Raw genomic sequence first — 45,089 nt, 5'->3', positions numbered from 1 at the left:
AATATCTTGTTGTTTCTAATGATTATTTCGTGGGGATTCGTCAGGCTCTGACCCCATTTATTTACCATTTATTCCCTTAAATTCTTGTTCAATGGTTTAGTTTCATTTTAAAGCGCCTAACCTTGTATCTAAGTTCTTATGATGTATTAGAATAACTGTATCAGCTTTTTGTGATTTAGCATTGACTAATTAAATCAAAGTGTTACTTTTACATTGCTTGCATGTGTTGTAAGCGTTGCATGGAAGCACTATTCGTATAATGTAATTTTATTAGGATAAATATAACTAAGGATAGAAATGAAAAATACTACTTTTAAAATGTCTTTATTTGCAATTTTATTTGCAGGAACTCAGGTTGCACATGCTGATGAACCAAATGAGCTTGTTGTAGGGGATTATGTAACCGCAGATTGGTCTTGTACATTCGCCAAAGGTTACAACGTTTCTACATATGAGTTTAATGCATATCCATTTAATTTATACAACACTAGTGTTATGGCAGATAAAGAAGTTTGGTACCCACCTGCTAAATATGATGGGAAGGATGCTGTAAGGGTTATTAATGGTCAACCTTATAGCTCTGATGGAGTTAAAGGGGAACATTGCTCTAAAAATACTAGAAATCATCTAATTAAAAATCATCGACCTGCTGCAAATTTTACAGTATCGCAAGAAAATATGTGGCCTGCAGGGACTAACCGAGTGACTATTAGTGCCATAGCTTCTGACATAGAAGAAGATTATGGCTCAGGACAAAGAACAGGCGGTAACATTGAAGGATATGAATGGAGAGTTAACGGAGTTTTACAAACATCTACCTCAAAAACTTTAGTGATGTATACCCAACGTGGCGGAACTTTTAATATTTCATTAAAAGTTACTGATGATGGTGTTAAATCATACTCATATCCTAATGATACATACATAAATGGTGGGGATAATGTTTTCAAATTAGATTATACCTACACTCGCAATGTTGAACTACTCCCATGGAGTTGTAACAGAGCTTGTGTAATTTGGTAGTAAATTCAATTAAGGAAGTGTTTAGCACTTCCTTAATTGCCCCAGATTACAAAATACAAAATATATTGGGTCAGATTAAACTAATCTAACCGCCGCCGCAGTCTACAATTTTCCCAATTTTGGCCAGTGCAGGGTGGAACCCTGCGATCTACATCCAAACGAAGTTTGGAAACCTAAAGAGTAACCTTATGATTACTCTGGATCATAATCCAACACTGGTGACAACCATTTCTCTGCTTCTGCCAATGTCATTCCCTTACGCTCAGCATAATCCTCAACTTGATCTTTACCTACATTCGTCACCCCAAAGTAACGTGATTTCGGATGGGCAAAGTACCAGCCTGATACGGCTGCGGTTGGGAACATGGCATAGCTTTCAGTGATGTTTAAACCAATGGTTTCATCGGGTTTAAGCAAATCCCACAATAAGCCTTTTTCAGTATGATCAGGACATGCTGGGTAACCTGGCGCTGGGCGAATCCCTTTGTATTTTTCACGAATAAGCGCTTCGTTATCTAATATTTCATCGGCAGCGTAACCCCAAAACTCTTTACGTACTCGTTCATGCATACGTTCGGCAAAGGCTTCGGCTAAACGGTCGGCAAGACACTTAAGCATAATGGCGTTGTAGTCATCATGGTTCGCTTCAAAACGCGCGACATGTTCATCAATACCATGACCTGCGGTGACTGCAAATCCGCCCATGTAATCGGCAACGCCAGAGTCTTTTGGCGCAACAAAATCAGATAAACAGAAGTTGTCATTACCCACACGTTCAAGCTGCATGCGCAGATGATGGGTGGTCATTTCAACTTCGGTACGTGTTTCATCAGTGTATAGCTCAATGTCATCATGGTTGACGGTGTTGGCTGGAAATAAGCCCATAACCGCTTTGGCGGTGAGCCACTTTTCACTGATGATGGTTTTAAGCATGGCTTTACCATCGGCGTATAGTTTGCGGGCTTCTTCACCTACAACCTTGTCGTCTAAAATATCAGGGTAACGGCCATGTAATTCCCAGCTTCTGAAAAACGGCGTCCAGTCGATGCGATCAACTAAGTCTTCAAGTGGGTAATCATCAAAGACCTGACGACCTAATACATTCGGGGTAAACGGCGTGTAGTTGTCCCAGTCATGCTGACAACGATTCTCGCGCGCTGCCTCAATGGATATGATGGTTTTACGTTTAGTTTGTGATAAACGCTTTTCACGCATCACATCGTATTCATTATAGGCTTCATCAATGGTGGCTTGACGGGTTTCATTATTAATCAGTTTTGACACCATAGGTACGGCGCGTGAGGCGTCGGCAATGTAAATTGCCCCAGTTGGCGAATGGGGCGCAATTTTAACGGCGGTATGAATTTTTGAACAAGTCGCGCCGCCAATAATCGATGGAATGGTTAAACCTGCCTTATGGAAGGCTTTAACGTTGTGCACCATTTCATCAAGGCTTGGGGTGATAAGGCCTGACATGCCAATGATATCAACGTTTTCAGCTACCGCGACTTCAATGATTTTATCAACGGGCACCATCACGCCTAAATCGATCACTTCATAGCCGTTACAGGCCAGTACGACGCCGACAATATTTTTACCAATATCGTGCACGTCGCCTTTCACTGTGACCATTAAGATTTTGCCGTTTGATTGGCCTTCGACTTTTTCGGCTTCAATGTAAGGGTTAAGGTAAGCAACGGCTTTTTTCATTACTCGGGCTGATTTAACCACTTGCGGCAGGAACATTTTACCTGCGCCAAATAGGTCGCCGACCACGTTCATGCCATTCATTAATGGCCCTTCAATCACATCAAGCGGGCGCACAGCTTGTAGGCGCGCTTCTTCAGTGTCTTGGTCGATAAATTCGGTAATGCCTTTTACTAGCGCATGGGATAAACGCTCTTCCACAGGCCAGCTACGCCATGCTAAATCTTCTTTTTTAGCGATTTGTTTACCGTCACCACGAAACTTTTCTGCCACATCAAGTAGCTGTTCGGTATTAGTTGAGTCGGCAACAGGGCAAGGTAAGTTTTGCACCACGTTTTCGACTTTCTGTTTTAAATCTGGGTCAATATCATCGTATATAGCTAACTGACCCGCGTTAACAATCCCCATGTCCATACCGGCTTGAATCGCATGGTATAAAAACACCGCATGAATGGCTTCACGTACTGGGTTGTTACCACGAAACGAGAACGAGACGTTTGATACACCGCCTGAAATCATTGCATAAGGCAGGGTGGCTTTAATGTCTTTAATCGACTCGATAAAGTCGACTGCGTAATTGTCATGCTCTTCAATACCCGTAGCAATGGCGAAGATATTCGGGTCAAAAATAATGTCTTCAGGTGGAAAGCCAACTACATCGACTAAAACGCGATAAGCACGGGTACAGATTTCAGTTTTACGAGCGCGGGTATCGGCTTGGCCGTCTTCATCAAAGGCCATTACGATGGCTGCAGCGCCATAACGCTTCACTAAGGTCGCTTGTTTGATAAAGGCTTCTTCGCCTTCTTTCATCGAAATAGAGTTAACGATCGACTTGCCTTGAACGCACTTAAGGCCAGCTTCAATCACTTCCCATTTTGATGAGTCAATCATGATAGGTACACGAGAAATATCAGGCTCAGAGGCGATTAAGTTTAAGAACTTTTTCATCGACTCGGCGCCATCGAGCATGCCTTCATCCATGTTGACGTCGATGATTTGCGCGCCGTTTTCGACTTGTTCACGCACCACATCGAGTGCTTCTTCAAACTTTTCTTCTTTGATTAAGCGTAGGAACTTAGCAGAACCTGTGACGTTGGCACGTTCGCCCACGTTAACAAATAATGAGTTGCCATCAATGGTTAATGGCTCAAGTCCTGAAAGGCGACAAGCGACTGGGATCTCAGGCAGTTTACGTGGTTCGTGATTTATCACAGACTCACGAATGGTATTAATATGCTCAGGCGTACTACCACAACAGCCACCGACAATATTGAGCATGCCATCGGCGGCCCAATCTTGAATCACTTCAGCCATTTCTTCTGGGGTTTCATCGTAACCACCAAACTCGTTTGGCAGGCCAGCATTGGGATGCGCTGATACAAAGCATTCTGCAATACGCGATAGCTCTTCCACGTAGGGGCGCAGCTCTTTTGGCCCTAAGGCACAGTTAAGCCCGATTGATAATGGCTTAATGTGGCGTAGTGAATTGTAAAAACCTTCGGTGGTTTGCCCGGTTAATGTACGGCCTGATGCATCGGTAATGGTGCCCGATATCATCACAGGTAATCTGTCACCAAGGGTATCGAAGACTTTTTCAATGGCAAATAATGCGGCTTTGGCGTTTAAGGTATCAAAGATGGTTTCGACCATGATGATATCCGCGCCGCCTTCAATTAAGGCGCTGGTGGATTCAACATACGCATCGACCAGTTCATCAAAACTGACATTACGAAAGCTTGGATCGTTTACATCTGGGCTGATAGAACAGGTACGGTTTGTCGGGCCTAAAACACCGGCAACATAACGTGGCGTGCCAGTTTGCGCTGCCACTTCATCAGCTGCTTCACGTGCAACGCGAGCACCTTCTAAGTTCATTTCAGCCGATAGCGACTGCATGTCGTAGTCGGCCATGGCGATAGTAGTGGCATTAAAGGTATTGGTTTCGATAATGTCGGCGCCAGCCAACATGTATTTGGTGTGAATGTCTTTAATGATTTGACGTTGGCTTAGGATCAACATGTCGTTGTTGCCTTTTACGTCGCAATGCCAGTCTTTAAAGCGCTCGCCACGATAATCAGCTTCTTCCAATTTGTAGTCTTGGATCATGGTCCCCATGGCACCATCAAGGATTACAATGCGCTCATTTAGCGTATTGGTAAGTTGCTCAAGAACCTGACTGTAGGAAGTCGACTTCGTCATAACTGATTACCTTTATTACTTATTAGTTGGTGCTATTGGCCAGCAATATGGTGATGAGGCAGTGCGATTAACGCTCATTAGCATACCTTTATTGATTGGATAAAAGGCGCTGACAAGTGAAAAATCCCTGTAAAAATATTCATCATCAAGATTTGTTTGGACATTTAAACGTATAGACGTCCATAATACGTTTAAATAGATTGTAAGAGCAAGCGCATTACACAAGTAAGCTGGACGCTAGATTAAATTCAGTGTCTATGAAATCTTTATAATCGTCAGAAGTGAATGATTTACGCTTGATAATGGCTGGCTGTTAGCTGAGTGCATGCTTGAACTGAATGAAGGCACGAAACAGAATGAGGGCACGAAGCAGAGTGAATTGAGCTGAGTTGCACTGAATTGAGTTGCACTGAACTGAACTGAGTTGCACTGAACTGAACTGAGTTGAACTGAACGAAACGAAACAAGGGTGAAGCGTTAATATGCAACAAGCCAAAATGATATTACTGCGTCATGGTCAGTGCGAAGGTGGCAATATTTTACGTGGTAAAACCGATGTTGCGCTTACGCCTTTGGGCGTGGCCACCATGGAGGCTAGCGTAAAAAAATTAGGCGGGGCTTTGCAGGCTGCTTCGTTGACGATATACAGCTCTCCTTTAATACGCTGCCAGCAATTTGCCCAAAATTTAGTGGCTGATATAAATCAAAACCGCAGCTTCAGCCAACAACTTAATGCTAATGAACCTGTTAACAAGCGAGAGTTTGATTGCCAAACCAGCTTGTTAGCTGAAGTAATACAGATGCCGCAATTTCAAGAAGTAGATTTTGGTGACTGGGATGGGCAAACGTTTGATGCTTTATACCAACATGACGGCCAAGCTGTAGATCGCTATTGGACTAACCCTTGGCTGCATACACCACCTAATGGCGAAACGATGCTTGAGTTTGAAGCCAGAGTCACTAATGGACTCGCCGAGGTGTCTGGTCAACTTGCGGCTCAGTTATCAAGTTTGAAGCAATTAAAGGGGCAGGTTTCAGGTGAATCAAGCCTTGCTTCATCGCCTGAGACTGATTCTGATATTGACTTTGATAATGGCACAGCTACAGGGAATGAGAAAGCAACTGCTTTGATTGTCACCCATGGCGGCGTGATCCGCTGCATCATGAGTCATATTTTAGGGCTTGATCAATGCGCTGGTTTGTATTCACAGCTGGCGATAGATTACGGCGCCACAGTGGTGATTGATGTTTATTGGCCAGAACAGGCAGTAACTAAACAGTCATTTAACTGTGCTTCTGAAATTGAATCGACGCAATCAATGACAAGACCTGCGGCCAGTAAACCCGTCTATCGATTACATTGGCCGAGTTAAATTAATCACCTGCAAAACTTGAGCAGCTAAATCACTAAAAGATTATCGTTAAAAGGTCATAAACTCGGTGAGATATATCGTACAATAGTGCGAGAACAGTTTAACCGCTTGCAAGCTAAGCACTTAATAATCACTGTTTGTTTAAAATGTAATAACGTTAATTTACTGCTTTGTCGTTAGTAAAACTCGATAGCCAGTAAATGAATAGGGAATCATGGCATTCATAAGTTACTTATGATGATTAGCATGAACTGTACCCGCAACTGTGATGTGGCATGAAATAGCAAGCTAGTTTGTTCGTTTGCCCACTAAGTCAGATACCTAGCGTTATTTTCTTTGCTGTTTAACAGCGTTATGCAACCTAAGCGGGTGACTTAGGCGGAGTGTTAATGTTATTTATTCGTTCATTTTCCTTATCAGGTATTAATGCATTTTTTATCGCTAGCGCTGTAGGCGTTATCGCTAAGGCGACAAAGATATGAGTGCAGATATCCCTTCAGCGTTAAACGTTGAACTCCTCAGTTGGTCTGCTGATGATAATCAGATCCTTTCTCGCGTCAGCTTTAGCCAAAATCAGGGAGAAATGCTTGGACTGATTGGCCCCAATGGCGCCGGTAAGTCGAGCTTACTGCGTTGTCTCTATCGTTATATCACCCCAGAGCAAGGCAATGTGAAGCTTTTTGGCCGTAACATTAATGGCTTTAGCCAAAAGCAACTGGCGACTCAAGTGGCAGTCGTTCAGCAAGAAACTCCGCACTATTTTGAAATGACCACAGAGCAAATTGTCGCAATGGGGTTAACGCCCCATAAAGGCTTGTTTGAAAGTGATTCTTCGTCGGATAAACAAGATATTGCCGATGCACTTACCAAAGTTGGTTTGCAATTAAAGGCCAAGCAGCAATATGAGCAGTTATCAGGTGGCGAAAAACAACGGGCATTAATTGCCCGTGCGATTGTGCAAAAACCTCAGCTGCTGATTCTTGATGAACCGACCAATCATTTAGATATTCGTTATCAAATCCAAATTTTAGAGCTAGTTAGGCAACTTGGGATCAGTGTGATTGCTTCTATTCATGATTTGAATTTAGCCAGTGCTGTGTGCGATCGCTTAATACTGTTAAATGCAGGCAAGTGCATTGCGCAAGGTTTACCAGATGAAGTGTTAACTGAAGCCATTATTGGTGATGTATTCGGGGTATGTTGCCAAGTGTCCAAACACCCTCAACACGGCAAACCTTTGATAACCTATTTTTATGGCTATCAAAGTGGTGGTCATAGTAAAGATGATGAAGCAGAGGCAAGTTTATGACCCTAGCTGCATCATCGATGAAATATAAGCTATTAATTTTTGCGACCGCATTATTAACCCTAATGACACCTATTGCAGCATCAAGCTTTGGCGCTGCAAACATTAGTTTTGAGCAAGTCGTTGGCTTATTTGCCTCACCTTTTTTGGGCGCTGATGCTGACAGCGCTAATGCCTTAACGCAACGAATTGTGTTTGAGTTACGTTTACCTCGAATTGCATTAGCCTTTATTGCTGGCGCAGGTTTAGCGCTCGCAGGCAGTGTGTTGCAAACTGTCACGCGAAATCCGTTAGCAGATCCCTATTTATTTGGTATAAGTTCAGGTGCCTCTTTTGGCGCAGTATTGGTGCTGAGTTTTTTTGGTAGCCAAGGATTAGTGCAGCAATGGTTGTCGGAGTCTGGTAGCCACTTAGCCGAGGCGATACTGCGTTCTGGCTGGTTTAGTCATGATGCCTGGTGGTCATGGTCATCACTCAGTTTGCCCATAGGGGCATTTATTGGTGCGTGTTTTTCAGTGTTATTGGTGTTGTCTTTATCGGGTTTTGGCCGCGCAAGCCAAGTTGAAAGAATGCTGTTATCCGGTGTTGCTACTTCATTCATGTTTGGCGCACTGACCAGCTTGGTATTGTATTTTTCTAGCCCGCAAGCTGCGGCGTCAGTGCTGTTTTGGAGCTTAGGCAGTTTTGCCAAAGCAAGTTGGCAAGGACTGGTGATACCCGCTGTGGTGGTATCCGCCAGTATATTGATTATTTTGGCATTTAAGCGTCAAGTTATCGCGATACAGGCTGGCGATGAAAGTGCCCACTCATTGGGGGTAAATGTCGCCAAGCTGCGTTTGTATATGTTGGTATTGTGTTCATTAATCACCGCCGTACTCGTGGCAAGTTGCGGCGGTATTGGCTTTGTGGGCTTAATGATCCCCCATACTGTTAGGCTACTTTTCCCTGGGCAGCAGCCTATTTTAATTACCGCACTTGTCGGTGGATTATTTATGGTGTGGATAGATGTACTCGCCCGTTGCTTACTGGCTAACCAAGAATTACCTGTTGGGATTATTACGGCTGCTATTGGTAGTGTGTTCTTCCTATTTGTTTTACGCCATCGTCGTTAAGACGCTGTTTTGGAGTATAAAAATGTTTGCAGTAGATCCGGTTAACCATCATATAGATGAGCAGATCCAACATAAAATAAACCAAAAAACTAAGCCTTTGGGCGCGCTAGGTCTTTTAGAAACCTTGGCAAAGCAAATTGCACAAGTGCAGTTTGCCAAACAATTTAATGGCAGACACAAATTGTCTATTAAAGAGCCTGCAATGTTAGTGTTTGCAGGGGATCATGGTATTGCAGCCCACGGGGTGTCAATTGCACCGAGTGAAGTAACCAAACAAATGGTGGCAAACTTTGCCTCCGGCGGCGCGGCAATTAATGTCTTTTGTCGTCAAATGGGCTTAAACCTTGAAGTGATTGATTGCGGGATGCTCACCCCAAGTGATGCGCCTAGCGTGACTAACCATCGACTCGGCTCAGGCACAAAAGCGATTCATCAAAAGCCTGCGATGAGCTTATTGTCGGTTAAAGATGGTTTTAGTTATGCCAATGAAGTGGTGCAGCGCCATTATGATTCAGGTTGTAATTTAATTGCTTTAGGTGAAATGGGCATAGGTAATACATCATCTGCCGCAGCGGTGATGGCAGCTTTATTGAAATTAGATATTAAAGATTGTGTTGGCCGAGGTACGGGTATTAACGATGAAGCGTTTGCATTAAAAACCGAGTTATTAACTGTGGCGATGAACCTACATCGTAATAATCTTAATGATCCGGTTAATGTTTTGGCTTGTTTGGGCGGCTTTGAAATTGTGCAGATGACTGGGGCTATTTTAGCTGCGGCTGAAAAGAGAATGCTGGTGGTGATTGATGGCTTTATCGCGACTGCAGCAGCATTAGCAGCGGTAGCACTGCACCCTGATGCGCGAGGTTATTTAATTTTTGCCCATCAGTCTGATGAGCAAGGTCATATCAAAATGCTGCAAGCGTTAGATGCTCAACCGATTTTATCTCTAGGGCTAAGACTCGGCGAAGGGACGGGAGCAGCACTGGCGTTACCGATTATTCAATCAGCTGTTAATTTTTATAATGACATGGCCAGTTTTGAAAATGCTGGCGTGAGCAATGTGGTTTAGGCTGCTATTAACATTAACGCTATCAAGGATTAGAGAATGTCTCAGGGTTCAGATATCGGCTCCTATTTCAATATGGGCTGGTTCAGGAAACAACTAAACTTACTGCTTATCGCAATGAGTTTTTTTACTCGAATTCCTATTCCTGCATGGGTAGAGTTTGATAGCGATAAGCTCAATAAAGCCAGCCGTTACTTTGGCGTAGTGGGCTTAATTGTGGGTGCTGCGAGTGCTTTGGTATTTTGGTTAAGTCAGTTTGTTTTACCCAATAGTGTTGCGGTGATCTTAGCCATTATTACTAGCGTATTAATGACTGGTGGTTTTCATGAAGATGGCTTAGCGGATACCGCAGATGGTTTTGGTGGTGGCTGGAAAGTTGCTGACAAATTAAAGATCATGAAAGACTCCCGTATTGGCACTTATGGCACCTTGGCAGTGGGTTTAACCTTACTGTTAAAGTGGCAACTATTGGTTGAAATTGCACTTTATAGTCCACTTAAAGCGGCTATTGCGCTGATTGTGGCACATTCTTTAAGTCGAGTCGTTGCGGCGAGTATGATTTTCTCTGAGCAATATGTCACTGAAGATGATGGTAGTAAATCTAAGCCGTTAGCACAGCACCAGCATATTAATGATTTATTGATTTTATGTCTTAGTGGTTTTGCCGTCTTAGCTTGTTTAAATGGCCTTGTGGCATTTGTGTTGTTGCTGGTATTAGTTGCGCTTAGACAATTATTGATTTGGGGTTTTAATCGTCAAATTGGTGGATACACAGGCGATACCTTAGGTGCAGCTCAACAAATTAGTGAACTGATGTGTTATTGCATCATGTTAACCATAGGATTGAATTAATGATCCATCTTGTTTTAGGTGGCGCGCGTTCTGGTAAAAGTCGTTATGGAGAAACCTTAGCGGCAACGTATGCTGAGCAGGTTTCTGAGCAATGTTCAGCGCAAAGCCCTAGTTGTATTTATATCGCCACAGCAACTGCTCTAGATGAAGAAATGAGTCAACGTATCGCACGTCACCAACAAGACCGTGTTGATGCTAAAGTGAATTGGTTATTGATTGAGTCGCCACTGGCATTAGCATCCACCCTCATGGAACAAAGTGCTGATGATAAGGTCATTCTGGTTGATTGCTTAACGCTTTATTTAACCAACCATTTAGTTGCTAGCGAAGAAACCCACCGCAATGGTGTAGATGATTTATGGCAGCAACAAAAAATTGCTTTGCTTAACGCTTTACCACAGCTCAAAGGTCATATCATTTTTATCAGTAACGAAGTGGGTTCTGGCATTGTGCCATTAGGTGAACTCACACGTCGTTTTGCCGATGAAGCAGGTTGGCTAAATCAAGCCATTGCCGAGCAAGCTGATAAAGTGACTTTAGTGGTCGCGGGTTTGCCATTAGCGCTTAAATAAACAGTTATTTAATAAAAATAATCCCCAACTTATTGCCTATCTACGTTGAATTATTGGTAATAAATGCATCATAAACAGCAAAGCATGAAGGATGATTGGCATCAATGAGCAATCGAGAAAACTCAACCCTGGCTGAAGACGAAAAAGTCATTAGCGAGTTTAGTAATGATGTTACTGATCATAGTTATCAGGCTGGGGCGGCCTCAACCTTAATGGTGCAAGGTACAACTTCAGATGCTGGTAAAAGCACCTTAGTTGCTGGCTTGTGTCGACTATTTGCCAGAAAGGGCACTAAAGTCGCGCCATTTAAACCACAGAATATGGCATTAAACAGTGCTGTGACAAGTGATGGTGGTGAGATTGGTCGCGCTCAGGCGCTGCAAGCTGTGGGTTGCTACCTTGAGCCTCATACCGACTTTAATCCTGTATTACTTAAGCCCAGCTCAGATACGGGCGCGCAAATTATTATCCACGGTAAAGCACTATCCACACTTGAAGCCAAAGCCTTTTTCGGGCCAGAAAGCCGTAACTATAAATCGGTTGCAATGAACGCGGTATTGCAGTCGTTTGAACGGCTAACTTCTCAGTATGAAATGGTGATTGTTGAAGGTGCAGGCAGCCCTGCAGAAATTAATTTACGCGAAGGCGATATTGCTAATATGGGCTTTGCTGAAGCAGTAGATTGCCCAGTGATTATTATCGCTGACATTGATAAAGGCGGCGTATTTGCTCACCTAGTTGGTACTTTAGCGTTATTAAGTTTGTCTGAGCAAGCGAGAGTGAAAGGCTTTGTGATTAATCGTTTTCGTGGAGATATCAGCCTATTGCAGTCAGGTATTGATTGGCTAGAAAGTTACACCAACAAGCCTGTTTTAGGTGTTTTACCTTACCTACATGATTTACATCTTGATGCAGAAGATGCCCTGGTTGATGATCCTAATGCTTCCGTTGATGCTCCTAATTCAGACTTATCTATTGATGAGTCTTCACCAAGCTCATCGAATCAGTTGCAAGCGCAACAGAAAATTAAAGTGCTGGTATTAGTGTTTCCACGAATAAGCAATCATACCGACTTTGACCCTCTGAGATTAAACCCTTATGTGGACTTTCAATATGTGAGTATGCAAACCCAAGCGAGTAATAAGCTGTTTCCAAGTGCCGATCTTATTATTCTTCCTGGCAGTAAAAATGTCCGCGCCGATTTAGCTTTTATGTGTGATCAAGGCTGGGATAAAGCAGTCAATCGGCACTTACGTTATGGCGGTAAAGTCGTTGGGATCTGTGGCGGCTATCAGATGTTAGGCGTGCAGATTGACGATCCAAGTGGTATCGAAGATGTCGCTGGTAGCAGTAACGGCCTAGGATTAATTAACATGACGACCGTGCTTAGCGAGCATAAAACCCTTAAACAGGTCAGTGGAGAATTAACCTTGGATGGCCAGCTGGCTAGTGTCAATGGCTATGAAATCCACTGTGGGCAAAGCGAGTTCATTAACCCAAATGATAGTCAGCCTTTATCTTTGCAGTCGCAAGAGAATACTGGAATTGACGATGTTGCTAAAACAGAAACGGCAACTAAAACCACAACTAAAACCACAACTAAAACCACGACCAAACCCGCAACGACAACTACAACTACAACCACAGCCGTTGCTGGTCAAGTCTATTCAGAAGGTTGTGTAACCGCAGATAACCAAATTTTGGGCACTTATGTTCATGGGCTGTTCGATAGCCCAACAGCGTGCCAATTGATATTAACCTGGGCAGGGTTAGCACAGGCTCAAACGGTGGATATCAATCAGATAAGAGAGCAGCAATTAGATAGATTAGCTGATGTGCTAGAAGCGCATCTTGATATGGACAAATTAACAGGAAGTCTTGCATGACACAGTCTGACAATAACTTAGATAACAATGAAGCAGCAGATACTAAAGCTGAGCGTCATAAAGCGCGCCAGCAAAAACTCAAAGAAGGCGTAGATGCAAAAATTGCAGCGGCTCAAGAAGAGAAGGGTATTTTATTGGTGCTGACAGGTAACGGTAAAGGAAAATCAACATCCGGTTTTGGCGCGGTAACCCGTTGTGTTGGCCATGGACAAAAAGCTGCAGTGGTTCAGTTTATCAAGGGTGGCTGGGAGTGCGGCGAACGTAACTTACTTGAAAAAGTGGGTGTTGAGTTTTATGTCATGGGCACAGGTTTTACCTGGGAAACTCAAGATAGAGAGAAGGACGTTGCTGCAGCTGAGTCCGCTTGGCTAGACGCTGAAAAGTTACTCAAAGATGAATCTATTAATATGGTGTTACTTGATGAGTTAACCTACATGGTGACCTATAAATATATTGAATTAGCACGTGTTGTAGAGGCGCTAAAGAATCGTCCTAAAATGCAGCACGTTATTATTACAGGCCGTGCGTGTCACCGTGAAATCATCGAACTTGCAGATACGGTTAGTGAAGTACAACCCATCAAACATGCCTTTAACGATGGCATAAAAGCCCAACTGGGTTTTGATTATTAAGACAGTGAGCATGAATTCATAGGTGTCGTTGAGTCGTCAAACTCACTTAACGGCATCTATGACTAGGATTATTTTCATATACCAATTTTCACTGCCATCACCCATCACCCATCACTTTCTCCTATTACTTCCTTCAACTATCACTTCCTTTTTAGTTAGCACTGTACATTGTGAGCTCACTTTTATCGCTTTTTATTGAATATTTGGGTTTGAATTTATATGAGCCTCAGTGATGCTTCATGTTAAATAAAAGTTGATTCAGGTGTTTTTATGCATTTTTGGGAGGATGTTAATTTTAATTTGTCTAAATTCGATTTTGAACGGCTTGTTTTATTAGCTTACCTTTATCAATCACTCGGATTTAGACCTTTAAAGTAACGCTTTGTATGAAATTGTATCTTATTTTAAATATGTTTTAATTTTTATTTGTTCTCTATTTTGTACTGTTTTTAGTTGTGGTGTGATTTTTATGTTTTACATTGTTTTTAATTAGACCCTTGTTTCGGTTGGTTTTTATTGGTTTATGTTTTTAGCTGTTTATTATTTGCTGGTTATTTGTTTTTTGTGGTTATTAATGTTTAACCTTATTGTTCTGTATATTGATAAATGACTTGTCTGTAACCGTATCGTCATATTGGTTTTAAGTTTATGTAATGTAAGTGGTATTTTTGTTTTGTTAAATTAATTGGCGGTATTGTTTTTGTGAGGTAGCTCGTGTTGGCCACCTTGCTATGGCGCTGTAACTTACTTAATATTCTAATGTTGATTAATTCTGGTTGTTGTGATTAATAATTAAGCATGTGTTGCGGTTGTGTAAAATTAGTTTGTGGGAATGCCTAATACATAAATATTAGAGCTCATCCGTTTAAATATAATTTTTATTTACATTTTGATTTTTGAGTATTTTGAAATGTTGTCATTTTTACAAATGAACATGCTTCCGTTTGTTTTTCATTCTTGAATGTCTTTCGCCTGATTTTATATGAGTTTACTTGTATGGATAATCCTTTAGATATTCTTATCGCCGATAAATCAACCTCACATTAATAATAATTAAGTCAGAATCCAACCTACAAGCTAAAGGTTGAAGTTCACTAATGGAAATAAACGCGATGCTTAGAAAAACTACAGTTGCAGTCGCATTGGCCTCTTTATTTTGTATATCAGCAGCTCAAGCTGCGACATTACAACAAGAGGACAATGGCGATTACCTAGATTTATACGGTGAAGTGGGTGTCGGAGGTCATTTCGGCACCAATTCAGATTATAACCACGATGAGTTTTACGATACCAAAGGGTATGTAGACGACAGCTTTGCCACTATGGGCATTAAAGGGCAACGTTCAAACTACATCTACCGACTAGAGCTGGATTATCAACGCAGAAATTGGCTTGGTGGTGACGGTGAATTTGAGTTGGCTATTGATAAGTTATATGTCGGTTATGTGTTTGACGACAATCATTGGATTGAACTTGGCTTAACCGATACCGCATTTGATGAATATGATCACTTTGGTGACTTTACCTTCAATAAATCGGTAGAAACGGGCGAAGCTGGCGATCAAGAAAACACGGTTAAATACGAAGCTAAATTCGAAAACCTTGTTTATGGCGTTTCATATTCTTATGAAGGTAAACATAAGAACGGATCACCACAAGGCGATATCGTTAATGGTTATGTCGGTTGGATGACGGATGTAGTCTCTGTTGTTGCAGGTCTTGAGACTCGTGGCGGCTCTGAAGGTGAATCTAAGTATGGCGAGCAACAGTTATTTGGCTTAGGTATGCGCGTACAACTGACTGATGATATTGCATTAGGTTTAAACGGTTTTATTGAAGATGAAGACTTAGCCACTCGCAAAAGTGGCGATGTGCACTTAGCTTATGAAACTTTCAGAAACTATGGTGTGACCCTTAGTGGTAAATACGACCTAACAGAGTCGTGGGAAATTATTGCGTCTGCAAACCATGAGCAATATGAAAGCTGGGATGTAGAAAGCCCTAACTACGACTATACCGGTTTGCCCGCTGAATATGGTAAAGACCGTCGTTGGGCGAGTGTCGGCTTTAATTATCGTCCTACCAGAGACATCGTATTGTCTGTTGAAGGCCGTGTTGGCGAAGCCCCAGAAGCCGGATATGCGTACGCACGCATGTATTTCTAGTTTCATTTCCAGTTAAAAAAATATCGAGTTTACTATGAAGAAAACTTTTCTCTCACTGGCCATTGCCAGTGTTATCAGTGTCAGTGCTAACGCAGGCGTTAATGATCTACTGATCACTGAAATGGTACAGAAAAATTATGGAGCTGAAGTCGGCTCTGTTGAAATCACCAATACCCATGCTACTGAGTCATTTACGTTTACCGATGATACTGCCGCATTTATGTGGGGTAACGGTAAGTACGAAAACCAAATGCTTGCAGCTGGTGGTGCACCGCTATTAACGGGTATTACCGTTGAAGCTGGCAAGTCTATTGTGGTAATTAACGCTGCAGCTTCTGACGAATATAAGAAAATTATTACTGATAATGGTGGTGATTTTGTTATTGGTGAGGGCAATGGTTCAGGGACGTACAGCGACTTTTACCTGAGTGGTAATGACGGCTTTTATATCAAAAACGGTGATACCATCATCGATCGTGTTGGCGCAGCCGATAACACCAGTGTTTGGGCTGAAGACACCACATTACGTCGTCGCCAAGACAGCGAAGGCAATGCTCCAGCACCTTCAAGCGACTTTGATGCTTCTCAATGGGAAGTCATTAGCCCGCTAGATATGAGCACTGTCGGCACCCCAAACCTTGCTGAAGCATTTACCCCATTCTTTTGCGAAAATTTAACAACAATCAGTGAAATTCAAGGTACTGGTGGTGAATCACCATTAAAAGGCCAGAGTATTGCTGTACAAGGTGTTGTCACTGCAGTTGTTGATATTCCTAAAAAAGGTTTCTACTTACGTGATGAAGTTGCTGATGGTAACCCATTAACTTCTGATGGTATTTTTGTTGAAAGCGGCAATGCTGATAGCGAACTTGTTGGCCGTACTGTATGTCTCGGCAGTGACGTTGCTGACAGTTACGGTCAAACGCAGTTAAGTGCTGAAAGCTGGGAAGTGACTAATAGTGCTTACACGCCAACATTAGCGACAGATCTTGAAATGTTAGATTCAGACGATGGTTCTTTTGAAACCATGCTTGAACGTTATGAAGGTATGTTAGTTAACTTACCTGAAGATATACGTCCACAAGCTGACGGCGTTCATGACATGCGAGTATCGCGTAGCTTCAGCTTTAACTTCGATAGCTTCCGCAATAACATGACTTTGGCATATTTACGTCCTAATATGCAGCCAAATCAGCTTAATGTAGCCGGTTCGCCAGAATCTGTAGCAGCAGCTGCGCAAAACGATGATTATCGTTTAGTCATTGAAAGTGCAACAAAAGCTAGTAATGATGTTATCCCTTACTATCCTAACTTTGGCATTGCACCACAAGATAATTATGTTCGCATCGACGACAGTGTCGTTGGTATGGAAGGGGTTATTAGTTACACCTTTGGCAATTACAGCCTAACGGTAACTAACGAGTTAACCAGTACCAACTTTATCCATAATTTGCCAAGAACAGACAGCCCTGATATTGATGAAACGGTTGCAGATGACCAGTTTGCTATCCGTATCGCCAGTCAAAACTTGTTCAATTACTTTAATTCTCCATTTGGGGGCGATCAGAACCAGTTTGGCCAAAGCCGTGGTGCTGACACTTATAACGAGTTCATCCAACAAAAAACCAAGTTAGTAGAAGCGATTCGTGCGTTAGATGCTGATGTTGTTGGTTTGATGGAAATGGAAAACAATGGTTATGGTTTAAAGAGTGCTGTTGCTGACCTCGTCAATGAAGTCAACGTGTACTACAACGATGAGTACGCGAATAATCATGACAAGCCTTACTCAACTGAAAATCGCTATGTGTTTGTTGGTTTTGACCATAACGGCAATGGTGTTTTAGACGAGTTAGATGCATTGGGTTCGGATGCAATTGCAACTGGCATTATTTATCGCCCGAGTAAGTTAAGTATTGAACGTACTCGCGTTGTGACAATGCCACAGCAAAAAGCGCCGACTATCGTTAATGATAACAATGAGGTTATCAAAGACGGTAGAGATGAAATTTTAGAAAGTGGTCAAAACTATCATCGTGATGCATTGGTTGTGACCTTTGTGGTTAACCAAACCGGTAAGCGTTTAACGCTTGCGGTTAATCACTTTAAATCTAAAGGCTCAACATGTTGGGAAGATTGGCAAGGTGTTGAATTTGGCGATGCTACTACATGGACAGATGATGCTCCAGATTTAGATTTCCAAGGTTCATGTGCAGAGTTCCGTAACTCTGGTGCCGTTCGTTTAGCTGAAGAACTTAAAACGGTTGAAGGCGATCGAATCATCCTAGGTGACCTTAATGCTTATGCGAAAGAAGATCCTTTATTAGTATTAACAGAGAATCCTCGTAACAAAGCCCTAATGACTGCAAGTCATACTTTTGTCGGTACTAAGCCACAGTTCAACACTGATGGATCACCAGTAGCGATTACAAGTAGTTATGGTTATATCGATATTATCTCTAAAGTTTTTGAAGAAAAAGGTAAAACACCTTGGAGTTATTCATATAACGACGAAGTGGGTTCATTGGACCATATCTTAATCTCACCATCGCTTGAAGATCGTGTGATCGATGCTTCGGATTGGCACATTAATGCTGCTGAATCTAGCCTTTACGATTACAACAATGAGTACAAAGGTGATTACGATAACGAAGTGAATAAGTTCTTTGCTGAAGATCACTTCCGCTCATCAGATCATGATCCAGCATTAGTAACGTTAAGTTACTTGCCAGGTGAGGCTGATTCAAATCGTCCAATCCATTTAACCAATCTTAATAAATTGATGAAAGTACCGTATCAGATCCCTGAGTCTGCTGGTGCGATGGCGGGTGATATTGCCATGATCAAATTAACACCAAAAGATGATGAAGCTAAATTGGATTTGAGCCAATTAGTTGAGCCAAATGTGGTGTTAACCCAAGACGGTGAAACGTTAATTAACTTTGAAGTCTTTGGCGCCCCATCTGCACGTTACACCGCCAAAGTATACCTTGAGCGTGATGGCAATGTAGTTGAAGGTTCTAAAGTTTCTCTAGATTTAGAAGTAGCAAGTAGAGATGCGTTAGTTGCTGAAATTGTTGAGGAAAAACACGATGGTAGTGGCGGAAGTACCGGGCTGTTGAGTCTTCTTGGTTTATTTGGGTTTGCAGCGCTGCGTCGCCGTAATCAAAAATAAGTTCAACCCCAGGTGAGGTGTTAGCAAAGGCTACACCTCACCACCTAACAATAAGATAAGACTATGAATAATAAAATTAACGCAGTCGCTAAGGCAGTTGCCCTATTGCTAGCAACAGCGTCTACAGCTGCACATGCTGATCTGGTCATTACGGAATACGTAGAAGGTGGTGGTAGTAATAAAGCCATCGAAATATCTAACCTTGGTGACAGTAATATTGATCTTGATGCAGCGCAATATGCAATTACGCTGTATTCAAATGGCTCTACTGAAGCCGGAAACTCATCAATACTCACTGGAACTTTAGCCCCAGGCAGCAGCATTGTTTATCATAATGGCAGTGCTGATGATGCCTTTAAAGTAGGGATTGAATCAACAGTCACTTACTTTAATGGTGATGACGCTTTACTGCTAACTAAAGACGGTGTTGTCATTGATCGTTTTGGTAAGCTTGGTGAAGATCCTGGTTCTGAATGGACCGACGCTAATGATGCAAATTTCTCTACTAAGGATAAAACCTTAAGACGTAAGGCTAGTATTACCACTGGTGATACCAATGCATCTGCAGACTTCCCTGGAACTGATAACCAGTGGGTTGTGTTTGATAAAGACACAAGCGACGGTTTAGGTTGTCCTGGTGAAGGTGCTTGTACTGCTGAACCTGGCGTATTAATTATCACTGAATATGTTGAAGGTGGCGGAAGTAACAAAGCGGTAGAACTTTCGAATGTGGGTGGCAGTAGCATAGATTTAGATGCTTCCGTTTACACATTGAGTTTATATGGCAACGGCAGTACCGATGCTGGCAATACTGAAACTTTAACGGGCATTTTAGCTGCTGGCGAGAGCATTGTGTTCCATAACAGCAGTGCAGACGATGTTTTTAAAGTCGGTACAGAATCAACAGTCACTTACTTTAACGGTGACGATGCACTAGTCCTTTATAAAGACGATGTGGTTATCGATCGCTTAGGTAAGTTAGGTGAAGATCCAGGGTCAGAATGGACAGATCCAAACGACCCTGATTTTTCGACTAAAGACAAAACCCTTCGTCGTAAAAATAGCATTACAGCTGGTGACACAGATGCTACTGCTGCATTCCCTGGTGACAATAATCAATGGGTGACCTTTGATAAAGACACTGCCGATGGACTAGGTTGTATGGGTGAAAGCGCATGTGGTAGCACACCTGTAGATCCTGAGCCAGAGCCAGAAGGTCCTTGTTCTGGGTGTGATGAGTTAACCCCTGTCGCAGATCCCGCTACCTTTGATGCCAATGTTTACTACACCAACGTACTTAGCGGCAGTTTTGATGATGCTGAAGCAATGAAAAATGCGATTTCTGTCGCTATCACTGCAGGTCATACACAGTTGAGTTACAAGCAAGTGTGGACAGCGTTGACATACTCAGATGAAGATCCATCTAACAGCAGTAATGTTATTGAGCTTTACACGGGTTTATCAGTGTCTAAGCAAAATAACGGTGGCAATACCAGTGACTGGAACCGTGAACACGTTTGGGCTAAAAGCCATGGCTTCCCAAGTGAGTCTCAGTTAGGTTACACAGATGCTCACCATTTACGTCCAACTAACGTAAAAGTAAATTCTACTCGTAGCAACTATGACTTTAACGAGTGTAGTGATACAGGTACTGAAGTTGCTGATGCTCCTGGTAACTATCTTGATGCAGGTGCTCGTTGTTTTGAGCCAAGAGATGCAATCAAAGGTGATGTGGCGCGGATGATCATGTACATGGATACACGTTACCAAGGTAACGACAGTAACATGCCTGATTTGATTGCTGTTGATCGTATTACCACTGCTGATGAGGTCTCAAATAATGATCCACTGCATGGCAAGTTGTGTACACTTTATGACTGGCACCAACAGGATCCTGTTGACGCAAAAGACATAACGCGTAACGACGCGATTTACCAATATCAAGGAAACCGTAATCCATATATTGATTACCCTGAGTGGGTACAAGAAGTGTATGGGGATCAGTGTGGCGATCCAATAAACCCAAGCTTAGATGTTGATGTCGTGATTGAGGCACCAGAGCAAGTGAATGAAACTGAAACGCTGGTTCTTGATGCATCGGCAACAGTGGCTGAAGATGGTTCAGACTTAACCTTTAGCTGGGAACAAACAGCAGGCCCAGAACTAACATTTGACGGTTCTGCAGCTATTTTGTCTGTGACTGCACCAGAAGTTAGTGTAGACACACAAATCGCGTTTACCTTAACTGTCAGTGATGGCATGTTAGAAACGACGCAAGTTGTAGCTGTTACTGTTGTCAATGTGCCTTTGTCATTTGATATTAGCTTTAGTGGCAACACTGAACTCAATGAAGGCGATAGCACTGTTATTACAGCTGCAATTGCTGATGAACCTGCAGGTTTAGTGTATAGCTGGAAACAAGTATCAGGTGCTGATGCTGAATATAGTGCTGATGGCTTGGTATTGAGTGTGACAGCGCCAGAAGTAACAGTTGATCAGGCTTTGGTGTTTGAGCTTGTCGTGACTGATGGTGACGAGCAATTTACTACCTCTGTAAGTGTTAACGTTAATAATACACTAGATGAAGGCTGGACTAAGCCTGAAGGCGCGGGCAGTTTAGGTGCTGGTTTACTAATGCTACTTCCTCTGTTATGGCGTCGTCGCCAATCTTAATTCATTATTGAGGGTGTATAGCCCTAACGATAATTGAATGGTTAAAAGCCAGTTGTGCAATGATTTGTACAACTGGCTTTTTTGTATAAATGAGTTAAGGGATACAGTTTTAGCTTGTTGCTCTTTTTCGTTTGCAATGTATTATTTTACCATCTGTGAGCTTCCGTAAACGTGATTGTCTAATAAGACATACAAGGATAAAGACATGAAAACCATGACTTGCAAACAACTTGGTGGCGCTTGTGAACACGAGTTTCACGCTGCAACTTTTGAAGAGATGAAAGCCCTAAGTAAACAGCATGGGATGCTGATGTTTCAACAGCAAGAACCAGAACATATGAAAGTGATGGCTGAAATGTCGCACTTAATGCAAGATCCAGCAGCAATGAAAGTCTTTATGGAAGAGAAACAAAGGCTATTTGACTCAATAACAGAAGATTAGTAATAAGAATTGAAATAAGAATTGAAATAAGAATGGAAACTAGATGAGCCATACTGAACAGGACGTTAATGGACAATGAACCTTGTACTACTAAGTAATACAGCTTCTTTAGAAGCGATGAATGCACTGACATTTTTTATTGGTAACTTATCAAAGGATTTGTTGTCATTACCGGTGATTTATATTGCATCTCAGCCTGATCCTAAGCGAGTGTATTTTACTCCTATTAAGATTATGTATCAGCAACTAGGTTTTAAGCAGGTTGACTATATCGAGCTCGAGGATGGTTTTCAGGCTAATGCGTCAACACTATTAGAAAAAGCAGGTTTAATTCATCTATCTGGTGGTGATACATACCGTTTTTTAACTGGGTTAAAGCAACGCGGTATTGATAAGCAATTAAGGTGTCTTGCTGAAGAAGGTACAGCGATAGTTGGAGTGAGTGCAGGGGCAATGATAATGACGCCGAGCATAGATTCAGCAATACTGTGTGGCGATGAAAATACAGTCGGTTTAACTGATACTAGAGGCTTACATTTAGTGTCATTTTTAATGGTTCCTCATGTGAGTGAACCCATTAGTAATCTGTCAGAAATAGAGACATTTAAGTTGCAAAGCGACAATGAGTTATTGCTTTGTAAAGACACCGATGCTGTGGTTATTAATGGAAATAAGCAACAAACGTTCGGTACACCCATTTGGCTAAAATAAGTTTTTATTATCATCAAAACTTTAAATTAATAAAGGGCTTAAATGAGTCAATTTAAGCCCCGTGCTTACTACAAGGTGAAATGCTAGCTAGAACTTTGGCTTATATTCAAAAGCAGCCTGGGCTTTGCTGTCAGTAAAGACTTCAATGACCTGCTTTTTATTGAACATACCGTTAACCATATTATTCGGGAAAGCTTGAATACAGTTATTAAAATTAGCCACGTTTTGGTTAAAGATACGAACTGCAGCACCGACATTTTCTTCTTGTTCTGTAATCTCACTCATGAACTTTGAGAAAGACTCTGATGCTTTAAGTTCTGGATAGGCTTCAACCGCGACATTAATACCTTTAATCAGCTCCTGTGAGGCTTTATCAACATCACTTTGTAACTTAGTGTCGATGTTATTGTCTTGGAGTGCGTTTATCCCTTTACGTAGTGCAGTAATCTTCGGCAGTAACTCCATTTCATAGTCTTTATGCTCTTGTAACACTCTATCTAATTCTGGAATAATTCTGCTACGTTGCCTTTCTTGAGTTAATACGTCAGCCCAACCACGCTGAACGGCATTGTGCTCTTTAACAATGGCATTATAAATACTGAAAATAATGATTGCGCCAAGGATAATTACCGCTAAGAAAATATAAGACATGTCCATGATTTTTCCTCTATGAAGCTTAAGTTGTGTGCTTAATAAGTTGATTAACGAAGCCAAAGATACTGTTCACTGTGAACAGTGATGTGTCATTTAGCAACTCTTGTTTGAATTTCTCAGGTGTTGTGATGTCATATTCCATTTCGGGGTTAAGCAAATTAGTGTTGTGCTGATTAATCAATAAACTGCCATCATGTGCAAATTCGATAGTTACATTTTTGAGTTTACGGCTAAGTTGCTCACAAGCAATCACGACAACAGGTTCAAGAAATTTTGCCGCGTCAAACTGAGAATCTGCTTGCACGCGAAAGGACTTTTCAAACTCTCTAGAAGCTGGCATAAAGCTTTGTTGCCATTGTTTGGATAATCTTGATTCACTTAACACTAAATGAGTGGTCTTATTGATTGGGGGAAATATTACACCTTGACGATAGTAATGGTCATAGACAGTTCTGGTGCGAGTGCGCGTACCGCCTTTACCATCTGATTCAGTATAGGTCTCAGTTCTTCTGTCGACATAATGATGATAAACCACACTGGCGCGGATTAGTCCAATATCTGAGTGAAAGTCAATTTCTTTGCCCCACTCAACATCTTGCGAGTGATTTCCTCGGTTAAAGTCGACAAATTTATTTTCTGCATTATTGAGAAAAGCAGCGTCGCAACTACGCATATTATACAGATGCTTAAGGGTTTCATCTCTTATGAGTGTGGAGACTTTTTTAAGTTTCGTACGGCGTGAAAAGTATATTGCTATCGCTGATATTAGACCGACAATGCAAATAATAAAAATGCCAAAATCAAGTTCAGAATAGCGATAATAGCTTCCCTGTTGCTCAAGATAAAACCAATAAACAACGGCTGATAAAAGGGCGATTAACCCTGCGATTAGTATGTTGCTATTCTTATAAGATAATTGATTTGGATAAGCGATAGCACTATCTAGTGCCTCTTTGACGACATCAATAGATTGAGAATGAATCACTTGGGATTTAAGCTGCTTCAAAAAAGCGCTTAATGCCTTATTGTTCGCGGGTTTCTCACTAGACTCGTTGTTAACATCTGCGACAGGCTCTGATGACATTGTACGTCCTTGTTTAAATTGACAGGGTTATATTACAAGGCAATTTTATAGTGTAAAGTGCTGTTTTATATAAATTTGATAAATGAGTCAATAAATTGAAACAGATTGATACTGATATCTAGTGATGTCGTTAATTATTTTTAAAAGGGAGCTTTATGGCTAAGTTACACCGTTTTGATCATATCCATATTTACGTTGAAGATAAAGCAAAAGCGTTAACTTGGTATCAAGAGGTAATGGGCTTTGAACCTGTAGCACCTTTATCTTTTTGGGCGGTAGATAATGGCCCTTTAGTCATTGCCCATGATGATTTACATCTGGCGCTATTTGAATCAAGTGCTGCTAAACGCACTACCGTCGCCTTTGGTGTCGATGCCAATAATTTCAGCCTTTGGCAACAAAAGTTAAGCGATAACGAGGTTCAATTTAATGTAAGCGATCATCAAATTACCTGGTCGATTTACTTTAGCGATCCCGATGGAAATCCTTATGAGATTACCAGCTTTGATTATGATGATATTGCTAAGGCTAACTGATAATGACACCAGCGATTAATCTAGCGAAAAAGAACCAGGTACTCCATCAAGTGCTGTCATATCACCACGACCCAGCTGTGGCATCATATGGAAATGAAGCACTTGACAAGTTAAGGCTGCCAGCAGAGAAAGTATTTAAAACCCTTGTTGTTCAGCTAGACACCAAAGAGTTAGTCGTGGCTGTTGTACCGGTACTTGGAATGCTTAACTTGAAGTTTCTTGCTAAAACCTTAGGGGTTAAAAAAGTGCTGATGGCTGACAAAGTACTTGTTGAGAAAACCACGGGTTATGTATTAGGTGGAGTCAGTCCATTAGCGCAAAAGAAACGCCTCAGGACAGTGATTGATCAATCTGCTGAACACCAAGCACAAATCTTTGTGAGTGCAGGAAAAAGAGGACTAGAAATCGGCTTATCTGCGCAAGACTTATTAGTGTTAACCCAGGGGTTTTTTGCGTCGATTGCTGAGGTAAGGTAAGCGCTTGCCCGTTAATGAATAACGCATTAGCTATTAACGATTGTGTTTAAGCGTTCATGTTTAATTCTTATTGAGTATCATAAGCGAAATTAATCACTATCAGATTATTGTCCCATATGTTATTAAGTCTATAAGTGAACTTTGTTTAACATCTTGCTGGTTAGTTTGATTAATGAGTTGATTAAGCTGAACTAAGCCATTGTCATTACAGTATGCATTCCTCAGGAAATAAATATGAATTTAGATAAGTCTAAAAAAAGAATCGCCAAGAAAGTCAAAGCTGGCTTTAAAGGCTACCCACTGATCAATATTATCTATCAGGGAAAAACAGCTGATATTGCCGAAGAGGTTGTGGTTGAGTTTATATTTGAGGAAGGTGCTGAAGCGCAGCAGGAAAAATTTAAAAGCACTGCTGATGCAAGGCAAGATGAAGTGATTCAAACGGCCCTGATTAAAATTATTGATAGAGCTGATGCGAGCACAGTAACTGAGTCAGATGGCGTGATAGTGGTTAATTGATTGCTAGTTAGTATATGTATCAGCTTTAGACATCAAAAAAGGCTTATCGCAAGATAAGCCTTTTTGTTTAATCTATACATCAGTTTGACTTTCAAACACAGATTTCTGCACGAGTACGATTACTACAACGTATTAAAACGCTACTTTGAAGAGACAATTAAGAAGCCAATTTTTAAGAAGCCAATTCTTAAGAAGCCAATTTTTAAGAGGCAATGTAATGAGTGCGTCTTCTACGACGTCTCATACGACCTTCTTTTTCTTCTTCAGTTTCCTCTGCTGTTCCATCATTTGCTGAATCCGCAGATTGGTCAGTTTTAGCTGTCGTTTTTTCTTCTGTACTCGCCGCCAGTTGATCTACATCATCCGGCGTTTCGGACTTTTTTTCATTTCTCTTAGTGTCCCCCTTGAAGACAGACTTAATGATACTTGTTACACCGCCAGTAGTTCCGGCTGTATCATCAGCTTTGTCTTCAGAGATATCTTCAGAAAATTCAATTTTATCAATTTTCGGTTTAGGCTTTTTAGGGGCGACTGCCACAGGGTCAAGGCTTTTAGTCGCATTAACCGTTTTAGCAGCTGTTAACTCTGCAACTGCGTTGTCTTCTTCAGCAGATTTAAGCATGCTTTCTGCAAGTGCTTTTTGGATCTGGTTGCTGATTTCAGACACGTTGTCTGGTGATATGCTGCCATTGTCTGCTTTAGCAGGCGAAGGAGCAGTCACTGGTGCAACCGTTGGTGCACTTATAGTGTTAATGTTCTCAGCGTTTTGTTTTGCAACGCGTTGATTGAAGTCAGTAGAGACTTCATTCACTTCAGTTTTGGCAATCGATAGCGCTGAAATCAACTCATCAAATGAACCTTTGAAAGTGTTGTATTTACTTTCAAAAGGATCAATGTTTGATTTAACTTCATCAGTTAAATTGATGGTTAATTTTTTGTATGTATTGATTTCTTGTTCGAATTCAACCAGAACACCTTTGGTAGACAGTACGCTTTCTTCCATGCTAGCGACTTTTACTTGTAGTGCCTTTTCTTTGGCTGCAAATTCTTCAATCAATGCTTGAGGAATCAATGCTGGTGGAACCATTGCAGGCACAATGTGGGCAAATTCTTTAATGCAACTTACCGGCTTCCACTGTGTAAAAGAAGGATGCCAACCGTAACAGTCACCATCTTTCAATAAGAATTCTTTTGCTTCAACTTCGTTTAACGGCCCTGTTACTTGACCATTTTTGGAAAAATACCATTTTTTCATAGTCGTATTCTTTTTATTTAGTTAACAACAATTGTCATATGCTACTCAGATTATTAAGTATTTAAGTCGGGTAAAACTTAACTTAACCTACACCTGAAAGTGTTTTCTGAAGGGCAGCATATTGTTCATTAACGCTACGAAGCGTCGCTTCTACTTTTTCGTTCAATTCTTTGGTCGTGACTTTGTAACGGCTCGAATCTCGTCCAATATCTGACATTGAAGAATTAATCGTTTTTAGTGTGTTATCAATTCGACCTAAAGCAGAATTGAGTTCACGTTCTTTTGCAGTAAAACGTTCAATCAACTGCTGTGGGATCTCCGCAGGAGGCGGTGGCGGAGACACAATGATGTCAAATTCTTCTACATGACTCACTGGTACCCATTGTGCGTAAGACGGGTGCCAAGCATAGACATCAGGATTTGATGCAATAAATTTATTGGAATCAGCTAAGCCCAAAGGTCCACTGATTTCACCATTATTTGAGAAATACCACTCTTTCATAGTCCACTCTTATCCTTAATAGTGTAGTAAGCTAATGTTTTTATGAATACAATCAACAGCTTTTGGTGATTTCAAAAATACAACGAAGGAAAACGTCAGCTCGCAGGGTTATTGTTTATAAAACCGCATATCATACGAACTGGTTACATTAACTTATATTGGTTAACATATCTACTTAGAAATAGTTAATTTTGCAAGTTTTTGCACTCAGATAGGGCAGCCATTTTTTTGACTATTTAAATGGCTGTTTGAAACGGTTGTTTTATTCGAAGTTGGCGTTTACTTCGAATGTCATTGGCTGATTGGAGTGTGGGTGGTTAAGTGATAAAAACTGGGCGTGTAAATGTAAGCGCTTTTCTGTTTTACCATACAAATCATCACCTAAAATTGGCATATGTAATCCGTTATGATGCGCACAATGAACTCTTAATTGATGGGTTCGCCCTGTTTTTGGATAAAGGTGTACCAAACTAGTATCGTTTTCGATAGCGACTTTCTGCCAAAATGTTTCAGCATGCTTACCGTGTTCATAGCATACCAGCTGCTTTGGCCTATCATCTAAGTCCACCCTAAGAGGTAAGCTGATAGTGCCACTTTCTTCTGTTAACACACCGTCAATTTTTGCAATATAACGTTTAGTCACCGTTCGGTTAATAAACTGCTGAACTAAATGTTTATTCGCTTCTTTAGACAGTGCGATAACCATTAATCCTGAAGTCGACATATCGAGGCGATGCACGATCAAAGGCCCAGTCGCTTGTGGAAACCTTTGTTTCATTCGGCTAAAAACAGAGTCGCTGATGTTTTTTCCTGGCACTGATAAAAACTCTGCTGGTTTATTGACGACGGCGATGTAGTCATCTTGATAAACAATTGGCAGCTCAACCCCTTCGGCTGGATTCGTCAGTAAGGGGTTTTCATCTACGTTCATACCATCAAGCATATGACTCAATATAGGACGGCACTTACCGTGACATGAAGGGTAATAGTTTTGGTGTTGTTTGATCTCTGATTTTGGCGATATTCCCCACCAAAATTCAGCCATTACAATAGGAGTTAATTGGTGCTTAAATGCATACTGGAGTAACTTAGGGGCCGCGCATTCACCCGCAGCAGCAGGCGGTTGATGATTCGGTGCGTCTTGGAAAATATCACTTAAGTCGCGACACTCACCTTTGATATTTAAGAATTGATATTGAGCAAATAATTTTTGCTGCAGTGCATTTGACACTTGTTTGCGTTGCAGCTTCAATGCATCAATTTGATTGGTTAATTCATTGAGTCGTTGTTGAGCTTGAGCAATGTTAGTATCGGATTCATGTTTTAATGCATTTAGCTGATGCTTATCGTTAACGCTTTGCCTACTCATCTCAATGGATAATACGGTTTGCTCAGAATCAGTTAGGCCAATTAAGTTGTTACGTTTTGCTTTACGCGCTTTTCGGTTCTCAATCATCAACTCGCGATGTTGAGCTATTTGTTGTTCGGCTGCTAATTTTACGCTGGTATAAGTTTGCTCAAACTCGGTTAATTGAGGATTTGATTCTAGCGCTTTTAGTTTATGGCTTATTTGGTTTATTTCTTCATACTCACGCTTAAAGAAGCTATCACTACTTAGCATGTCGAACACTGGCGGAACAAAATGGGGCAAGATATTTTGATCGGCAATTTTCCCTGAAAAACCAGCTAAAAAACCTATTTTTCCTTGGTTGTTTTTAACGACCAATACACCAAACATTTTACCAACAGGCTTTAGTTTTGTCTTTTGTCGCTGTTGAGGCAAATCTGTTTTATCTTCAAGACCAAAGTTATGTACCCAGTCTGTTTGCTGAGTAAGGTGGCGCTGTAATTGCTCAGCAGCCATGACAGCAAGAGGGTGAGGCTGATAATAAAACGGGAAAGTAAATTTGTCTGGTAAAGGAATATCAGCAATCGATTCATTGAACTGATTAAAAAGGGGATCGAATTGTGACATGAAGGAAAGCCTTAACCGTTTTACTGTTGATTAGCTAATCTAAGTAGCAAGAGTAGGGATATAACATTATGGATAAAGCCATTGTTAATCATTAAAACGAACACTGATGGCTTTGTAAGCCTTTTAACCGCTCGATTATGGCAAATTATCTTGTTAATTATTACGCTGCATAAGTTTACCTTGATTGATGTCAAAAGGCATTAGTCGCGGCTTAAGAAAAGATCTTTCAAGCGCAGGTTTGTTATGGCGTTAGTGCTGTTAACTAGTGCTGTTAACTAGAATAGATGTTGGATTAAAGAAACGTTAGCTAGAGACGTTAGCTAGACACCCTAGCAAGAGACGTTAAGCTAAAGAGAAGCTAGAATAAAGCCATGGGATCACGACTTTATTCTATTGATATAAATCAGGTGTTATTTAGGGCGGTAAAGTACACAAATTTTGTTACCTGCAGGATCGCGTAAGTAACCTAGAAATAGTGGCCCCATTGGTGATTCTCGATAACCTGGCAATTCTTCACAGGTGACGCCACCATTAGCAAGCCCTGCAGCATGCCATGCAAGTGCTTGTTCTTCATTTGCAGCTGAGAAACCAACTGTGGTGCCATTACCATGGCTTGAGCTTTCACCATTGATAGGCTTAGTTAACGCAAAGACACCTGTTTCAGTGACATAAAAGCAACGCCCTTTCGGATCAATGGTACCTGGTGCGTGACCTAATGCTGCTAAAGTGGCATCGTAAAACGCCTTTGATGTGTCGATGTCGTTGGCGCCAATCATAATGTGACTGAACATAGTTAACTCTCCGTGTGTTTTATCAATTTGGATTTTAGAAAATCCAGAGGGGTTATTTATTTTTTATACATTGTTTATATTACTGTATTTGTTGTAAACGCTGTCTTAGTGCTGTTCTGCGTGTTGCTCAAGCAGTGAAATAGTATGACTGAGGAGTTGTTTATCTCCCATTTTTCCATGGCCAGGAAGCACTCTGTCGGTGTCTGTAAATTGTGTTTGTAATTGCTTAATTGAGAATGGCCAAGCGTCTAAGTCAGCTTCACCGTAATACCCTAAACTTTTACTGCCAAGGCTTTTGACTAAGCAGCCACCATAAAGCAATTTGGATTGAGGAAACCAGACTACCAAGTTATCAACCGTGTGACCCGCACCGACAAAATAGACTTCGGCTTTAGACTCTACAAAGTCGAATTGACCTGCTTTAAAGCTATTTGTGGTGGTAGGTTTGCCTGCTTGTTTAAGGAGTTTATTCGTATGTTCAGATGCATAGGTTGTCACGCCGATTCGGTTTAAGTAATCCACCCCCGCAGTGCGATCTTCATGTGAGTGCGTTGATACGCTGGCCGCTAAAGTGAAGCCTTGATTTTCAATCCAACTGACTAGTTTGATCGTATCAGCCTCACTCCATGGGGTATCTATTAAATAGGCTTTGTTATCATCAATTAAAACGAGTCCGTTAGAACCGACAAATCCGTATTGCTGGGTTTGCATAAAGGATTCGTGGACAAACAATGTGTCTGATAAAGGGCTAATGCTTAACTCGCCTTTAACTTGCAAGGAAGGCTTTTCTGTTTCTTTATCTGCCTTTGGGGTTGCTTTGGCTGACATTGACAACAATGTCGTGGCTAAACAAGCGCTGAAGCAAAGTGAAATAAGTAACCAGTTAATAGATTTGCGAGTGGTTCGGTTGAACATAAAAATACTCAAATGATGAAAGGTCGTGTTTAATACTGCCATAATTTACCCAGATTAGAATATCTTGTCGGTATTAAACCTTGTTAATTTGCCATTAGACTTAACTCAAAAGCTGCACTTGTCAGTTGCATTCGGTCACCTGTTCATTGATGTTTTAAAAACAGCTTTTGAACGTTAACTTTTGCTTTTATGCGTGAGGCTAGTAAGTATATTCCGGCTAATTTCCGATGAACAAAAATCGCATCAGTAGGTGGCGTATGCCATTCATCTGGCTTGGTACTCATTGATTTAGCGGCATCAGTGACGCGTTTTGCAAGGTTACTGGTTTCAAAGTCATACTCTCCGTCGCATCGCAATGGTTCACAGGCTTGGTGGAAAATATCAACGATCAGTTGTTGCTGCTCTATGGTGATATTTTTTTGAAAGAAACCGATGTCTGAGGCCGCTTGTGTCATTAACGTTTTGTCACTGGTCATCGCCCCTTGCATGAGTTTTCGGTAACCTGCAGACAGGTCATCTGATATTGAACGAGTGGCACCAAAGTCCAGTAATACAATCTTGTCACTTTGGCTTTGGTACATAAAATTGGCAAAGTTAGGATCTGTTTGTACTAGCTTGAACTCGAATAGCTCGTCTAGAAATAGTGCCAATAATTGGGTGGCGACATTGTCCCTAATGCTTTGCTCAAGCTTAGCGACATTTTCAATGGCTTCACCTTCGATAAACTCCATGACTAAAATACTGTCCGTGCTTAATGACTGGTAGATTTTTGGTACAATAAATTGTTCATTACCCGCAACCCATTGCTGGTATTGCGTTAAAAGGCGAGCTTCGTATTCATAGTCGGCTTCATGATGCAGTTGAGCTTTTGCTTCTGCGAGTAATTTATCAAATTGCACATGGTCTGGGATAAGTTGGGCCACTTTTAGTAAGGTAGCAACGTTATCAATATCGCTATCAATACTGTCTTTAATGCCAGGATACTGGATTTTAACCGCTAGCTTTTCCCCTGAATCTAAATAAGCAAGATGCACTTGGCCAATTGATGCTGCGGCAAAAGGGCGCAGTTCAAATTGGGCAAATGGCGATAACCAATCATTTCCCCATTGTTGTTTGAGTATTTCGACCAATTGTTTATGAGGCATGGCTTTAGCATCATCACGCAGCCTTGCCATGATTTCACTTAATTCTGCGGGTAATAAGTCCCCAGTGTCCATTGAAATCATTTGGCCGACTTTCATCGCCGCGCCGCGAAGTTGGGCGAGCTTTTCTGCTACTTGAGAAATATTCTTAGGCGTAAGAACCAGTTCTTGAAGTTTAGGTGATTGGCCTTTACTGAGCTGCTTTGCCCCTTCCAGCAATACATTTCCAGCTAAACGGGAGGCAAGACCACCCATTTTACTCAGTCTGGAAAAACGACTACTTGGAACTTTGGCTACTTCTTTACTCATAGTGACAACTCATTTTGAAGGAAAGAGAGGTACTGCTGAAGACTCATTCTTCATTCATCTGCTTCAATAATACGGCTTATTAAGAATACGTGGTGAACTGGATTTAGATCAACCTGATAGTGAGTGAGATACTTTCGGCAAATTGAATACGCAATAAAAAAGGACAACGAAGTTAGCTTCGTTGTCCTTAAAGTTTGTCTCAGTAATTAGCTGATTTCCGAAGTTAGCATTTGATCGCTAGAATTCAGTCTCTAGAATTCAGTCTCTAGAACTCAATAGTATCTTGCCAGCCTAAAAGTACACCTTGCATGCCATGTTTTTGCTCATATCGTTCAAGTTTTTCAGGGCTTGCATCATCAAGAGCTAACTCGCGATATTTCTTGGCAAACTTGAGGGTACGCAATAACTCTTTATAGAAATGCTTACCTAAGTCTTCGCGTATGGTTTGTGCTAAAGCGTCGGGTAAATGACTTAGCGCACGCTCAGTATGGAGCGTAATCGTATCAACACTGAACCATTTTTCATCTAATTCAATTTTGCGTAAACGCTTTTTCATGTCTTCACGCACTCTGGCGTCATCAAACATAATGCGGTACAAAACGGCTTCAGCTAATACGCTTTCTAAGCCCAAGCTAAATAAAGGATCAAGCTCCACTTTAGCGTAAAAGGTTTCTAATAAAACCTTAGTGGCTTCTTGGTTTTGATGATCTTTCAGCGCTGTTTGATAATCTTGCCAGCCTAACCATTCTTCAGTATCGGGTGGAGTAGAGATTTTCTCTAACAAGAGCTGATTGATACCACCGTAAAGCGAATTATCACTTCCGTGCATGTGTTTACTGACAGTTGTCAGCATGCTCCAGCCTTTTTGAAAACACTTAAGCACGCCATCGGGCGTTTGCAGTAAAGCGACTGAAGCGACAGGTTCTTCACCTGTTAGCGCAATAAGTCCTATACTTACGACACCAATGACATCGTGAGCGGCATGCTCAAGCAAATGCATTTTGTGTTTGTTATAAAACTTATCTGCCAGTTTCAAACTCATTAAAATCGCTTTGGATTTTATTTGAGTCACATGTTCATCGGTTAAGCGTTCTTCTGCACGTCCATATTCAAGTACACGACTAAAATAGGGACCTTGGTTATTATCACGTAATGCTAATTGCATTAAGTCGATTCCTTAATCAAGAAAAGTAAACATGTCATCGACTTCAGCGTATTCATCAGCCACTTCGTTTTTCTCTTTCGCTTGTAGAACAAGCTCATTAACGAATTTACCGATGATTTGCTCCCAGCCAGAACTTTCATTACGTAGCAAGTTCTTAATTGATGAAGCCACACTAGGTGCAAGTTGTTTAATAAGAGCGAATAAGCTGCGTGGGTCGTCCATCGCTAAGCTGTGAGCTTCTTCATCTGCCTGCCAGTTACTGTAGCCTACAGTTTCGCCATCATCTTCATCATCGAAACTCTCGTAAATCGAATTACCATCTTGCTCGCCAGATGGTGCAAGGATTAGCTCAATAAACGGAATTGACAAGTAGAATAATCCAGCTGGATCTTCAGCAATACATTCTAGAATAGCGGTTTGCTTTTCTTCTGTTCCCTGAATACGAATGAGGTAAGTCAGAAACTCAAATGTATGGTGCATGAGCTCATCGGCATTGGTTTTAATTTGCTCTTCCCAATACAGTGGCTGCTGACAAACGATGTCACGGATTTGTTCTGGCGACATCAACTCAGACATGATTGATGGACATGAAATATCATGGTGACTGTTAATTTGCGTTAAGGTCACAATATCCATGTGCTCAATAACATCAACCAGTTGATCATCCGACATGGTATTAGCAATAATTTCAAAGCGCTTACTGGCTTGTTGCGGCTCGACATCGGCAAGATCTTTAATCTCTGCTGCTGTGAGTTCAATAAGGTTGTTCATTATCGCTCCTCGTCATCATATTGATCGTAATAGCCTTCTTCATCGCTGTCGTCATAATCACCATCATCATTGTATGGATCATAACCGTCGTCAGATGAATCTGAGTCTGAAGCACTACTGAATGATTTACTCGGCGCTACCACATTATCTTGGGTGTTAAGTAAGTACACCACGGCGCAGCTCTCAATCAGTAATTCTTCACTATACTTGCGTACTGCCAGCACTAAAGGCACATCATCATTATTAAATTGAATCGTTACTTTAAACTCATCCCACGACGGCATCGTCGCAGTATCAATCCATGTTGCCCACTTGGTTTTGGCAGCATCTGAAAAGCGAACTCGATTGAATAGCGCCACAGGTAAGTATTCTGGCACAGCGGCAAGCATCGAAGGATCCGCTAATAAGATCGCTTTCATTGAGTCAGTAAATTTGGCTAATGCTTCAGGGCTATCGGGATCGTTATACGACTCGATATTGTCATAGGCATTATTTTTTAACTCATTAATACGTGAGATATTAAGTGGTTTGCTCATGGGTTTCTCAAGAATAAAATTGGTCCCACAGCTCGGTCATTGCCGCTGTAGGATTGGTCACGATGACATTATTAAAATCTTTAATAAAGGCAGTTCTTAATTTTTTATCAGACAAAACATCATAGGCATTTTTGACCCGATGCAACTGCTGCGCTGCAAGATGTTTTTCTTCTTCTGAAGCATTAATCAGTTTATCGGGGTGTAACTTATTTGATAAACGTTTATAGGCTTTTTTTATTTCGTCTTCTTTGGCACTGGCTTTAACACCGAGGACTGTGAAGTGGTTAATCATATTTTTACCTATGGCATATGAACTTGGATAGACTGATGCTAATCCATTAAATTATGATTATTTGGTTGTATACCCATGATACTTCAAGATGCAAAGTCAGCAAGGCAAATAGTGCCAAGATGCTAGGCATAAAATTGAAGTATAGTTATTCTACATAGATATTTTATAACAACGCAGATTGGTGCTATTTGCCTTGCCCTACGGGGCGCAAGCTCGAAAACCATTGCTACGTTGTAAGCTTTGAAAAGTGAATAACAATTACCTCAGCTTACGCCTTGCATTGTTATCCGAGCTTGTGCCTGACAAAGCATTTTGAGGTAACATGGGTATAAATAATAACAGAAATACAATCATTTCCATAAAACTATCAACTAGTTTAGCTTATTACAAAATTCAGATGTTCAAATTGAATAAAAATAATACAAAATTAATAATCTGAATGTCCACTTTGGCTGACAGTTGCTTTGAATTATTCTCATTTTTAGGCTTTTGAAAATAAAAAAGAGCACCTCATGGTGCTCTTTTATATTGTATCTTAGCGACCGCTACGGGCTATTTCGACTAGCTATTCCTAACAAATAAATCTGCTATCGATTGCTATTAAGGATTGCTATTAACAATTGCTATTAACGATTGTTAGCAAACAAATATAGTAAGTTTAACTATCCGTGTTGTCTTTTTCGATTATGGCTAAAATCACTGGCACTATTTGATTAATAGCACCAACACAAAGACTTAATATTGCGACATATTCCCAACCCATGTTTAGCTCCTTTTTGTTCCAACTTAACGGCTGTCACGTTGTTTTTTCAGATGCAGCCAGTGTAGAAAAGAAGGTAAATCTAAATAAGTGAGAACTGTCATGGGTTCAGATGACAAAAGTCATATATTGGCGTTTTTATATTTATTAACGGCTATTTAATCAGCTTTAGCAGTGATTTAAATCGCTCGCCACTTGCTTGATGCTGTAGCTCAAATAAGCATGACTCAGTATTGGTTGTTCGTGCGCCTAATTGCGTCATCATTTGAATACCCAGTTGTTTGTTTTCAACAGTGCGTGAAGATACCGCATCGGCGACAAGATGGACGTTATAGCGATTAGAGAGTAAATCTTGGCAGGTTTGGTAAACACAAACGTGGGTTTCAATACCGGCAAGAATAATATCTGTGCGATTAAGCCTGGCTAACTGTTGCTGAAACTCTGGACTTTGCCAAGCGCTGAAATATGACTTTGGAATAACTTGAGTCGTTTTACTCAGTAGTGCAGCTAACTCCTCTGTGGTGCCGCCCAATTTATCGGGCAATTGCTCAACCCATAAAATTGGCATATCAAACAGCTGCGCTCCTTGAATAAGAATGCCCAGTTGTTTGTGGAGTTCGGGAGATTGTTGCATGACTTGGGCAAGTTTACCCTGAACATCAATGATCACTAATACCGATTTATCTGTGGTTAACATGGCCATTCCTTACTACTGGAGAATTAGGTGTATGAGTCATATTGAGTAAACGATACTTTTGCACTAATGACTATTGTCGAAAAGTCGAACAAGCTTAATCAGCTGATAAAAGGTAAGTGAGTTATCCTGTAAATCTAATACTGTGATGCTGTCATGGCTATGGCTATGACTGCGTTGCTATTGATATAGATACAGATATCGATATAGAGATAGAGCTGCAACTGGGCCTTCAAGGAAGAGTAATGAACAAGCGAATTATTATATGTGCCGATGGTACTTGGAACCGACCTGAAGAAGACATTAACCAAGATCAAGCGACCAATGTGCTGCGTCTAGCGAGAGCCATTAGCCCCGTCGCTGCCGATGGCACTCCCCAACAGGTATTTTATGACTGGGGAGTAGGCTCTTATTACGACGGTATCATTGGTGGCGCAACCGGAAGAGGTCTGCATAAAAATATTGTCGATGGCTACCGATATATTGTGCAAAATTATCAAGCGGGTGACGCCATTTACTTATTTGGCTTCAGCCGAGGCTCGTATACCATGCGCTGCTTGTGTGGACTGATTAATAACTGCGGCATCGTAAAACGCCCTGATGCCAAGCTCATTCAACAAGCTTTTGACCACTATAAAACCCAAGCTTCAGCATATGCACCAGATGGCGCGAAGTCATTGGCATTTAGGCAGCAACATTCGCATCCTTCGCGAGATATTGAGTTTGTTGGTGTATGGGACACGGTGGGCGCAATGGGCATCCCCAGCTCTTTTTTAGGCTTGTTTGAAGATAAAGATGAGTTTTATGACACGAAAATTGGCAGCAATGTCAAAGTGGCTCGCCATGCACTAGCGATTGATGAGCATCGACAAGATTTCGAGCCGACAATTTGGCAACCCAAAAATACCATGGATATGAAACAAGTTTGGTTTGCGGGGGCCCACAGTAATATTGGTGGCAGCTACCAAGCTGACAAGAATGGGCAGATGTTATCGGATAATGCTTTGTTATGGATGTTGTCTGAAGCTCAAGCGAAGAGTTTAAGTATTGAGTCACATTTAATTAATCAGGTTTCACCAACCCCTTTAGCTAAATTGCATAACTCGCGACGTAGCTTTTATCGTGTTAAACGTAAATTGCATCGAGATATGGCCCCAATGGGTCTGCCAATGTTGATCCATCAATCGGTAAAAGATCGTTGGGATAATGACCCCAAATACCGACCTAAGAATCTTCAAGACTTAATAAAGCAATATGGCTGGCCCAGTGAACTCGTGTTATAACGCATTCAATAGTCTTAATAAATTGCTAGAATAGCGTTTTAGCGCTGGTTTATTAAAACTGGATTCATTTTTACGTTATTGGTTACATTAACCTTGACTTCACTTATCAAAGGATTTTTAGTGGCTCATTTTGTTGCTCATCGATTTATATTCACCTTAAGTTTCACTTTAGCGTTATCGGTACTAGGCGTTTGTGGCAATGCAGCGGCTACAGAAGTGTTAGCAACTAAAGCTTTAGTGAGCAAAGACATAGTAAACAAAGCTTTAGTAGATAAAAGCATTCCTGCTAAACGGGTGATTGCGTTATCTCCTCATGCAGTAGAAATGCTATATGCCATAGGAGCTGGCGAGACGATTGTTGCTACCACGGATCATGCAGACTTTCCTGAGCAAGCTAAGAATATCCCGAGTATTGGCGGCTATTATGGCATTCAGATGGAGCGAGTGATTGAGCTAAATCCAGACCTTATTGTGGTGTGGAAAAGTGGCAATAAAATGGAAGACATTGGCCAATTAAAACAGCTAGGTTTTAATGTGTTTAATAGCGATCCTAAAAGCTTAGATGATGTGGCCAAAGAGCTAGAACAATTAGGTGAGCTAACGGGGAATCAACAGCAAGCTAAGCGAGTGGCTAATGATTACCGCAAACAGTTATCGCTCATTCGTAGTGAAAACCAACAAAAGCCTGCTGTGAAAGTCTTTTATCAATTATGGTCAACGCCATTAATGACGGTATCAAAGGGAAGTTGGATAGAGCATATTATCAGTGCTTGTCATGGCGAGAATGTATTTATCGATGCTGCCAGTGAATACCCACAGATAAGCGTTGAGAATGTACTATTAACCGGTGCAGAAGTGATTCTTCAAAGCCAAGATGAAGGTAATGTGATTGGTGTCGATTGGTCAACGTGGCCTGAATTACCCGCAGTAAAAAATAATCATATCTATCAGCTTAATGCGGATTTACTGCATCGCGCTTCCCCAAGAGCCATACTAGGTGTGCAAGCACTTTGTGACGCTTTAGATAACGTCAGAGCGCAATGACATCTGACTTATACTCACAAGCGATATGTTTAGCTGTTATCAAAGCACAGCGAGATAAGACCTAAGCTCAAAGTATAAGGCATAACCTTTCCTGTTGTGATTCACCTATTGCTAATAAAGTGTCCGCTCGGACACTTTCCTTTTATGCGGACACTTTTTCAGTGTGTCCGCGGACACATTCTATTGCGTTAAAAGAACTACGATTTAGTTAAGTTTATGATTTTAATTGTTTTTAATTTTCTGGCACGCCCTGTGCTATCTGTTAGGTATCAATATCGAATTAGCGGACTAGATAACCATCTAACTGACATTATCTAGCGAGTTTCAAGGAACTGAGATGATTAAAGATACCAGCGGACAAGATACTGTCGTTAAGCCAAGTGCTTCTAAAAAACTCCGTATACCAGTCATTATTGGCACAGTAGGTGTGTTAATGAGCGCCTTAGTGTGGGCAAGCATTGGACATGATTCATCGATTCGTTCAATTGAAAGCAAAGACTTACGTTTAGCCACGGTAACTCGTGGCACTTTGGTTCGTGATATCGCTACCACAGGTAAAATCGTTGCGGCCAATGCGCCTATTTTGTATAGCACTGAACAAGGTGTCGTGACGCTATTGAGTCAGCCTGGTGATCAAGTTGAACCCAACCAAGTTGTCGCTCAAATCGATAGCCCTAAATTACGCAGTCGTTTTCAACAAGAGCAATCGGTATATGCCGCAATGGAAAGTGATTTAGAGCGCGCCAAGTTAGATGCACGCCGTGAGCAATTACGAGTCACCCAAGTACTGGATATGGCGAAAGTTGATTTGGAAGCCGCAGACAGAGAAAGCCGCCGAGGCGATCAATTGATTCAAAACAGCTTGATTAGCCGAATTGATTTTGAGAAAGGTAAAGATGAGTTACGCAAAGCTAATTTAATGCATCAGCATGCGATTCAAGAAGTCGATTTGATGCGCGATACCTTAACGTTCGAACTGAAAAATCGCGCTTTGGAAGTCGATAGACAAGCCTTGGTTGTGACTGAGCTTGCTCGTCAGATATCAGCATTAGAAGTTAAGGCACCGGTTAAAGGCATTATTGGTAACTGGTTGGTTGAACAAAAAGCACGAATTGGTGCCAGTCAGCCTATTTTAACGGTTGTGGATTTAAGCGCCTTTGAAGCAGAGCTTGCTGTACCTGAGTCTTACGCAGACGATTTAGGTATTGGCATGGAAGTGGAACTGAGTTTTGGCAGCGTCAATGTTATGGGTCACTTGTCTTCTATTTCACCTGAAGTAAGAAATCGTGAGGTAACCGCGCGAGTTAGGTTTAATCCTGAACCGAGCTTATCACTACGTCAAAACCAACGTTTATCAGCAAGGGTGTTATTAGAGAATCGCCCGAATGTATTAATGGTAAAACGTGGTGACTTTTTAAATCGTGGTGGTTCAACTGCATTTGTGATGAGTCAAGATATGGCAGTTAAAACGCCAGTGATACTAGGCGCTAGAAGCATGAGCCAAGTTGAAATCGTCGACGGTGGTAAAGAAGGTGATGTATGGGTGGTGTCTGGCACCGAAGCATTTAGAAACGATGAACAGATTCAAATTAGATAAATGTTAACCCTATTGGATTACAACAGCATTAAGTAAGGACACCACAATGAAATTATCTCAAACAAAACCAATCACTGGCTTTATCGCGTTGATGTTTTTGAGTTTAGCGGTGAGTTATCGCATAGATGAAAGCTTTAACTGGTTGTCATTTAGTTTTCAAATTATTGACCTAACAGATCAACTCGCAGATCAGGTTAGTTATGGATTAAGCAGCGACATAGTGCAGGTGCTATTTGAATTAGATTTTGCCACTGCCATACAGATTATTGTGCAGTTTTAGCACTGTAAATAACCATTTTATTAACCAACTTATAGAATAAATAATGATAACTAGCGCTAAAGCATTAGCTAGTTAAACAAGGAAAGAACACATGTTATCAATGAAAAATATTAGCAAAGTATTTAAAACGGACTTAGTAGAAACTCATGCTTTACGTGACTTTAATCTTGAAGTTGAAGAGGGGGAGTTTGTTGCGGTTACAGGGCCATCAGGCTCAGGAAAAACCACCTTTTTGAATATAGCAGGTTTACTTGAAGGGTTTACCTCTGGCGAATTCTGTCTTGATGGTGTCAATGTATCTAACTTAAGCGATAACCACAGCGCTAAAGTCAGAAATGAAAAAATTGGTTTTATTTTCCAAGGTTTTAACCTTATCCCTGATCTTAATTTAGCTGAAAATGTTGAAGTGCCTTTACGTTATCGTGGTTTTAATCGAGCTGAGCGTAATCGCCGGGTGGAATCAGCGTTAGAGCAAGTAGGATTAGCAGCGCGTATGAAGCATTTACCGTCACAATTGTCAGGTGGGCAGCAGCAACGTGTTGCGATTGCTAGAGCCTTAGCTGGCGAGCCAAGGTTTTTATTAGCCGATGAGCCAACGGGTAATTTAGACAGCTTAATGGCGCGCCAAGTGATGGAGCTACTAGAAAACATCAATCAAACGGGAACCACGATTATTATGGTGACCCATGATGCAGAATTGGCTCGACGTGCCCAGCGCAATATTCAAATCGTTGATGGCCAAGTGTGTGACTTCTCTATGTATCAAAAAGCCGATCAATCTGTTGTAACCGATTTACAGCAAGCTGCTGGCTTACAAAAAGCTGCCAGTAGCAATGGATAATCTGAGTAGGAGATAAGCTTATGTTTTTATATTATTGCGATCTTGCTTGGCGCAGCATCAAGAAAACCCCAATGCTATCCATGCTAATGGTTTTAGCGATTTCAATTGGTATTGGGATTACGATTACTACACTCAATGTTTACAAAACCATGTCATATAACCCTGCCGGAGACAGAAGTGATAGCATCAACTCCATTCAGCTTTGGAGCCAAGGCTTAGATACCTGGGATGATTTTCAGTCGAATATTACTTATACAGATGTCATTAATCTACGTAATAATAACGAGTTAGCGCTTAAGGCTGCATCATTTCGTACTGGGCTGGCAATGCAATCTGATAATCAAGATATTGAGCCTGTGTTAAAAAGTATTCGAATCACAGACAGAGACTTTTTTAGTATTTTCGAGGTGCCATTTTTATATGGTGAACGTTGGAGTAAAACGGTCGATAGTCAGCCTGCTTATCAAGTGGTGATCGGTGAGAAACTCAATCAAACGTTTTTTGATGGACAAAACAGTGTCGGTAAAACCATCTACCTTAATCGTAAGCCTTACCAAGTGGTCGGAGTGATTAAAGAATGGAATCCACAACCTAAATACTATGATCCTCTGAACGGTGCATTCAATGATGCTGAAGAGGTGTTCATTCCATTCTCACTGACTGAGCAAGAAGAGTTTGATGTTTGGGGCAATACCAGTGGCTGGAAATTTGAGCCAATGTTGACCTATCAAGACCGCTTAAATTCTGAAAAAACCTGGATTCAGTTTTGGGCGTTATTACCAACGGCTGCCGACAAGCAACAGTTGCAAACTTGGCTTGCTCAGTATGTTGAACAACAACGCAGCTTTGGTCGTTTCACTGATACTGCTAAAACCCCGCAAGAGTCTTTTCAAATTAGTGATGTGGCGCTATGGCTTGAGAATAATGATGTAGTGCCAAGAGATAACAAAATTTTAGTCGGCCTCAGTGTACTGTTTTTGAGTGTGTGTTTGGTCAATATTTTAGGTTTATTGCTAACTAAGTTTTTAAAACGCGCGCCAGAAGTGGGTGTTCGCCGCGCCATTGGTGCCAGCCGTGGGCAGATATTTTCCCAGTATATGGTGGAAGTGGGCTTAATCGGTTTTATTGGCGGCATTGTAGGGTTGTTGTGGGCTTGGGGGGCATTAACTGTGCTACATGCCGAGTTTAATGTCGACCCGAGTGTTACAGGGTTAGATACCAGCATGTGGATTATCACACCACTAATTGCCATATCAACGGCAGTACTGGCAGGTGTGTACCCTGCTTGGGTAGTGTGCCGCACTAAGCCTAGCGTGTATTTAAAAGCGCAGTAGTGAGCAAAGAAAGGAATTCAACATGTTACATATCAAACCTATTTTATCGAGTTTAATGCGCAGCAAAAGTGGTCCTGTGTTGTTGCTGTTACAGATTATTTTGTCAGTTGCGATTGTGGCTAATGCCAGCTTTATTATTCATGAACGTTTAACCATGATGCAGCGTGATTCGGGCTTAATGGAAGAGCAAGTTTTAAGCTTTAACGTTTATAATTTTGACCCTGCTATCGATAACATTCAGCAAAATGTTATCGACCAACAAATATTACGTGACCTACCCAATGTCATTGATGCCAGTTCAACCAACATGATGCCACTCAGTGGTAGCGGTTGGATGGATCGCTATGTTGATAGTGCCGATGAAGACACCGCCAAAAGTATGCCTGGCTTTGCTTTGTATTTAGGTAATGAACATTTACTCAATGTGATGGGCGCTAAGCTTATCGAAGGGCGTAATTTTCGTCCTGAAGAAATCAATACTCAACTTGATCAAAGCGGCATGGTAGCGATGGTATCGAAACCTCTAGCTGAAGAGTTCTGGGGAGATGAATCTCCCGTTGGCAAAATCATGTATCAAGGTGCACAAACCATCGAAATTATTGGCGTGATTGAAAAGCTACAAGGGGCTTGGGTTAATCATGAGAATTTTGAATATAGCGTGATTCAAAATATTGATTTTGGCGGTGGGTTGAAGAATAAAACCTATATGGTACGTGCTTTACCTGAACATATTCCCGCTCTAGAAGAAGCCATTGTCAAAGCGTTTCATGCTGAAAACCCTAATCGCGTTATTGATGGTTTTTCATCACTACTCGATATGAAGAAAGAGTCTTATAGCAACCATAGATTAATGGCAACCTTACTCAGCATGATGGTGATTTTATTGCTGTTGATTACTGCTTTAGGGTTAACAGGGATGGTGATGTTCAATATTCAGCGTCGTACTAAGCAGATTGGCACTCGCCGTGCTTTAGGGGCGAAAAAACGCGATATTGTTAACTTCTTTATGGTTGAAAACTACATGATTTGTCTTGCTGGTGGAGTGATTGGTGGCTTATTGTCATTGCAATTAGGTCAACAATTAATGAGTTTATATAGTTTACCCATGTTACCCATGACTTATCCTATTGCCGCTATTGCTGGCTTGTTAATCGTGACGACATTGGCAGTGATTTTCCCCGCGCTGAAGGCGGCAAAAATATCACCTGCAATGGCAACCCGCAGCGTTTAACTAACATCATAGGTTAATGGTGAGTCGTCGCCATTAACCTCAAAATAATCCTATGGCCTTATGCTAACTTAGGTTGATACATGCTTAAGCTTCTCGCAAAAGAGACCTTTTTACAGTAACGTTATCTGGATTACATAACGCCAGAACATACAAAGAGAACACATAATACACATGGATAGTATTTTAGTGGTTGATGACAACCATGC

39 protein-coding genes (1 of these 39 only partly in view) are annotated in these 45,089 nt (G+C 41.3%); 25 read left to right on the top strand and 14 right to left on the bottom strand.

The window, feature by feature from the left end; translation table 11 throughout:
• Nucleotides 1–297 precede the first annotated feature (297 nt).
• A complete protein-coding gene (locus AB4153_RS02380; protein WP_371996222.1) occupies nucleotides 298–1,023 on the top strand; it encodes a hypothetical protein in 726 nt (241 codons plus the stop codon).
• A 192-nt stretch (nucleotides 1,024–1,215) separates the two neighbouring features.
• Here the strand turns inward: AB4153_RS02380 and metH are convergent, their stop codons facing one another.
• Nucleotides 1,216–4,932 (bottom strand): methionine synthase, encoded by a 3,717-nt coding sequence (metH, locus tag AB4153_RS02375; RefSeq protein ID WP_371996221.1) that lies wholly within the window; start codon nucleotides 4,930–4,932, stop codon nucleotides 1,216–1,218.
• 482 nt (nucleotides 4,933–5,414) lie between these two features.
• Here metH and AB4153_RS02370 point away from each other — a divergent pair, with 482 nt between their 5' ends.
• The 13 genes from AB4153_RS02370 to AB4153_RS02310 all read left to right on the top strand — a co-directional run bounded on the left by AB4153_RS02370 (nucleotide 5,415) and on the right by AB4153_RS02310 (nucleotide 22,897).
• A complete protein-coding gene (locus AB4153_RS02370; protein WP_371996220.1) occupies nucleotides 5,415–6,305 on the top strand; it encodes a histidine phosphatase family protein in 891 nt (296 codons plus the stop codon).
• A gap of 478 nt (nucleotides 6,306–6,783) precedes the next feature.
• Nucleotides 6,784–7,614: an ABC transporter ATP-binding protein gene (locus tag AB4153_RS02365; RefSeq protein WP_371996219.1), complete on the top strand. Its 831-nt coding sequence runs from the start codon at nucleotides 6,784–6,786 to the stop codon at nucleotides 7,612–7,614.
• Nucleotides 7,611–8,723 carry a FecCD family ABC transporter permease gene (locus AB4153_RS02360; RefSeq protein WP_371996218.1) on the top strand — a complete coding sequence of 371 codons (1,113 nt, stop codon included), beginning with the start codon at nucleotides 7,611–7,613 and terminating at the stop codon, nucleotides 8,721–8,723. The genes AB4153_RS02365 and AB4153_RS02360 overlap by 4 nt, the downstream gene beginning before the upstream one ends.
• A 4-nt stretch (nucleotides 8,724–8,727) precedes the next feature.
• The gene (cobT, locus tag AB4153_RS02355; RefSeq protein WP_371996227.1) at nucleotides 8,728–9,795 is read left to right on the top strand and encodes a nicotinate-nucleotide--dimethylbenzimidazole phosphoribosyltransferase; all 1,068 of its coding nucleotides are present in this window, start codon (nucleotides 8,728–8,730) and stop codon (nucleotides 9,793–9,795) included.
• Nucleotides 9,796–9,867: 72 nt separating this feature from the next.
• Nucleotides 9,868–10,644, top strand: a complete 777-nt coding sequence (locus tag AB4153_RS02350) for an adenosylcobinamide-GDP ribazoletransferase (protein ID WP_248955108.1) — start codon at nucleotides 9,868–9,870, stop codon at nucleotides 10,642–10,644.
• Nucleotides 10,644–11,216, top strand: a complete 573-nt coding sequence (gene cobU / locus AB4153_RS02345; protein WP_102526121.1) for a bifunctional adenosylcobinamide kinase/adenosylcobinamide-phosphate guanylyltransferase — start codon at nucleotides 10,644–10,646, stop codon at nucleotides 11,214–11,216. The genes AB4153_RS02350 and cobU overlap by 1 nt, the downstream gene beginning before the upstream one ends.
• Nucleotides 11,217–11,428: 212 nt before the next feature.
• Nucleotides 11,429–13,102, top strand: a complete 1,674-nt coding sequence (locus AB4153_RS02340; RefSeq protein WP_371996225.1) for a cobyric acid synthase — start codon at nucleotides 11,429–11,431, stop codon at nucleotides 13,100–13,102.
• Nucleotides 13,099–13,734: a cob(I)yrinic acid a,c-diamide adenosyltransferase gene (gene cobO / locus AB4153_RS02335; RefSeq protein WP_229369364.1), complete on the top strand. Its 636-nt coding sequence runs from the start codon at nucleotides 13,099–13,101 to the stop codon at nucleotides 13,732–13,734. The genes AB4153_RS02340 and cobO overlap by 4 nt, the downstream gene beginning before the upstream one ends.
• Nucleotides 13,735–14,846: 1,112 nt before the next feature.
• Nucleotides 14,847–15,899, top strand: a complete 1,053-nt coding sequence (locus AB4153_RS02330) for a porin (RefSeq protein WP_303513251.1) — start codon at nucleotides 14,847–14,849, stop codon at nucleotides 15,897–15,899.
• 34 nt (nucleotides 15,900–15,933) lie between these two features.
• On the top strand, nucleotides 15,934–19,071 hold the full coding sequence (locus AB4153_RS02325) for an ExeM/NucH family extracellular endonuclease (protein WP_303513249.1): 3,138 nt from the start codon (nucleotides 15,934–15,936) through the stop codon (nucleotides 19,069–19,071).
• A 63-nt stretch (nucleotides 19,072–19,134) separates the two neighbouring features.
• Nucleotides 19,135–21,744: an endonuclease gene (locus AB4153_RS02320; protein ID WP_371996217.1), complete on the top strand. Its 2,610-nt coding sequence runs from the start codon at nucleotides 19,135–19,137 to the stop codon at nucleotides 21,742–21,744.
• Between the two features lie 205 nt (nucleotides 21,745–21,949).
• The gene (locus AB4153_RS02315; RefSeq protein WP_303513243.1) at nucleotides 21,950–22,186 is read left to right on the top strand and encodes a hypothetical protein; all 237 of its coding nucleotides are present in this window, start codon (nucleotides 21,950–21,952) and stop codon (nucleotides 22,184–22,186) included.
• A 75-nt stretch (nucleotides 22,187–22,261) separates the two neighbouring features.
• Nucleotides 22,262–22,897: a Type 1 glutamine amidotransferase-like domain-containing protein gene (locus AB4153_RS02310; RefSeq protein ID WP_371996215.1), complete on the top strand. Its 636-nt coding sequence runs from the start codon at nucleotides 22,262–22,264 to the stop codon at nucleotides 22,895–22,897.
• An 87-nt stretch (nucleotides 22,898–22,984) separates the two neighbouring features.
• Here the strand turns inward: AB4153_RS02310 and AB4153_RS02305 are convergent, their stop codons facing one another.
• Together AB4153_RS02305 and AB4153_RS02300 are read right to left on the bottom strand one after the other, a co-directional pair.
• Nucleotides 22,985–23,554, bottom strand: coding sequence for a LemA family protein (locus AB4153_RS02305; protein ID WP_102526125.1), 570 nt, complete (start codon nucleotides 23,552–23,554; stop codon nucleotides 22,985–22,987).
• 19 nt (nucleotides 23,555–23,573) lie between these two features.
• Nucleotides 23,574–24,635 (bottom strand): hypothetical protein, encoded by a 1,062-nt coding sequence (locus AB4153_RS02300; protein ID WP_371996213.1) that lies wholly within the window; start codon nucleotides 24,633–24,635, stop codon nucleotides 23,574–23,576.
• Nucleotides 24,636–24,790: 155 nt separating this feature from the next.
• Here AB4153_RS02300 and AB4153_RS02295 point away from each other — a divergent pair, with 155 nt between their 5' ends.
• The 3 genes from AB4153_RS02295 to AB4153_RS02285 all read left to right on the top strand — a co-directional run bounded on the left by AB4153_RS02295 (nucleotide 24,791) and on the right by AB4153_RS02285 (nucleotide 26,166).
• Nucleotides 24,791–25,171 carry a VOC family protein gene (locus AB4153_RS02295; protein ID WP_371996212.1) on the top strand — a complete coding sequence of 127 codons (381 nt, stop codon included), beginning with the start codon at nucleotides 24,791–24,793 and terminating at the stop codon, nucleotides 25,169–25,171.
• Between the two features lie 2 nt (nucleotides 25,172–25,173).
• Nucleotides 25,174–25,647, top strand: a complete 474-nt coding sequence (ybaK, locus tag AB4153_RS02290; RefSeq protein ID WP_371996211.1) for a Cys-tRNA(Pro) deacylase — start codon at nucleotides 25,174–25,176, stop codon at nucleotides 25,645–25,647.
• Between the two features lie 234 nt (nucleotides 25,648–25,881).
• A complete protein-coding gene (locus AB4153_RS02285; RefSeq protein ID WP_102526129.1) occupies nucleotides 25,882–26,166 on the top strand; it encodes a hypothetical protein in 285 nt (94 codons plus the stop codon).
• A gap of 202 nt (nucleotides 26,167–26,368) precedes the next feature.
• Here the strand turns inward: AB4153_RS02285 and AB4153_RS02280 are convergent, their stop codons facing one another.
• From AB4153_RS02280 to AB4153_RS02230, 11 genes are all read right to left on the bottom strand, one after another.
• Nucleotides 26,369–27,421: a DUF4339 domain-containing protein gene (locus tag AB4153_RS02280; RefSeq protein WP_371996210.1), complete on the bottom strand. Its 1,053-nt coding sequence runs from the start codon at nucleotides 27,419–27,421 to the stop codon at nucleotides 26,369–26,371.
• Between the two features lie 82 nt (nucleotides 27,422–27,503).
• Entirely contained in the window at nucleotides 27,504–27,923 is a 420-nt protein-coding gene (locus AB4153_RS02275; protein ID WP_102526131.1) for a GYF domain-containing protein, read from the bottom strand.
• A gap of 262 nt (nucleotides 27,924–28,185) precedes the next feature.
• Complete coding sequence (locus AB4153_RS02270) at nucleotides 28,186–29,898, bottom strand: pseudouridine synthase (RefSeq protein ID WP_371996209.1); 1,713 nt, start codon at nucleotides 29,896–29,898, stop codon at nucleotides 28,186–28,188.
• Nucleotides 29,899–30,308: 410 nt separating this feature from the next.
• The gene (locus AB4153_RS02265; RefSeq protein WP_371996208.1) at nucleotides 30,309–30,689 is read right to left on the bottom strand and encodes a VOC family protein; all 381 of its coding nucleotides are present in this window, start codon (nucleotides 30,687–30,689) and stop codon (nucleotides 30,309–30,311) included.
• A 105-nt stretch (nucleotides 30,690–30,794) separates the two neighbouring features.
• Nucleotides 30,795–31,646, bottom strand: coding sequence for a subclass B1 metallo-beta-lactamase (bla, locus tag AB4153_RS02260; protein WP_303513226.1), 852 nt, complete (start codon nucleotides 31,644–31,646; stop codon nucleotides 30,795–30,797).
• 101 nt (nucleotides 31,647–31,747) lie between these two features.
• Complete coding sequence (locus AB4153_RS02255; RefSeq protein WP_371996207.1) at nucleotides 31,748–33,055, bottom strand: ABC1 kinase family protein; 1,308 nt, start codon at nucleotides 33,053–33,055, stop codon at nucleotides 31,748–31,750.
• Nucleotides 33,056–33,320: 265 nt separating this feature from the next.
• Nucleotides 33,321–34,220: a hypothetical protein gene (locus tag AB4153_RS02250; protein ID WP_102526136.1), complete on the bottom strand. Its 900-nt coding sequence runs from the start codon at nucleotides 34,218–34,220 to the stop codon at nucleotides 33,321–33,323.
• 12 nt (nucleotides 34,221–34,232) lie between these two features.
• The gene (locus tag AB4153_RS02245; RefSeq protein WP_102526137.1) at nucleotides 34,233–34,991 is read right to left on the bottom strand and encodes a hypothetical protein; all 759 of its coding nucleotides are present in this window, start codon (nucleotides 34,989–34,991) and stop codon (nucleotides 34,233–34,235) included.
• Complete coding sequence (locus tag AB4153_RS02240) at nucleotides 34,991–35,527, bottom strand: hypothetical protein (RefSeq protein ID WP_102526138.1); 537 nt, start codon at nucleotides 35,525–35,527, stop codon at nucleotides 34,991–34,993. The genes AB4153_RS02245 and AB4153_RS02240 overlap by 1 nt, the downstream gene beginning before the upstream one ends.
• Before the next feature lie 7 nt (nucleotides 35,528–35,534).
• Nucleotides 35,535–35,819: a J domain-containing protein gene (locus AB4153_RS02235; protein WP_102526139.1), complete on the bottom strand. Its 285-nt coding sequence runs from the start codon at nucleotides 35,817–35,819 to the stop codon at nucleotides 35,535–35,537.
• A gap of 914 nt (nucleotides 35,820–36,733) precedes the next feature.
• On the bottom strand, nucleotides 36,734–37,276 hold the full coding sequence (locus AB4153_RS02230; protein ID WP_102526140.1) for a hydrolase: 543 nt from the start codon (nucleotides 37,274–37,276) through the stop codon (nucleotides 36,734–36,736).
• Nucleotides 37,277–37,518: 242 nt separating this feature from the next.
• Here AB4153_RS02230 and AB4153_RS02225 point away from each other — a divergent pair, with 242 nt between their 5' ends.
• From AB4153_RS02225 to AB4153_RS02190, 8 genes are all read left to right on the top strand, one after another.
• Nucleotides 37,519–38,556: a DUF2235 domain-containing protein gene (locus tag AB4153_RS02225; protein WP_371996206.1), complete on the top strand. Its 1,038-nt coding sequence runs from the start codon at nucleotides 37,519–37,521 to the stop codon at nucleotides 38,554–38,556.
• A 237-nt stretch (nucleotides 38,557–38,793) separates the two neighbouring features.
• On the top strand, nucleotides 38,794–39,600 hold the full coding sequence (locus AB4153_RS02220) for a cobalamin-binding protein (protein WP_371996224.1): 807 nt from the start codon (nucleotides 38,794–38,796) through the stop codon (nucleotides 39,598–39,600).
• Nucleotides 39,601–39,937: 337 nt separating this feature from the next.
• Nucleotides 39,938–41,197 (top strand): efflux RND transporter periplasmic adaptor subunit, encoded by a 1,260-nt coding sequence (locus AB4153_RS02215; RefSeq protein ID WP_371996205.1) that lies wholly within the window; start codon nucleotides 39,938–39,940, stop codon nucleotides 41,195–41,197.
• A 46-nt stretch (nucleotides 41,198–41,243) separates the two neighbouring features.
• On the top strand, nucleotides 41,244–41,477 hold the full coding sequence (locus AB4153_RS02210) for a hypothetical protein (RefSeq protein ID WP_102526143.1): 234 nt from the start codon (nucleotides 41,244–41,246) through the stop codon (nucleotides 41,475–41,477).
• A gap of 91 nt (nucleotides 41,478–41,568) precedes the next feature.
• Nucleotides 41,569–42,318: an ABC transporter ATP-binding protein gene (locus AB4153_RS02205; protein ID WP_371996203.1), complete on the top strand. Its 750-nt coding sequence runs from the start codon at nucleotides 41,569–41,571 to the stop codon at nucleotides 42,316–42,318.
• A 20-nt stretch (nucleotides 42,319–42,338) separates the two neighbouring features.
• Entirely contained in the window at nucleotides 42,339–43,652 is a 1,314-nt protein-coding gene (locus AB4153_RS02200; RefSeq protein ID WP_229368993.1) for an ABC transporter permease, read from the top strand.
• Between the two features lie 22 nt (nucleotides 43,653–43,674).
• Nucleotides 43,675–44,883, top strand: coding sequence for an ABC transporter permease (locus tag AB4153_RS02195; protein WP_371996202.1), 1,209 nt, complete (start codon nucleotides 43,675–43,677; stop codon nucleotides 44,881–44,883).
• A 171-nt stretch (nucleotides 44,884–45,054) separates the two neighbouring features.
• Nucleotides 45,055–45,089: the beginning of a sigma-54-dependent transcriptional regulator gene (locus AB4153_RS02190; RefSeq protein WP_371996200.1), read on the top strand. It continues 1,333 nt past the right edge of the window; 35 of the gene's 1,368 nt are visible here — the first part of the coding sequence; the start codon lies at nucleotides 45,055–45,057; its stop codon lies beyond the right edge, outside the window.

Source organism: Shewanella sp. 10N.286.52.E4, assembly GCF_041468785.1.
Lineage (GTDB): Bacteria > Pseudomonadota > Gammaproteobacteria > Enterobacterales > Shewanellaceae > Shewanella > Shewanella electrodiphila.
This window is presented reverse-complemented; position numbering and strand designations above follow the sequence as displayed.

What these genes read in the sequence shown, in the direction of transcription:
- AB4153_RS02380 (WP_371996222.1), top strand. Translation starts at nt 298, where the DNA reads ATGAAAAATACTACTTTTAAAATGTCTTTATTTGCAATTTTATTTGCA.
- metH (WP_371996221.1), bottom strand. Translation starts at nt 4,932, where the DNA reads ATGACGAAGTCGACTTCCTACAGTCAGGTTCTTGAGCAACTTACCAAT.
- AB4153_RS02370 (WP_371996220.1), top strand. Translation starts at nt 5,415, where the DNA reads ATGCAACAAGCCAAAATGATATTACTGCGTCATGGTCAGTGCGAAGGT.
- AB4153_RS02365 (WP_371996219.1), top strand. Translation starts at nt 6,784, where the DNA reads ATGAGTGCAGATATCCCTTCAGCGTTAAACGTTGAACTCCTCAGTTGG.
- AB4153_RS02360 (WP_371996218.1), top strand. Translation starts at nt 7,611, where the DNA reads ATGACCCTAGCTGCATCATCGATGAAATATAAGCTATTAATTTTTGCG.
- AB4153_RS02350 (WP_248955108.1), top strand. Translation starts at nt 9,868, where the DNA reads ATGGGCTGGTTCAGGAAACAACTAAACTTACTGCTTATCGCAATGAGT.
- cobU (WP_102526121.1), top strand. Translation starts at nt 10,644, where the DNA reads ATGATCCATCTTGTTTTAGGTGGCGCGCGTTCTGGTAAAAGTCGTTAT.
- AB4153_RS02340 (WP_371996225.1), top strand. Translation starts at nt 11,429, where the DNA reads ATGGTGCAAGGTACAACTTCAGATGCTGGTAAAAGCACCTTAGTTGCT.
- cobO (WP_229369364.1), top strand. Translation starts at nt 13,099, where the DNA reads ATGACACAGTCTGACAATAACTTAGATAACAATGAAGCAGCAGATACT.
- AB4153_RS02330 (WP_303513251.1), top strand. Translation starts at nt 14,847, where the DNA reads ATGCTTAGAAAAACTACAGTTGCAGTCGCATTGGCCTCTTTATTTTGT.
- AB4153_RS02325 (WP_303513249.1), top strand. Translation starts at nt 15,934, where the DNA reads ATGAAGAAAACTTTTCTCTCACTGGCCATTGCCAGTGTTATCAGTGTC.
- AB4153_RS02320 (WP_371996217.1), top strand. Translation starts at nt 19,135, where the DNA reads ATGAATAATAAAATTAACGCAGTCGCTAAGGCAGTTGCCCTATTGCTA.
- AB4153_RS02315 (WP_303513243.1), top strand. Translation starts at nt 21,950, where the DNA reads ATGAAAACCATGACTTGCAAACAACTTGGTGGCGCTTGTGAACACGAG.
- AB4153_RS02310 (WP_371996215.1), top strand. Translation starts at nt 22,262, where the DNA reads ATGAACCTTGTACTACTAAGTAATACAGCTTCTTTAGAAGCGATGAAT.
- AB4153_RS02305 (WP_102526125.1), bottom strand. Translation starts at nt 23,554, where the DNA reads ATGGACATGTCTTATATTTTCTTAGCGGTAATTATCCTTGGCGCAATC.
- AB4153_RS02300 (WP_371996213.1), bottom strand. Translation starts at nt 24,635, where the DNA reads ATGTCATCAGAGCCTGTCGCAGATGTTAACAACGAGTCTAGTGAGAAA.
- AB4153_RS02295 (WP_371996212.1), top strand. Translation starts at nt 24,791, where the DNA reads ATGGCTAAGTTACACCGTTTTGATCATATCCATATTTACGTTGAAGAT.
- ybaK (WP_371996211.1), top strand. Translation starts at nt 25,174, where the DNA reads ATGACACCAGCGATTAATCTAGCGAAAAAGAACCAGGTACTCCATCAA.
- AB4153_RS02285 (WP_102526129.1), top strand. Translation starts at nt 25,882, where the DNA reads ATGAATTTAGATAAGTCTAAAAAAAGAATCGCCAAGAAAGTCAAAGCT.
- AB4153_RS02280 (WP_371996210.1), bottom strand. Translation starts at nt 27,421, where the DNA reads ATGAAAAAATGGTATTTTTCCAAAAATGGTCAAGTAACAGGGCCGTTA.
- AB4153_RS02275 (WP_102526131.1), bottom strand. Translation starts at nt 27,923, where the DNA reads ATGAAAGAGTGGTATTTCTCAAATAATGGTGAAATCAGTGGACCTTTG.
- AB4153_RS02270 (WP_371996209.1), bottom strand. Translation starts at nt 29,898, where the DNA reads ATGTCACAATTCGATCCCCTTTTTAATCAGTTCAATGAATCGATTGCT.
- AB4153_RS02265 (WP_371996208.1), bottom strand. Translation starts at nt 30,689, where the DNA reads ATGTTCAGTCACATTATGATTGGCGCCAACGACATCGACACATCAAAG.
- bla (WP_303513226.1), bottom strand. Translation starts at nt 31,646, where the DNA reads ATGGCAGTATTAAACACGACCTTTCATCATTTGAGTATTTTTATGTTC.
- AB4153_RS02255 (WP_371996207.1), bottom strand. Translation starts at nt 33,055, where the DNA reads ATGAGTAAAGAAGTAGCCAAAGTTCCAAGTAGTCGTTTTTCCAGACTG.
- AB4153_RS02250 (WP_102526136.1), bottom strand. Translation starts at nt 34,220, where the DNA reads ATGCAATTAGCATTACGTGATAATAACCAAGGTCCCTATTTTAGTCGT.
- AB4153_RS02245 (WP_102526137.1), bottom strand. Translation starts at nt 34,991, where the DNA reads ATGAACAACCTTATTGAACTCACAGCAGCAGAGATTAAAGATCTTGCC.
- AB4153_RS02240 (WP_102526138.1), bottom strand. Translation starts at nt 35,527, where the DNA reads ATGAGCAAACCACTTAATATCTCACGTATTAATGAGTTAAAAAATAAT.
- AB4153_RS02235 (WP_102526139.1), bottom strand. Translation starts at nt 35,819, where the DNA reads ATGATTAACCACTTCACAGTCCTCGGTGTTAAAGCCAGTGCCAAAGAA.
- AB4153_RS02230 (WP_102526140.1), bottom strand. Translation starts at nt 37,276, where the DNA reads ATGTTAACCACAGATAAATCGGTATTAGTGATCATTGATGTTCAGGGT.
- AB4153_RS02225 (WP_371996206.1), top strand. Translation starts at nt 37,519, where the DNA reads ATGAACAAGCGAATTATTATATGTGCCGATGGTACTTGGAACCGACCT.
- AB4153_RS02215 (WP_371996205.1), top strand. Translation starts at nt 39,938, where the DNA reads ATGATTAAAGATACCAGCGGACAAGATACTGTCGTTAAGCCAAGTGCT.
- AB4153_RS02210 (WP_102526143.1), top strand. Translation starts at nt 41,244, where the DNA reads ATGAAATTATCTCAAACAAAACCAATCACTGGCTTTATCGCGTTGATG.
- AB4153_RS02205 (WP_371996203.1), top strand. Translation starts at nt 41,569, where the DNA reads ATGTTATCAATGAAAAATATTAGCAAAGTATTTAAAACGGACTTAGTA.
- AB4153_RS02200 (WP_229368993.1), top strand. Translation starts at nt 42,339, where the DNA reads ATGTTTTTATATTATTGCGATCTTGCTTGGCGCAGCATCAAGAAAACC.
- AB4153_RS02195 (WP_371996202.1), top strand. Translation starts at nt 43,675, where the DNA reads ATGTTACATATCAAACCTATTTTATCGAGTTTAATGCGCAGCAAAAGT.